Source organism: Amycolatopsis sp. NPDC051128 (genome assembly GCF_040682715.1).
Lineage (GTDB): Bacteria > Actinomycetota > Actinomycetes > Mycobacteriales > Pseudonocardiaceae > Amycolatopsis.
On sequence record NZ_JBFBBN010000052.1, the window covers coordinates 1 to 55657 of the forward strand.

Annotated in this window: 54 protein-coding genes and 1 pseudogene (1 of these 55 cut by a window edge); 31 read left to right on the plus strand and 24 right to left on the minus strand. The window is 71.6% G+C overall.

From position 1 onward, the window contains the following. Positions 1-228: 228 nt before the first annotated feature. Complete coding sequence (locus tag AB0M82_RS36675) at positions 229-726, minus strand: MarR family transcriptional regulator (RefSeq protein ID WP_364732171.1); 498 nt, start codon at positions 724-726, stop codon at positions 229-231. 75 nt (positions 727-801) lie between these two features. On the opposite strand from AB0M82_RS36675, the gene AB0M82_RS36680 reads away from it, so the two are divergent. Continuing rightward, positions 802-1725 carry an EamA family transporter gene (locus AB0M82_RS36680; protein ID WP_364732173.1) on the plus strand — a complete coding sequence of 308 codons (924 nt, stop codon included), beginning with the start codon at positions 802-804 and terminating at the stop codon, positions 1723-1725. 37 nt (positions 1726-1762) lie between these two features. Continuing rightward, positions 1763-2959: a glycoside hydrolase family 64 protein gene (locus AB0M82_RS36685; RefSeq protein WP_364732175.1), complete on the plus strand. Its 1197-nt coding sequence runs from the start codon at positions 1763-1765 to the stop codon at positions 2957-2959. Here the strand turns inward: AB0M82_RS36685 and AB0M82_RS36690 are convergent. Further along, entirely contained in the window at positions 2956-3129 is a 174-nt protein-coding gene (locus tag AB0M82_RS36690) for a hypothetical protein (protein ID WP_364732177.1), read from the minus strand. The genes AB0M82_RS36685 and AB0M82_RS36690 overlap by 4 nt on opposite strands. A gap of 259 nt (positions 3130-3388) precedes the next feature. Here AB0M82_RS36690 and AB0M82_RS36695 point away from each other — a divergent pair, with 259 nt between their 5' ends. Beyond that, positions 3389-4195, plus strand: a complete 807-nt coding sequence (locus AB0M82_RS36695; protein WP_364732179.1) for a lipase — start codon at positions 3389-3391, stop codon at positions 4193-4195. On the opposite strand, the gene AB0M82_RS36700 is transcribed toward AB0M82_RS36695, so the two are convergent. Genes AB0M82_RS36700 through AB0M82_RS36710 form a run of 3 tightly spaced genes read right to left on the minus strand, consistent with a single transcriptional unit; the run spans position 4185 to position 7059 of the window. Next, positions 4185-5027 (minus strand): ABC transporter permease, encoded by an 843-nt coding sequence (locus AB0M82_RS36700; protein ID WP_364732182.1) that lies wholly within the window; start codon positions 5025-5027, stop codon positions 4185-4187. The two genes, AB0M82_RS36695 and AB0M82_RS36700, sit on opposite strands and share 11 nt — an antisense overlap. Further along, entirely contained in the window at positions 5024-5935 is a 912-nt protein-coding gene (locus tag AB0M82_RS36705) for an ABC transporter ATP-binding protein (RefSeq protein ID WP_364732185.1), read from the minus strand. The genes AB0M82_RS36700 and AB0M82_RS36705 overlap by 4 nt, the downstream gene beginning before the upstream one ends. Further along, positions 5932-7059, minus strand: coding sequence for a hypothetical protein (locus AB0M82_RS36710; RefSeq protein ID WP_364732188.1), 1128 nt, complete (start codon positions 7057-7059; stop codon positions 5932-5934). The genes AB0M82_RS36705 and AB0M82_RS36710 overlap by 4 nt, the downstream gene beginning before the upstream one ends. Positions 7060-7239: 180 nt before the next feature. Here AB0M82_RS36710 and AB0M82_RS36715 point away from each other — a divergent pair, with 180 nt between their 5' ends. Continuing rightward, positions 7240-8310, plus strand: a complete 1071-nt coding sequence (locus tag AB0M82_RS36715; protein ID WP_364732190.1) for a class I SAM-dependent methyltransferase — start codon at positions 7240-7242, stop codon at positions 8308-8310. Here AB0M82_RS36715 and folP read toward each other — a convergent pair. Then, positions 8307-9197 (minus strand): dihydropteroate synthase, encoded by an 891-nt coding sequence (gene folP, locus AB0M82_RS36720; RefSeq protein ID WP_364732193.1) that lies wholly within the window; start codon positions 9195-9197, stop codon positions 8307-8309. The genes AB0M82_RS36715 and folP overlap by 4 nt on opposite strands. A gap of 95 nt (positions 9198-9292) precedes the next feature. Here folP and AB0M82_RS36725 point away from each other — a divergent pair, with 95 nt between their 5' ends. Together AB0M82_RS36725 and AB0M82_RS36730 are read left to right on the plus strand one after the other, a co-directional pair. Next, the gene (locus AB0M82_RS36725; protein WP_364732196.1) at positions 9293-9949 is read left to right on the plus strand and encodes a rhomboid family intramembrane serine protease; all 657 of its coding nucleotides are present in this window, start codon (positions 9293-9295) and stop codon (positions 9947-9949) included. A gap of 105 nt (positions 9950-10054) precedes the next feature. Further along, positions 10055-10780 (plus strand): serine protease, encoded by a 726-nt coding sequence (locus AB0M82_RS36730; protein WP_364732199.1) that lies wholly within the window; start codon positions 10055-10057, stop codon positions 10778-10780. A 62-nt stretch (positions 10781-10842) separates the two neighbouring features. On the opposite strand, the gene AB0M82_RS36735 is transcribed toward AB0M82_RS36730, so the two are convergent. After that, positions 10843-11670, minus strand: a complete 828-nt coding sequence (locus AB0M82_RS36735; RefSeq protein ID WP_364732343.1) for a DUF11 domain-containing protein — start codon at positions 11668-11670, stop codon at positions 10843-10845. A gap of 177 nt (positions 11671-11847) precedes the next feature. Beyond that, positions 11848-12477, minus strand: a complete 630-nt coding sequence (locus AB0M82_RS36740) for a helix-turn-helix domain-containing protein (protein ID WP_364732202.1) — start codon at positions 12475-12477, stop codon at positions 11848-11850. Positions 12478-12562: 85 nt separating this feature from the next. Here AB0M82_RS36740 and AB0M82_RS36745 point away from each other — a divergent pair, with 85 nt between their 5' ends. The 5 genes from AB0M82_RS36745 (at position 12563) to AB0M82_RS36765 (ending at position 18251) form a co-directional block, all read left to right on the plus strand. Further along, positions 12563-14293, plus strand: a complete 1731-nt coding sequence (locus AB0M82_RS36745; RefSeq protein ID WP_364732205.1) for a TIGR03086 family metal-binding protein — start codon at positions 12563-12565, stop codon at positions 14291-14293. Between the two features lie 172 nt (positions 14294-14465). After that, positions 14466-15305, plus strand: a complete 840-nt coding sequence (locus AB0M82_RS36750) for a hypothetical protein (protein WP_364732208.1) — start codon at positions 14466-14468, stop codon at positions 15303-15305. A gap of 70 nt (positions 15306-15375) precedes the next feature. Beyond that, positions 15376-15984: a TetR/AcrR family transcriptional regulator gene (locus tag AB0M82_RS36755; RefSeq protein ID WP_364732211.1), complete on the plus strand. Its 609-nt coding sequence runs from the start codon at positions 15376-15378 to the stop codon at positions 15982-15984. Between the two features lie 26 nt (positions 15985-16010). Then, positions 16011-17183, plus strand: coding sequence for a Glu/Leu/Phe/Val dehydrogenase dimerization domain-containing protein (locus AB0M82_RS36760; protein ID WP_364732213.1), 1173 nt, complete (start codon positions 16011-16013; stop codon positions 17181-17183). Between the two features lie 36 nt (positions 17184-17219). After that, positions 17220-18251, plus strand: a complete 1032-nt coding sequence (locus AB0M82_RS36765; protein ID WP_364732215.1) for an LLM class flavin-dependent oxidoreductase — start codon at positions 17220-17222, stop codon at positions 18249-18251. Position 18252: 1 nt separating this feature from the next. Here AB0M82_RS36765 and kstD read toward each other — a convergent pair whose 3' ends face one another. Together kstD and AB0M82_RS36775 are read right to left on the minus strand one after the other, a co-directional pair. Next, a complete protein-coding gene (gene kstD, locus AB0M82_RS36770) occupies positions 18253-19989 on the minus strand; it encodes a 3-oxosteroid 1-dehydrogenase (RefSeq protein ID WP_364732218.1) in 1737 nt (578 codons plus the stop codon). A gap of 144 nt (positions 19990-20133) precedes the next feature. Continuing rightward, positions 20134-21324 (minus strand): cytochrome P450, encoded by a 1191-nt coding sequence (locus AB0M82_RS36775; protein WP_364732221.1) that lies wholly within the window; start codon positions 21322-21324, stop codon positions 20134-20136. Positions 21325-21512: 188 nt separating this feature from the next. On the opposite strand from AB0M82_RS36775, the gene AB0M82_RS36780 reads away from it, so the two are divergent. Beyond that, positions 21513-22220 carry an SDR family NAD(P)-dependent oxidoreductase gene (locus AB0M82_RS36780; protein ID WP_364732224.1) on the plus strand — a complete coding sequence of 236 codons (708 nt, stop codon included), beginning with the start codon at positions 21513-21515 and terminating at the stop codon, positions 22218-22220. A 10-nt stretch (positions 22221-22230) separates the two neighbouring features. After that, the gene (locus AB0M82_RS36785) at positions 22231-22968 is read left to right on the plus strand and encodes a nucleotidyltransferase domain-containing protein (protein ID WP_364732227.1); all 738 of its coding nucleotides are present in this window, start codon (positions 22231-22233) and stop codon (positions 22966-22968) included. Here AB0M82_RS36785 and AB0M82_RS36790 read toward each other — a convergent pair. Next, positions 22953-24242, minus strand: a complete 1290-nt coding sequence (locus AB0M82_RS36790) for a 6-phospho-beta-glucosidase (RefSeq protein WP_364732230.1) — start codon at positions 24240-24242, stop codon at positions 22953-22955. The two genes, AB0M82_RS36785 and AB0M82_RS36790, sit on opposite strands and share 16 nt — an antisense overlap. Positions 24243-24396: 154 nt before the next feature. Between AB0M82_RS36790 and AB0M82_RS36795 the strand changes: the two genes are divergently transcribed. Continuing rightward, positions 24397-25425, plus strand: a complete 1029-nt coding sequence (locus AB0M82_RS36795) for a PfkB family carbohydrate kinase (RefSeq protein WP_364732232.1) — start codon at positions 24397-24399, stop codon at positions 25423-25425. Between the two features lie 28 nt (positions 25426-25453). Here the strand turns inward: AB0M82_RS36795 and AB0M82_RS36800 are convergent, their stop codons facing one another. Further along, complete coding sequence (locus AB0M82_RS36800) at positions 25454-27541, minus strand: PQQ-dependent sugar dehydrogenase (RefSeq protein WP_364732234.1); 2088 nt, start codon at positions 27539-27541, stop codon at positions 25454-25456. Between the two features lie 307 nt (positions 27542-27848). Beyond that, positions 27849-28703, minus strand: coding sequence for an alpha/beta hydrolase (locus AB0M82_RS36805; protein WP_364732237.1), 855 nt, complete (start codon positions 28701-28703; stop codon positions 27849-27851). A gap of 103 nt (positions 28704-28806) precedes the next feature. Between AB0M82_RS36805 and AB0M82_RS36810 the strand changes: the two genes are divergently transcribed. Beyond that, complete coding sequence (locus tag AB0M82_RS36810) at positions 28807-29382, plus strand: CGNR zinc finger domain-containing protein (RefSeq protein WP_364732239.1); 576 nt, start codon at positions 28807-28809, stop codon at positions 29380-29382. Positions 29383-29508: 126 nt separating this feature from the next. Here the strand turns inward: AB0M82_RS36810 and AB0M82_RS36815 are convergent, their stop codons facing one another. Further along, positions 29509-30345, minus strand: a complete 837-nt coding sequence (locus AB0M82_RS36815) for an oxidoreductase (protein WP_364732241.1) — start codon at positions 30343-30345, stop codon at positions 29509-29511. A 112-nt stretch (positions 30346-30457) separates the two neighbouring features. Between AB0M82_RS36815 and AB0M82_RS36820 the strand changes: the two genes are divergently transcribed. Together AB0M82_RS36820 and AB0M82_RS36825 are read left to right on the plus strand one after the other, a co-directional pair. Then, complete coding sequence (locus AB0M82_RS36820) at positions 30458-31018, plus strand: TetR family transcriptional regulator (protein ID WP_364732244.1); 561 nt, start codon at positions 30458-30460, stop codon at positions 31016-31018. Positions 31019-31090: 72 nt separating this feature from the next. Continuing rightward, a complete protein-coding gene (locus AB0M82_RS36825) occupies positions 31091-31498 on the plus strand; it encodes a VOC family protein (protein WP_364732247.1) in 408 nt (135 codons plus the stop codon). A 167-nt stretch (positions 31499-31665) separates the two neighbouring features. Here the strand turns inward: AB0M82_RS36825 and AB0M82_RS36830 are convergent, their stop codons facing one another. The 3 genes from AB0M82_RS36830 to AB0M82_RS36840 form a co-directional block, all read right to left on the minus strand. Beyond that, entirely contained in the window at positions 31666-32454 is a 789-nt protein-coding gene (locus AB0M82_RS36830) for an SDR family oxidoreductase (protein ID WP_364732250.1), read from the minus strand. Between the two features lie 151 nt (positions 32455-32605). Next, entirely contained in the window at positions 32606-33811 is a 1206-nt protein-coding gene (locus tag AB0M82_RS36835; protein WP_364732253.1) for a cytochrome P450, read from the minus strand. Between the two features lie 97 nt (positions 33812-33908). Then, positions 33909-34640 carry an SDR family oxidoreductase gene (locus AB0M82_RS36840; RefSeq protein WP_364732256.1) on the minus strand — a complete coding sequence of 244 codons (732 nt, stop codon included), beginning with the start codon at positions 34638-34640 and terminating at the stop codon, positions 33909-33911. Positions 34641-34862: 222 nt separating this feature from the next. Here AB0M82_RS36840 and AB0M82_RS36845 point away from each other — a divergent pair, with 222 nt between their 5' ends. Further along, entirely contained in the window at positions 34863-35465 is a 603-nt protein-coding gene (locus AB0M82_RS36845) for a class I SAM-dependent methyltransferase (RefSeq protein ID WP_364732259.1), read from the plus strand. A gap of 57 nt (positions 35466-35522) precedes the next feature. Here the strand turns inward: AB0M82_RS36845 and AB0M82_RS36850 are convergent, their stop codons facing one another. Both AB0M82_RS36850 and AB0M82_RS36855 read right to left on the minus strand, forming a co-directional pair. Continuing rightward, the gene (locus AB0M82_RS36850; RefSeq protein WP_364732261.1) at positions 35523-36539 is read right to left on the minus strand and encodes a S1 family peptidase; all 1017 of its coding nucleotides are present in this window, start codon (positions 36537-36539) and stop codon (positions 35523-35525) included. Positions 36540-36693: 154 nt separating this feature from the next. Beyond that, positions 36694-36996: a GNAT family N-acetyltransferase gene (locus tag AB0M82_RS36855; protein WP_364732264.1), complete on the minus strand. Its 303-nt coding sequence runs from the start codon at positions 36994-36996 to the stop codon at positions 36694-36696. A 267-nt stretch (positions 36997-37263) separates the two neighbouring features. On the opposite strand from AB0M82_RS36855, the gene AB0M82_RS36860 reads away from it, so the two are divergent. The 4 genes from AB0M82_RS36860 to AB0M82_RS36875 all read left to right on the plus strand — a co-directional run bounded on the left by AB0M82_RS36860 (position 37264) and on the right by AB0M82_RS36875 (position 41159). After that, positions 37264-39441, plus strand: a complete 2178-nt coding sequence (locus AB0M82_RS36860; RefSeq protein ID WP_364732346.1) for a germacradienol/geosmin synthase — start codon at positions 37264-37266, stop codon at positions 39439-39441. 130 nt (positions 39442-39571) lie between these two features. Continuing rightward, positions 39572-40171 carry a VTT domain-containing protein gene (locus AB0M82_RS36865; protein ID WP_364732266.1) on the plus strand — a complete coding sequence of 200 codons (600 nt, stop codon included), beginning with the start codon at positions 39572-39574 and terminating at the stop codon, positions 40169-40171. Continuing rightward, positions 40168-40398, plus strand: coding sequence for a ferrous iron transport protein A (locus AB0M82_RS36870; RefSeq protein ID WP_364732268.1), 231 nt, complete (start codon positions 40168-40170; stop codon positions 40396-40398). The genes AB0M82_RS36865 and AB0M82_RS36870 overlap by 4 nt, the downstream gene beginning before the upstream one ends. 11 nt (positions 40399-40409) lie before the next feature. Further along, positions 40410-41159: a class I SAM-dependent methyltransferase gene (locus tag AB0M82_RS36875; protein ID WP_364732271.1), complete on the plus strand. Its 750-nt coding sequence runs from the start codon at positions 40410-40412 to the stop codon at positions 41157-41159. On the opposite strand, the gene AB0M82_RS36880 is transcribed toward AB0M82_RS36875, so the two are convergent. After that, positions 41137-41934 (minus strand): TetR/AcrR family transcriptional regulator C-terminal domain-containing protein, encoded by a 798-nt coding sequence (locus AB0M82_RS36880; RefSeq protein WP_364732274.1) that lies wholly within the window; start codon positions 41932-41934, stop codon positions 41137-41139. The two genes, AB0M82_RS36875 and AB0M82_RS36880, sit on opposite strands and share 23 nt — an antisense overlap. A gap of 76 nt (positions 41935-42010) precedes the next feature. Here AB0M82_RS36880 and AB0M82_RS36885 point away from each other — a divergent pair, with 76 nt between their 5' ends. From AB0M82_RS36885 to AB0M82_RS36900, 4 genes are read left to right on the plus strand one after another with little or no spacing between them, the layout of a single operon-like run. Continuing rightward, positions 42011-44284 (plus strand): excinuclease ABC subunit UvrA, encoded by a 2274-nt coding sequence (locus AB0M82_RS36885; RefSeq protein WP_364732276.1) that lies wholly within the window; start codon positions 42011-42013, stop codon positions 44282-44284. Then, positions 44281-45087: a siderophore-interacting protein gene (locus AB0M82_RS36890; protein WP_364732279.1), complete on the plus strand. Its 807-nt coding sequence runs from the start codon at positions 44281-44283 to the stop codon at positions 45085-45087. Before AB0M82_RS36885 ends, AB0M82_RS36890 begins: the two co-directional genes overlap by 4 nt. A gap of 16 nt (positions 45088-45103) precedes the next feature. Further along, positions 45104-45991, plus strand: a complete 888-nt coding sequence (locus AB0M82_RS36895) for an aminoglycoside phosphotransferase family protein (RefSeq protein ID WP_364732282.1) — start codon at positions 45104-45106, stop codon at positions 45989-45991. A gap of 54 nt (positions 45992-46045) precedes the next feature. Then, entirely contained in the window at positions 46046-46462 is a 417-nt protein-coding gene (locus tag AB0M82_RS36900; protein WP_364732285.1) for a nuclear transport factor 2 family protein, read from the plus strand. Here the strand turns inward: AB0M82_RS36900 and AB0M82_RS36905 are convergent, their stop codons facing one another. Further along, the gene (locus AB0M82_RS36905) at positions 46463-47026 is read right to left on the minus strand and encodes a TetR/AcrR family transcriptional regulator (protein ID WP_364732349.1); all 564 of its coding nucleotides are present in this window, start codon (positions 47024-47026) and stop codon (positions 46463-46465) included. It abuts the gene before it with no gap. A gap of 265 nt (positions 47027-47291) precedes the next feature. After that, positions 47292-47996 (minus strand): SDR family oxidoreductase, encoded by a 705-nt coding sequence (locus tag AB0M82_RS36910; RefSeq protein WP_364732287.1) that lies wholly within the window; start codon positions 47994-47996, stop codon positions 47292-47294. Between the two features lie 101 nt (positions 47997-48097). Between AB0M82_RS36910 and AB0M82_RS36915 the strand changes: the two genes are divergently transcribed. The 3 genes and pseudogenes from AB0M82_RS36915 to AB0M82_RS36925 all read left to right on the plus strand — a co-directional run bounded on the left by AB0M82_RS36915 (position 48098) and on the right by AB0M82_RS36925 (position 50404). Then, positions 48098-48589, plus strand: coding sequence for a helix-turn-helix domain-containing protein (locus tag AB0M82_RS36915; protein WP_364732289.1), 492 nt, complete (start codon positions 48098-48100; stop codon positions 48587-48589). 313 nt (positions 48590-48902) lie between these two features. Then, positions 48903-49148: pseudogene (locus AB0M82_RS36920) on the plus strand (snapalysin family zinc-dependent metalloprotease); the annotation flags it as partial. Positions 49149-49249: 101 nt separating this feature from the next. Then, positions 49250-50404, plus strand: coding sequence for an AAA family ATPase (locus tag AB0M82_RS36925; RefSeq protein ID WP_364732292.1), 1155 nt, complete (start codon positions 49250-49252; stop codon positions 50402-50404). Between the two features lie 105 nt (positions 50405-50509). On the opposite strand, the gene AB0M82_RS36930 is transcribed toward AB0M82_RS36925, so the two are convergent. Then, on the minus strand, positions 50510-51511 hold the full coding sequence (locus AB0M82_RS36930; RefSeq protein ID WP_364732294.1) for a LacI family DNA-binding transcriptional regulator: 1002 nt from the start codon (positions 51509-51511) through the stop codon (positions 50510-50512). Positions 51512-51666: 155 nt separating this feature from the next. On the opposite strand from AB0M82_RS36930, the gene AB0M82_RS36935 reads away from it, so the two are divergent. After that, complete coding sequence (locus AB0M82_RS36935) at positions 51667-54147, plus strand: LamG-like jellyroll fold domain-containing protein (protein ID WP_364732297.1); 2481 nt, start codon at positions 51667-51669, stop codon at positions 54145-54147. 115 nt (positions 54148-54262) lie between these two features. Next, positions 54263-54658, plus strand: a complete 396-nt coding sequence (locus AB0M82_RS36940; protein WP_364732299.1) for a carboxymuconolactone decarboxylase family protein — start codon at positions 54263-54265, stop codon at positions 54656-54658. Here AB0M82_RS36940 and AB0M82_RS36945 read toward each other — a convergent pair. Further along, on the minus strand, positions 54655-55657 hold the 3' portion of the coding sequence (locus AB0M82_RS36945) for a hypothetical protein (RefSeq protein ID WP_364732301.1). The gene runs 35 nt beyond the window's last position; the window shows 1003 of its 1038 coding nt (coding positions 36-1038); the start codon falls outside the window, past its right edge — the gene reads right to left on this strand; it ends in the stop codon at positions 54655-54657. The two genes, AB0M82_RS36940 and AB0M82_RS36945, sit on opposite strands and share 4 nt — an antisense overlap.

The window sequence follows — 55657 nt, forward strand, 5'->3', positions numbered from 1 at the left end:
CGGACCGGCCGACAGATCATTGGCCAGACACCACGGTCGGTGGCGTTCCGAGTCAAACCGGACCGGTGACCTCGCCCCCACATCCTCACAGTGGCATTCGGTGCATCCACCGCACCCAATGTGGCGTTGGGTGCGTCCAGCGCACCCAATGTGGCGTTGGGTGCGTCCAGCGCACCCAAAGTGGCATTCGGTGCATCCACCGCACCCAACGCCACATTGGGGCGCTTCCTAGGAGCCCGCGCCGCCGAGGCTCTCCAGCAACGTCCGCAGCGTCGCGGCCAGCTCCTCCCGCTGCTCGCCACCCAGCGCGGCCAGGATCCGGTGTTCGGTCGCCACGTGATCGGGCAGGGCGCGGTCGATCAGCTCACCGCCGGCGTCGGTCAGCTCGACGCGCACCCCGCGGCCGTCGGCTTCGTTCGGGGTGCGCTTGACCAGCCCGCGGGCCTCCAGCTTGTCGAGCCGCTGGGTGACGGCCCCGGACGTGACCATCGCCGAGCGCATCAGCTCCGTCGGGGTCAGCCGGTAGGGCGGCCCGCTGCGGCGCAGCGTCGCGAGGACGTCGAACGTCGCGCGGTCCAGGCCATGGCGGGCGAAGGTGCGGCGGAGCTCCGTGTCGACGAGCGCGCTGAGCCGCGTCAGCCGGCCGATCACTCCCATCGGCGAGACGTCGAGGTCGGGACGCTCGGCGTGCCACTGCTCCAGCACGCGGTCCACGTGGTCGGCCATCGCCCGAGCGTAACCGATTCCTTAGCGGTAAGTGAGTACTGGTCATTTATCTTAGCGCTGAGCTAAACTGTCTTAGTGCTAAACAATCGACTCTCCCTCCTGCTGGTCACCGCGCTGGCGCCCGCGATCTGGGGCACCACGTACCTCGTCACGACCGAACTCCTCCCGCCCGGCCGCCCGCTGCTCGCCGCGGTGATCCGGGCGCTGCCCGCCGGGCTGCTCCTGGTCGCCCTCACCCGCCGCCTGCCGAGCGGCGGCTGGTGGTGGCGCTCGCTCGTGCTCGGCACGCTGAACATCGGGGCCTTCCTGGCGTTGCTGTTCGTCGCCGCCTACCGGCTGCCGGGCGGGGTCGCCGCGACGCTCGGCGCCCTGCAGCCGCTGCTCGTCGCGGGCCTGTCCACCGGCCTCCTGGGCGAACGCCTGACCCGCCGCACCGTCCTCGCCGGCGCCGCGGGCGTGGCCGGGGTCAGCCTGCTGGTCCTGCGGTCCGACGCGCGACTCGACGCGCTCGGCGTCGCCGCCGCGGCCGGCGGCGCGGTCGTCATGGCCATCGGCGTCGTGCTGAGCAAGCGCTGGACGTCGCCCGCGCCGCTGCTGGCGACGACCGGCTGGCAGCTCGTCGCCGGCGGGCTGGTCCTCGTGCCGGTCGCCCTCGCCGTCGAAGGCCCGCCGCCGGCCGTGCTGTCCGGCGCGAACCTCGCGGGCTACGGCTACCTCGCGCTGATCGGCGCCGCGCTCTCCTACAGCCTGTGGTTCCGCGGGATCCGCGCGCTGTCCCCCACGCACGTGACGTTCCTCGGGCTGCTGAGCCCGGTCGTCGCGACCCTGCTCGGCTGGCTGGTGCTCGGCCAGCGGCTGACGGCGTGGCAGCTGCTCGGCGCCGCGATCGTGCTCGCCGCCGTCGTCTTCGCGCAGCGCCGGGCGTTGGGCCGGACGGAGGCTGATAAATATCAGCCTTTGACAACCGCTCACCGGGCCACCGACTCTGAAATGGTCTGAACAACTTGCGATCATCGGCCTCGACGAGGAGGCGCCCGTGCGCACCAGTTCTTCCTTCCGGCGGCGGTGGACCACCCTGGCCGCGGCGGCCGCCGTCGCCGCCGGGCTCACCACCGCCGTCGCCCCGGCCGCCGACGCGGTCCCCGCCACCATCCCGCTGAAGATCACCAACAACTCCGGCCGCGGCGACCCGGTGTACCTCTACGACCTCGGCACGAACCTGGCGACCGGGCAGCAGGGCTGGGCCGACGCCGGCGGCACGTTCCACGCCTGGCCCGGCGGCGCGGTACCGCCGATCCCGGCGCCGGACGCGTCGATCCCCGGACCGGCCAACGGCCAGTCGATCACCATCCGGATCCCGAAGTTCTCCGGCCGGATCTACTTCTCCTACGGCCAGAAGCTGGTGTTCAAGCTCGCCACCGGCGGGCTGGTGCAGCCGGCGATCCAGAACCCGTCCGACCCGAACGTGAACATCCTCTTCAACTGGTCGGAGTACACGCTCGACGACGGCGGGCTCTGGATCAACAGCACGCAGGTGGACATGTTCTCGGCGCCGTACGCGGTCGGCGTGCAGCCGGCAGGCGGCACCACGAAGAGCACCGGGCACCTGAAACCGGGCGGCTACAACGGTTTCTACAACGCGCTGCGCGGTCAGCCGGGCGGCTGGGCCAACCTGATCCGCACGCGGTCCGACGGCACGGTCCTGCGCGCGCTCGCCCCGAGCCACGGCATCGAGGCCGGCGCCCTGCCCGCGAACGTGCTGCAGGACTACATCGACCGCGTCTGGACGAAGTACAGCTCGTCGACGCTGACCGTGACCCCGGTCGCGGACCAGCCGGGCGTGAAGTACTACGGCCGCGTTTCGGGCAACGTCATGAACTTCACCAACACCTCCGGTGGGTTCGTGACGGCGTTCCGGAAACCGGACTCCGACAGCGTTTTCGGCTGCTACAAGAACCTCGACGCGCCGAACGACGTCCGCGGCCAGATCTCGCGCACGCTGTGCGCGGGCTTCAACCGCTCGACGCTGCTGACGAACGCGAACCAGCCCGACACCAGCTCGGCCGGGTTCTACCAGGACGTCGTCACCAACCACTACGCGCGCAAGATCCACGCGCAGATGGCCGACGGCAAGGCCTACGCGTTCGCCTTCGACGACGTCGGCCACCACGAATCCCTGGTCAACGACGGAAACCCGGCGACGGCGTACCTGACGCTCGACCCGTTCGACTAGAGGCGCACCACTTCCGGCGCCACCGGGGTGTCCCCCAGCCACGTGCACTCCTCGGTGCGCGCCGGAACGGGCACAGCCCGGCCCGTCTTCACCACCACCACCGGCCGGCCGCAGGCGACCAGTTCCACCACGAGCACCGGCACGACGAGCACCGCGGTCCGCATCCGCATGATCGGCTCACCCCGTTTTGTCTCCACCACTCCCACCGGGCACACGAGGTCCGCCGCGGGCCGGTTCAGCGCGAACGGGTGACTTCCCGCCCGTAACTCGCGTGATTCCAGCCGTAACTCACGTGATTGGGGCCGGAACTCGCGAGTTACGGCCCCAATCACGCGAGTTACGGCCCCAATCACGCCGGTTACGGGTCCGATCACGCGAGTTACGGCTTCCAGCACGCCGGTCCCGCACCGGCGCGGTCATGATGGACGGGTGCGGATCACGGCCTGGTGGCGCGGTATCAGCCCACGGCGTCGCCTGCTGATGAGCGGCGTCGCCGTCGCCGTGGTGGCCGCGCTCGTCGCGACCGTCGTCGCCACCTCCGGCACCGGCGCGGCGCCGCGGGCCGGGACCCCCGACCAGAACCGGCCGGGCCCGGTGCTCCTCGTCCCCGGCTACGGCGGCGGGCAAGGCGCGCTCAACGCCCTCGCCGCGCGGATCCGGCAGACCACCGGCCGCGCCACCGAAGTGCTCACCCTCGCCGGCGACGGCACCGGCGACCTGGTGGAACAGGCCGGCGTCCTGGCCGAAGCCGTCGAACGGGCCTACGCGGGCGGCGCGCCTTCGGTCGACGTCGTCGGGTACTCCGCGGGCGGTGTCGTGGCCCGGCTGTGGGTCGCCCGGGTGGGCGGCGAACACCAGGCCCGCCGCGTGGTCACGCTCGGCGCGCCGATGCACGGCACCGGCCTGGCCGCGGCGGGCGGCGCGCTCGCGCCCGGCGCGTGCCCCACCGCGTGCCGCCAGCTGGCCCCGGGCAGCACGCTGCTGCAGGAGCTGGCGAAGGAGCCGATCCCGCCGGCGCTGCCCTGGCTGTCGGTCTGGACCGAACGGGACGAAACGGTCACCCCGCCGGACTCGGCCCGGCTCGACGGCGCCGTCAACGTGGCCCTGCAACGGGTCTGCCCCGGAAACCGGGCCGCCCACGGCGACCTGCCCACCGACCCCGCCGTCACCGAGCTCGTCCTCCAGGCCCTCGGTACCGGGCCGCTCGAAGCACCGACGGAGTGCCTCAGCTCGTGACGTCCTTGGTGGCGAAGTTCGCCCACGCCGCACCGAAGAACACCACGATGTACCCCGCCTGCAGCAGCAACCCGTGGTCGATGTTCCGCCACAGCACCGGATCGCGGAAGAAGTCGATCCACGACAGCCAGTAGTGCGTCGGCAGATAGGGCTTCACCGACGCCGCCGCGTCGAGGGTCTCCAGCACCGAGCTGGTGATCAGCACGGCCAGCCCGCCCAGCGCGGCACCGAGCGCCGAATCGGTCACCGTGGAGAGGAAGACGGTGACCGCGGCGAACCCGAGCATCGACACCACGATGTAGCTCACCGCGCCCAGCAGCCGCCAGCCCAGCCCGGACGAGCTGAGCGACTGCCCCGACAACGACGTCACGCCGGCCGGCTGCCCGCCGGGGCCCGCGATGCCCGGGGCGCCGCCGGTGCCGAACAGGACCACTCCGAGCACCAGCGACGTCAGCACGACGATCACGATCGCCGCGGTCACGTACACGGCGAGCGCGACCATCTTCGCGGCCAGCAGCCGCGTCCGGCCGACGGGCCGCACCAGCAGGTAGCGCAGGGTCCCGGCGGACGCCTCGCCCGCGATCGAGTCGCCCGCGGTGACCGCGACCGCGATCGGCAGGAACAACGGCAGGACCAGCGCGAGCGCGGCGGCGGGGTACAACGCGCCGTCGTTCACCACCGCGGACAGGAACGCGCCGCCCTGCCCGGGCGGCGGCGCGAAGTCGGCCGTCGCCAGGAAGACGCCGACGATCGCGGGCAGCAGGCAGAGCAGCAGCACGCTGACCCACGCCCGCGGCCGCAGCGCGAGTTTCCGCAGCTCGACGCCGATCATCCCGCGGCCCCGAACCGGTCCGACCCCGGACCTGTGACGTCGAGGACGACCTGCTCCAGCGTCCGCTGCTCGGCGTGGATGGACGTCACGCGCACCCCGGCTTCGACGAGCAGCGCGTTCAACGCCGCCGGGTCGCCGTGCCGGATGACCAGGCGGTCGCCGTCGCGGGACTCGAGCTGCCCGTCGAGGACCGCGGCCGCCGCCGCGGCGTCCGGCGTGCCCACCAGCACCCGGCCGGTGGCTGCCCGCAGCGTCCCCAGGTCCTCCTCCAGCACCAGCCGGCCCCGGTCGACGACGCCGACGCGCGTGCACAGCTGCTCCACTTCGGCCAGCAGGTGGCTGGACAGGAACACCGTGGTGCCGCCCGCGTTCAGCTCGGTGAGCAGCTCGCGGATCTCCTTGATGCCCTGCGGATCGAGGCCGTTCGTCGGTTCGTCCAGGATCAGCAGCCGCGGCCGCCGCAGCAGCGCGCCGGCGAGCCCCAGCCGTTGCCGCATGCCCAGCGAATACGCCTTCACCGGCCGCTGGTCGACCCCGCCCAGCCCGACCTGCTCGAGGGCTTCGTCGATCCGGCGGCGCCGCGTCCGCCGCCCGCCCCCGCGCCCGGCGGCGTCGAGCAGCGCCAGGTTCCGCGGCCCGGACAGGTGCGGGTACGCGGCCGGGCCCTCGACGAGCGCGCCGACGTCCGGCAGCACCTCGGCGACCCGCTTCGGCACCGGCTTGCCGAGCACCTCGATCTCGCCGCTGGTGGCGTACACCAGGCCGAGGAGCATCCGGACCAGCGTGGTCTTGCCCGAGCCGTTCGGGCCGAGGAAGCCGTAGCGGTCGCCTTCGCGGACCTCCAGGCCGACCGCGTCGACGGCGACGGTGCGGCCGTACCGCTTGGTCAGCGCGCGCGTGACGATCATCGGCCGCTCCGGCGGAGCCGGGACAGCTCGTCCGCGACCGTGCGCAGCACCGCGGGCGTCACCGGCCCGGCCAGCAGGTACGAGCGGCGGGAGACGGACGAGCGGACGATCGCGAGCGACAACGGCGTGATCGTCAGCTGCACCACGGTGCCGGCGGCCAGCTTGGCCGGCACCGCGCCGGCCTTCCCGGCCGCGTCGCTCGCCGCGTCGGCCACGTTCCGCGGCACGGCGATCACCGCGAAGGCGGCCAGCCCGGAACCGTAGAGGGCGGCGCCCTCGACCCCGCCGAAGTCCGACGACGCCACCCGGCGTCCGGCCAGCGTCGCCGGCAGCGGCACCTGGCCCAGCGCGCCGAGCACGTTCGTGACGTCCGGCGCGCTCGCGATGCTGAACCCGGAGCCGGGCACGGGCCGCGGCGCCTCGACGACCGGCGTCGTCTGCGCCAGTTCCCGGAACTCGGTGACCAGGATCGGGGCCCGCTGCCCCCGGGCGGTCACCTCGACCCGCACCGGCAGCCCGGTCGCCGGGTCCGCCCAGACGTCGACCTGCCCGATCGTCGTGTCCGGATCGGCGGGGACGAGCCGGAGTCCCGACGCGTCGACGCCGGCGACGCGCCGCGCGGGCAGCACGCTCACCGGGTCGTCCTTCGCCGCCCGGAGGATCCGCCGGGCCAGCTCGGGCGGCAGCAGGTCCCCGGCGCGCGGCAGCCGGACGGTCGGTTCGCCGACCAGCTCGGTCAGGGTGCCGGCGCCGTAGTCCCACGTGTACTCGCCGTCGGGCAGCCGGTAGACGTCGTGCTCGCCGGCGGTGGTGAGGACGTCGACGCGGTAGCGGTCGGGCGCGGCGTACCACGCGCGCATCGCCGTCCGGCCGGCGAAGAGCGCGCCGACGTCGGCGAGGTTCGGCAGCTCCGGCAGGGCGAGCGAACCGGAGCTTTCGGCGTACCCCTGGTACGGCCGCCCGGCGGACCCCAGCACGAGCGCGCGCAACCGGGCCGGGTCGATCGGCTCCGCGGCCGGCGGCAGCGCGGCGACGACCAGCGGCACGGAAACCAGCACCGCGGCCACGGCGGCGACGACCGCCCACCGGCGCCGCTTTTCGTGCCGCACCACCGAGGGCGTCATCCGGCATCACCTCTGCGTTCCTTTGTACGCCATGGCACCGCGCCCAGGGCTATGGTCGAAGGGTGACGACCCCCGTTCATGCTGCTGTCCTGAGCTAGTTCCCGCTCCGGCAATCACGTATGCCCGCTCCCCAGCGGGTTCTTCGTCGTGTCCGCAGCAAAGAACGGAAACCCCTTTCCCGTGCCTCACCTCGTCGTGCCCGGCGAACCCGATCGCCGGCTCTTTTCCCCGCCTTCACGCCACGCCGTCGTCGCCGACGACCGGCTCTCCGCCGACGCCGCCCTCCGCACGGTTTCCGCCGGCGCCGCGCTCCTCTGGCGCGGCGGCTACCCGGCCGCGCGGCGCTTGCTCGACGCCGTGAACCGGCGGATCCCCGCCCCGCCACCGGACGACTACCCCGCCTACCGGGCGCACCGCGCCCGCCGGGCTCGGCTGCTCTCCCTGCTGTACGTGCCGCTGGACCCGGGGCACGTCGTCCCGCTGCGCCGGGCGCCGGACGTCCGCGCCGCGTGCACCGCGGTCCACGGCCCACTGGAAGTCCCCGCGGCGATGCCGCTGCGGGAGCTGCTCGGGGTCCTGAGCGCCGCGGAATGGCGGCGGAAGGGCCTCTTCGTCCCCGCCCTCGGCGCGCGGATCCACCCGCACTACGGCGTCTTCGCGCCGGTGCGGCAGGAGTACGTGGACCTGGTCGCCGAAACGCCGTTACCCGCGTCGGCGCTGGCGTTCGACATCGGCACCGGCACCGGCGTGCTCGCCGCGGTCCTCGCCTGCCGCGGGGTGCGGCGGGTGGTGGCGACGGACGCCGACCCCCGCGCCGTCGCGTGCGCGACCGGCAACCTGGCCCGGCTCGGGTTCGGCGAGCGCACCGAAGTCGTGCTGACCGACCTGTTCCCGCCCGGCCGGGCACCGCTGGTGGTGGGCAACCCGCCGTGGCTGCCGGGCCGGCCGCGCACGCCGCTCGACCACGCGGTGTACGACCCGGGCAGCCGGATGTTGCGCGGCTTCCTGGATCGGGCGCGCAGGCACCTCACCCCGGACGGCGAGGCTTGGCTGGTGCTGTCGGACCTGGCCGAGCACCTGGGGCTGCGCTCGCGAAGTGAGCTGCTCGGCTGGATCGCGTCGGCGGGCCTCCGGGTCGGCGGCCGGACCGACGCCACCCCACGGCATCCCCGCGCGCTCGACCCGGCCGACCCGCTGCACCGGGCGCGGGCCGCCGAAGTCACGTCGCTGTGGCGGCTGCGGCCCGGCTAGTCCACAGTGGACGGCTGACGTGACGTCAGGCCCGCGACCGCCGCCACCGCTTCCCGGGTCTCCCGGACGTTGTGGGCGCGGAAGACGGCGGCGCCGGCGCGCGCCGCGATCGCCGTGGCCGCGATCGTGCCCGCCAGGCGGTCGTGGGCTTCGACGTCCAGGGTCTCGCCGATCAGGTCCTTGTTCGACAGCGCGACCAGCACCGGCCAGCCGGTGGCCACCAGCCGGTCGAAGTGGCGGAGCAGCTCGAGGCCGTGGCGGGTGCTCTTGCCGAAGTCGAACGTCGGGTCGACGAGCACGCCGCCGCGCGGCACCCCGGCGGCCACGGTCCGCTCGGCCGCCGTCGTCAGCTCGGCGACCACGTCCGCGACGACGTCGTCGTAGCGGGGCCAGAACGGGCGGGCGGGCGTCGGCGCGGGATACGGGTCGGTCCGCACCGGCATGCCGCCCACGTGGGAGCAGACGTAGCCCGCGCCGAACTCGGCCGCCACCTCGACCAGCTCCGGGTCGGTGCCCGCCCACGTGTCGTTGAGCAGGTGGGCGCCCGCCTCGCAGACCCGGCGCCCGACCTCGTGGCGCCAGGTGTCGACGCTGACGACCAGGCCGGGGTGCCGCTCCCGCACCTCGGCGACGAACGGCGCCACCCGGTCGATCTCCTCGTCGACGTCGACCTCGGGGCCCTCGCCCGCCTTCACCCCGCCGATGTCCACGATGTCGGCGCCCGCCGCGACCGCGCGGTCCACCGCTGCGCGCGCCGCGTCCCGGGCGAAGGTCGCGCCCTTGTCGTAGAACGAATCGGGCGTGCGGTTGACGATGGCCATGACCAGTGCGCGGTCGCCGGGCATGCGGCGCCCCCGGAAGACCATCTCCGGCCGGTGTGACGTCATGAGGTTCACCCTGCCAGGTCACGGCTCGGTCCGGAACGCCGCGTCCGCGGCCCCGAGCCGGTTATCCTCAGCGCGAAACCGAGCAGGGGGGACCGATGAGCACGACCAGCGAAGGCCCGGCCCGCGGCGACGCCGAGGCGATGATCGCCGAGGCCAAGAAGGCCCTGTGGGTGATGGTCGGCCTGCTGGCCGTGCTGTGGGTGGTCCAGCTCGTCAACGCCCCCACCGGCTACGGCCTGAGCCGGGAGTTCGGCATCGAGGCGCGCGACCCGGCGTCGCTGCCGGAGATCTTCAGCGCGCCGTTCATGCACTCCAGCTGGGGCCACATCGAAGGCAACTCGGGGCCGCTGTTCGTGTTCGGGTTCCTCGCCGCCTACCGCGGGGTGAAGAAGTGGCTCGGCGTGAGCGTGCTGATCATCGTGGCCAGCGGCCTCGGCGTCTGGTTCGTTTCGCCGTCGAACTCGGTCACGGTCGGCGCCAGCGGCCTGGTGTTCGGTTACTTCGGCTACATCATCGTGCGCGGGCTGTTCGACCGGCACCTGATCGACATCGTGATCGGGCTGGTGATGGCCTTGTGCTTCGCCTACCAGTTCGCGTCCCTGCTGCCGACCGAAGAAGGGGTCAGTTGGCAGGGGCACATGTTCGGCTTCGCCGGCGGCATCATCGGCGGCTGGCTCTTCCGCGACCGGCGGCCCAAGGCGGTCACCACCCCCGACGCGGCGACCACCCTGCTGCCGAAGGATCTCAGCTAGTCTCGCGGGTCGTCGCGGCCGCACGCCGGAGTCCCGCGCTGTGAAGTCGCTGTGGATCCCTTCCGCCGAGATGCCGTCCTGGCCCCGCTGTGGTGATCTGGACGGGTGGCGATCTCGATTCCCCGGCCCGCGCTCCTGGCCGCGGCGGCGGTGCTGGTGCTCGGCGCCGGCTTGACCGCCGGCGCGGACACGGCCGCCGACGACGCCTACGCGGCGGGCACGATCGCTTCCGCCCCGCCGGCGAAGACCGGTTCCGCGGTCGGGGCGTTGTTCGCGAAGGGCAGCCATTTCTGCACCGCGAGCGTCGTCCATTCCGGTGACGGCGACCTGGTCCTGACCGCCGCCCACTGCCTCCAGGACGGCATGGCTTTCGCCCCGGGCTATCACGACGGCGTGGCGCCGTTCGGAATGTGGACGGTGACCGGAGTCGCCGTCGCGGACGGCTGGACCTCGTCGGCCGACCCGGATCTGGATTTCGCGTTCCTCACCGTTCACCAGGCCGGAAACCCGGCTTCGCTGGAAAGCCTGACCGGGGCGAACGTGCTCGGCACCGAACGCGGATTCGAGCACCGGATCACGCTCACGGGCTACCCCGACACCACCGATTCCGCGGTGGTGTGCGAGGGAAACACCACAAGGTCGGACACTGATCAACTGCGCGTCGCCTGTCCCGGTTTTCCCGACGGCACCAGCGGCGGGCCGTGGGTCGCCGACGGCGCGGTCATCGGGGTGATCGGCGGCTACCAGCTCGGCGGCGACACCCCCGACGTTTCCTACAGCGCGTATTTCGACGACGACATCGCGAAGCTGTACGCCTCGGTCACCGCCTGAACCGCGAAACGGGCTCGCGTCCTTGGCGCAGGACACGAGCCCGGTCCACCTCTCGCGAACCCTCAGCAGGTCACGATGAGCCCGGTCAGCACCGAGCACGTCTTCGACGCGCTGTCGTTGGCACTGTTGGGATCCGCCGGCGAGCTGGCCGTCCGCACCGCGGTCGTGGTGTACGAACCGAGCGCCAGCAGGCCGCCGTTCACCGAGAACTTCGCCGTCGCCGAAGCACCCGAAGCCAGCGAAGCGACGTCGCAGTTCACCGTCCGGGTCGTGCCGACATGGGCGCAACCGGTTCCGCCCGCGAACGACAGGCCCGACGCATACGTTGCCACGACCCGGATCCCGGACGCGGCCGCCGGGCCGTTGTTCGTCACGGTCAAGGTGTAGTCGATGCTCGCGTTCAGCCCGCCGTGCCCGGCCGCGGCGAGCGCGACCTTGACGTCGGCGAGGCTCGACGGCGGGGCGATGGTGATGACCGGGCCGTCGAAGGTCTCGAAGGCGTAGTTGTCGCCGACGAACTGGTGCCGCAACGTGAACTGGCCCGGCGCCGCGGTGTCCTTGACGCGCAGGGTCCACACCGTGGTCTTCGTGCCGCCCGCCTCGAGGTCGCCGAACGCGGCGCGGTAACTGCTCCCGAACTGGAAGCAGCCGGCTGCCGTCGTGTTGGTGCAGGACACGACGTCGGCGACGTCGGTGATCGCGGTCGGCGAGCCGTAAATGGCGCCCTTCGCGTACGTGACCGTGAAATCGCGATCATTGTGAATCGTTTGCGTGACGGTGAATGTCTGTCCCGGGACCAGGGTGGTGGGACTGACTTCGACAGAACTCGTGGGCAGGGCCGCCTGCGCGGCGGGCGCCATCACGAGGAAAGCCGTGGCCAATGCGGCCACCGAGGACAGAATCGTGATCCGTCGCCAACTCATTTGCATAGTCGTGATCTCACTGTTCCAGTCCGGGGAATGCCGCTCTGACAGATGCTTCTTGACCATTCGTGGAAAAGCTGACGCTGAATAGTCGTCGCACTCCCGGAATTCGTTACCGCCATCCGGCGATGTCGCACACATCCGTCAGGAGGGACGCCAGCGACCGTTCATTTCGCCAGGACGCGGCGGTGGGCCCGGCAGGTCCGGGCCGCCTGCGGCCGACAACCCCTCGACGAGCAGCGCGAGGTACCGGCGCCGTAGCTGCGCGGTGCGCTCCGGGTCCTCGACGCGGATCGCGGCGCAGCACTCGAGGATCATGCCGAGGTCTTCGGCGACGGCGTCGCGGCGGAGGCGCCCGGTTTCGCGCGCCCGCTCGACCAGCCGGACCGACAGTTCGCCCGCGCGCCGCGCGTCCTCGCCCATCTCGGGCGTCGGGGTGAAGGTGCCCGCGAGGTGGACGGTCAGCGAGTGCACGTCGGCGTCCACGACCCGGTTGAGGAACGCGGTCAGCGCCGCCCAGCCGTCCGGCTCGGCCGCGGCGGCCTCGGCTTCGGCGATGTAGGTGCGGAGCCCGTCGTGGCAGAGCCGGCAGAGCAGCGTCTCCTTGCTCGGGTACCGCCGGTAGAGCGCGCTGATGCCGACGCCCGCGCGTTCGGCGACGTGCGAGATCGGCGCTTTCGGGTCCACCAGGAAGACCTGGCGGGCGGCATCGAGGATGACGACGTCGTTGCGGGCGGCCTGGCCGCGGCGGCCGGGCAGAGCGGTCTCGGACATGTCCCGAGATTAGCACTGGAACGGATCGTTCCGCTCTGCTACAGTTCGGAACGAAGCATTCCGTTCCAGTCTTGAGGAGCCAGCCATGACAGTCCCCGCCCTTCGCCCCTTCCGCGCCGAGATCCCCCAGTCCGCCCTGGACGACCTGCGGAACCGCCTGCGCGGCGCGCTGTGGCCGGACGACCTGCCCGCCGAGTACGGCGTCACGAACGAGCGGATCCGCGCGCTGGCGGAGCACTGGCTGGAGAAGTTCGACTGGCGGGCGTTCGAAGCGCGGCTCAACGCGTACCCGCAGTTCGTGACGGAGATCGACGGCGAGACCATCCACTTCCTGCACGTCCGGTCGTCGCGGGCGGACGCGACCCCGCTGGTCCTGACCCACGGCTGGCCCGGGTCGATCGCCGAGTACCTCGACGTCATCGGCCCCCTGACCGAGCCGGAGTCGGCCGACGCGCCGGCGTTCCACCTGGTCATCCCGTCGCTGCCCGGCTTCGGGTTCTCGGGCCCGACCCGGTCGGCGGGCTGGGGCACGCACCGGACCGCGGCCGCGTGGGTGGAGCTGATGAGCCGCCTGGGCTACGAGTCGTACGGCGCGGTGGGGAACGACGCCGGGTCGATGATTTCGCCGGAGATCGGCAGGCTCGCGCCGGACAAGGTCGTCGGGGTGCACGTCACGCAGCTGTTCGCGTTCCCGTCGGGCGACCCGGCCGAGCTGGCGGACCTGAGCGAAGCCGACCAGGCCGCGCTCGCGCACCTGCAGTGGTTCTACGAGAACATGTTCTCCTTCAACACGCTGCACAGCCAGCAGCCGCACACGCTGGCGTTCGCGCTCGCCGACTCCCCGCTCGGCCTGCTGGCGTGGAACGCCCAGCTGTTCGGCGAGCACCTCGACGCCGACTTCGTCATCGCGAACGTGGCGCTGTACTGGCTGACCCGCACCGGCGGCTCGTCGATCCGCTTCTACTACGAGGACGCGCACACGGACGCGCACCCGGACGCGCACACAATGTCACACCCGGAGGGGCCGACGACGGTGCCGACGGGGCTGGCGATGTTCGCCGGCGACTTCCAGTCGATCCGGCGGTTCGCCGAGCGCGACCACGCGAACATCGTCAGCTGGAACTCCTACGACACGCGCGCCGGCAGCGGTGGCCCGCGTGACGCCGCCGGCCACTACTCGGCGCACGAAGCGCCGGAGGTCCTGGTCGGCGACATCCGGCGGTTCTTCGCCGGGTTGGCGCCCTGGCCGGTCCTCGCGTCGGCGCACCACGCCCTGCGGTCGGCCGTCGCGGGCGTCCCGGGAGACTCGGGCTGGTCGGCGCCGACGCCGTGCGAGGCCTGGACCGTCACCCAGGTCCTCCAGCACGCGGCGGGCGACCAGCTGGGCTACGCGGCGTTCATCACGGGCTCGGGCGGCCCGGACTTCGACCCGTTCTCCCCGTCGGGCCACCTCGACGGCGCGGCGAGCGACTTCCTCGAGCCGACCCTCGCCGCCGCGGCAGCGGCCTTCGCCACGGTCGCTCCCGACGCGACGGCGGTCCCCACTCCGCTGCCCCAGGGCGCTCTCCCGGCCCCGGTGGCGGTCGGCGCGGCCGCCCTCGACGCGGCGGTGCACGCGTGGGACATCGCGGTCGCGACGGGGCAGGCCTCCCCGCTGACGGCGGAGCTGGCCGAGGCACTGCTGCCGGTGGCGAAGGAACTGGCGGAACCCTTGCGGGGATTCGCCTACGCCCCCGCCCTGGACGGCCACCCGGACGACGACGCGGCGTCGGCGCTGCTCCGATACCTGGGCCGCGATCCACTGTGGACCGTCTGAGCGGGACGCCGGGGAACCACCGCCGTGGTTCCCCGGCGTACTCGCGCGCGGCAAGCATCCGCCCAGCGGCGAGGACGAACTCGCCGCCCCGGAACGGCACCGCCCGCGGCCCAGCACCAGGCCGTCCGAAAATCCGTTGCCCCCCAAGGGATATCGAACTTAGCCTGGCGCCATGACGAACCGGCCGTTCCGTTGGGACCTGGTGCGTCCCGACCAGGTCGGGACGCTCCTCGACGACGTCGAAGAACCCCATCTCTGGTTCCTCGGCGAACTCGCCGTCTGCACGGCCAAGGTGCTCGCCCGCTGCGGCAACGGCGAACTCCACTTCGTCGGCCGGTCGCTGGACAGCATGCACGACCTCCTCGGCGGCGCGCTCGAACGCACGTCGTGGCACGACCGCGTCCACCGGCTGCCGATGTCCCTGAAGCCGCGGCGCGGGCTCGGCCACCGAGACGTCGCGCTGCTCCGCGAAAACCTCGCCGCCGCCGGGATCACGCCGTACGCACTCGCCCGCGGCACCCGGCCGACCGTCTTCGTGGACCTCGTCTTCGAAGGCGAAACGTTCACGGAGCTCTACTTCCAGCTGCGGCGCTGGATCGCCGAGGACCGCGAAGCGTGGCAGGTGATCCGCCGGAAGCTGCGGTTCATCGGCGTCACCCTCCGCCAGCCGGTCCGCCCGGACGCCTGGCGCTGGCGGGAAGACGTCACCTGGCCGGGCGAGCTGCCCGCGTCGGCGGTCCGCAACGTGTCGCTCACGCCGGCCGTCTGGCACTACTTCGGCGACGACCAGCCGAAGCTGACGCCGTCGTTCCCGCGGCAGCGCTGGACCGACGACACCGTCCGGACCCCCGGTCACGGCAAGGCGACGCGGCGCGCGCTGGCCGAAGCGTTCGCTCTCGTCGCCGCCGGCCGGTCCGCGCCGGTGCGCGACCGGCTCGTCCGGACCATCACCACCGAGCCCGCGATGGCCGAGCCGTGGCTGCGGGCGCTCGTCACCGACCTCCGGTGCTGACCGGCCAGTCAGTCCGAGACCCCACATTCGGAGCCTCCCGCCGCGCCGCGCCGCTGGGTACGGTGGCCGCATGACGCGCAAGGCGGTGGCGGTGCGGCGGGACGAGATCGTGCTGGCCGCGCTCGAGCAGATCCGCGCCCGGGGCATCGCCGGCGTGCGGGCCGCCGACGTGGCCCAGGCCCTCGACGTCAGCACGGCGTTGATCTTCTACCACTTCGGCACCCTCGAAGCGCTCATCATCGAAGCGTTCCGGCAGGCGGCGGAGAAGGACCTCGCGAACCTGCGCGGCGAGCTGGAGCGCGGCGGCCCGGTCGACGCCCGCCTGCGCGCCGTGTTGAGGCTGTACGGGCCGACCACGACCGCCAACGGCTGGAAGCTGTGGATCGAAGCGGGGGCGGCGGCGATGCGCGACACCCAGCTGCGCGCCGTCCTGCAACGGCTCGACCTGCGGTGGCGCGACGCCGTCGTCGCGCTGATCGCCGAGGGCGTCGGCGCCGGCGAGTTCCGGTGCCCGGACCCGCACGGCGCGGCGTGGCGGCTGACCGCGCTGCTCGACGGGCTCGCGGCCCAGGTGGTCGCGCGCGAGGGCACGGTCACCGCCGACGACTGCGGCCGGTGGCTCGAACAGGCGCTGGGCCACGAGCTCGGGCTTGAGCTCATGAAGCGCGGCCGGTCTTGACCGGCCGATCAGGATCGGAGGGGGCGATGACCGAACCTGCCTTGCTGGAGGTGGCGTGGACCGACCCGGTCACCGGGTGCCGCGGCTACCTGGTGATCGACCGGCTCGTGCGCGGGGTGGCCAGCGGGGGCCTGCGGATGCGCCGCGGCTGCACGCTCTTCGAAGTCCGTGGCCTGGCCAGGGGCATGACGCTCAAGGAGGGCCTCAACTACGACCCCGACGGCCGGTACGTCCCGCTGGGCGGCGCCAAGGGCGGCATCGACTTCGACCCGTACGACGAGCGCGCCCGCGACGTCGTCGCCCGCTACCTGCACGCCATGCGGCCGCTGATCGAGCGCTACTGGACCATGGGGGAAGACCTCGGCCTGCGGCAGGACGTCATCGACGGCGTGATCGCGGAGATCGGGCTGCTCAGCTCGGTGCAGGCGATCTACCCGCTGCTCGAAGACCGGGAGGCGGCGACCGAACGGCTCGCCGAAGCGTTCCGGATCGAGGTCGGCGGGCTGGGCCTCGACGAGCTGGTCGGCGGGCTCGGCGTGGCGCAGGCCACCCTGACCGGGCTGGAAATGCTGGGGCTGAGCGGCCGGCCGAACCGGGTGGTGGTGCAGGGTTTCGGCGCGATGGGCGGGGCGACCGCGCGGTTCCTCGCCGAAGCCGGGCTACGGGTGGTCGGCGTCTCGGACGTGCGCGGCGTCGTCGTGAACCCCGCGGGACTCGACGTCGAAAACCTGCTGCGCCACCGCGACCGCTTCGGCGGGATCGACCGCGACAACCTCAAGCCCGGCGACAGGCTCCTGCCGCCGGAAGCGTGGCTGGAGGTGCCGGCCGAAGTCCTGGTGCCGGCGGCCATCTCCTACTGCGTCGACAGCGACAACCAGGCCAAGATCGACGCGAAGCTCATCGTCGAGGCCGCGAACATGCCGGTCACCGCGGACGCCGAAGAGCTCCTGGACGCCCGTGGCATCCGGGTGGTGCCGGACTTCGTGGCCAACTCCGCGACCAACTCGTGGTGGTGGTGGACGCTGTTCGGCGACGTCGGCGCGGACGCCGACGAGGCCTTCGGCAAGGTGCGGGCCCGGATGCGCGAGCTGGTGACCAGGATGTTCGAGCTGGCCACCCTCGACGGCCTGAGTCTGCGGGCTGCCGCGTTGCAGCTCTCGGAGAAGAACCTGAAGGCCATCCAGGCCCGCTTCGGCTGAGGGAACGATTCGGCCACACAAATGGTTGAACGTTACATGGAACTCGGGATCTACAGCTTCGGCGACCGCGCGCCGGACCCGCGCACCGGCGAACAGCTCACCGTCGCCCGGACGCTGGCCAACACGCTCGAGCGCATCAAGCTCGCCGACGAGCTGGGCCTCGGCTTCTACGGCCTCGGCGAACACCACCTCGACCAGTACGCGATCTCGAACCCGGGCACCGTGCTGGCCGCGGCGGCGAGCGTCACCAGCCAGATCACGCTGAGCTCGGCCGTGACGGTGCTGAGCACCGAGGACCCGGTGCGCGTCTACCAGCAGTTCACCACGCTCGACCAGCTCAGCCACGGGCGCGCCGAACTGCTCGCCGGCCGCGGATCGTTCACCGAGTCGTTCCCGCTCTTCGGCAACGACCTGGGCGACTACGACGAGCTGTTCGAGGAGAAGCTGGCGCTGCTGCTGCGGATCGACCGCGAGGACCCGCTGACCTGGTCCGGCCGGTTCCGCCCGCCGCTGGAGAACGCGCGGATCCTGCCCCGGCCGTACGGCAGGCGCCTGCGAATTTCGATCGGCACCGGCGGCAACCCCGAGTCGTCGATCCGGGCCGGGCTGCTCGGGCTGCCGGTGGTGTACGCCGTGATCGGCGGCCGCCCCGAGCGCTTCGCCCCGCTGGTCGACCTGTATCGCCAGGCCGGGGAAGCCGGTGAGCACGGCGCCGAAGACCTGCACGTCACCATGAGCGCGATCGGGTTCGTCGCACCGGACTCCCGGCAGGCCAAGGAGACCTTCTATCCGTACTGGCTCGAGACGATGAAGTACGGCGCCCGCGCCCGCGGCTGGGCGATCCCGACCCGGGCGGAGTACGACGAGTACACCCGCGACGCGCAGGCGTTGTTCGTCGGCAGCCCCCAGGAGGTCGCCGAGCGGCTCATCGAGGTCGGCAAGCTCACCGGCGCGGACCGCTACGCCCTGCAGATGGACTGGTCGGGCGTGCCGCACGCGGAGGTCATGCGGGCCATCGAACTCCTCGGCACCGAGGTGCTTCCGTTGGTGCGGAAGGAGTTCAGCTGAGTCAGACGTCGTTCGCGGCGATGTAGCCGAAGGTCATCGCCGGGCCGATGGTCGAGCCCGCGCCGGCGTAGCTGTGTCCCATCACCGCCGCGCTCGCGTTGCCGGCCGCGTACAGGCCGCGGATCACGGAGCCGTCCGGACGGAGCACCCGCGCCCGGGCGTCCGTGCGCATGCCGCCCTTCGTGCCGAGGTCACCCGGGACGATCTTCAGCGCGTAGAAGGGCGGTGCCCACAGCGGCGCGAGGCAGGAGTTGGGCAGCACCAGCGGGTCCGTGTAGTAGTGGTCGTACACGCTCGAGCCGCGCCGGAAGTCGGCGTCGACGCCGGACAACGCGAAGCCGTTGAACCGGTCCACTGTGGACTTGAGCGCGGCGGGCGGCACGCCGATCTTCGCGCCGAGGTCCTGGATGTTCGACGCCTTGAAGACCGCGCCGCCCGAGTACCAGGCGTCCGGGAACGGCAGCAGCGGCAGGAGGTCGCGGAACAGGTACTTGTTCCGGTAGTTCTGGTCGACGACCAGCCAAGCCGGGATGTCCGGCGCCGTCGGGTTCTTGTCGTACATGGTGTGCACGACGTCGCTGTAGGGCGCGGCTTCGTTGACGAACCGCTGCCCGGCCTGGTTCACGACCAGCCCGCCGGGCAGAGTGCGTTCGGCCAGGCAGAAGTACGGGTCGCCGGGGACCGGGATGGCCGGGCCCCACCAGGCGTCGTCCATCAGGTCGAAGGCGGCGCCGGCACGCTGCCCGGCCCGATGGCCGTCGCCGGTGTTCTCCTTGGCGCCGACCGTCCAGGCCGTGCCGATCGGCTGCCGCTGGTACTGCGCGCGCATCGCGGCGTTGTGCTCGAAGCCGCCCGAGCCGACGATCACGCCGCGCCGGGCGCGCACCAGCCCCTGCGGTACCAGCACCCCGGTGACCGCGCCGTTTTCGACGTTCAGGTCGACGAGCGGGGTGTTCAGCCACACGGGGACGTTCGCCCGGAGCAGGCCCACCCGCAGGCCCGCGGCGAGCGACTGGCCCATGGTGAGCGGCTTCTGCCCGGCCAGCGCGGCGGCCGTGCCGCGGGCGAGGCAGGCGGCGGCGACCGCGGCGCCCTTGGCGTTCACCGCGGCGAGGTTCAGCCACTTGTAGTCGGCGCTGAACACGACGAGCCCGGGCGGCGTCGCGAGGTAGGGCGGGTTGAGGTGCGCCAGCTCGGCGCCCAGCAGGTTGCCGTCGAACTGGTCCGGCTCGATCGACCGGCCGTTCGGCAGGCCGCCCGGCAGCTCCGGGTAGTAGTCGCTGTAGCCCTCCATGAAGCGGAACCGCAGCGGGCTGTTCGCCATGACGAACGAAATCATCTCCGGGCCGTTGCGCAGGAACGCCTTCTGCCGCGCGGCCGGCACCTCGGGACCGACGACGGCGGCGAGGTACTGCGCGGCCTTGGCCGGCGTGTCCGGCACCCCGGCGGCGAGCAGCACCGGGTTGTTCGGGATCCAGATGCCGGCGCCGGACCGGGCCGCCGAGCCACCGAACGTCGGCGCCTTCTCGAGGACGACGACGCTCAGCCCGCGCTTGGCCGCCGTCAGCGCCGCGGTCATCCCGGCCGCGCCGGAGCCGACCACGACGACGTCGTACTCGCCCAGCAGCGGCGCGGCGCCCGCGGACGGCGCCGCCGCGAGGCCGGACGTCACGGCGAGGCCCACGCCCGCCGCGGTGCCGCGCAGGATTTGACGGCGGGTCAGATCGGCGGCATCCATGGCGCACTCCATCGCTCGCGGGAACGGCGAGGCCATGATCTACGCACGCGGCCTTCAACTGGAACATGTTCTACCCGCTTGGAGCAGCGACGGCCTGCCGCACTCGGCCGGTGGCGCCAACCGATGACGACATTCGGCGCAGGCTCAGGCCACCCAGGTCACCGGCACCTCCTCGGGCCCGCGGACCGACAACGGCGGCCGCCAGGCGATCGTTTCCGCCGGGACGGCCAGGGCCAGACCGGGTAGCCGGTCAAGCAGCGTCCGCAGGGCGATCTCGCCCTCCAGCCGGGCCAGCGCGGCACCGAGGCAGAAGTGGATGCCGTGCCCGAAGCCGAGCTGCGGGGCGTCCCGGCGACGAATGTCGAACTCGGTCGCGCCCGGGAACACGTTCTCGTCGCGGTTCGCCGCGCCGGTGTGCGCCAGGACAGCCTCGCCGCGGCGCACGAGCACCCCGCCGAGCTCGACGTCTTCCAGCGCGACACGCAGCAGGGAGGCGTCGGCCGGGCCGTCGAAGCGCATGATCTCCTCGACCGCGCCGGGCGCCAGCGCGGGATCGGCCCGCAGCGCGGCGAGCTGCTCCGGGTGCCGGCAGAGCAGGACGACGCCGGTCGAGATGAGGCTGACCGTCGTCTCGTGCCCGGCCAGCAGCAGCTGGGTCGCGAGGTCGATCAGCTCCGGTTCGGTCAGGCGGTCGCCGTCCTCGTCGCGGGCGTGCACGAGAGCGCTGAGGAAGTCGCCGGCCGGCCGGGCCCGTTTGGCCGCGACCAGTTCGGCCATGTCGTCGGCGCCGTCCCGGCGCGCCCGCTCGACGTCGGCCGGCGTGTGCTGCATCGGGGTCACGATCACCCGGGACCACTGCCGGAACCGCTCGCGGCCGGCGAACGGGACGCCGAGCAGCTCGCACATGACGGCGGTGGGCAGCGGGAACGCGAACTCCTCGACCAGGCCGGCCGGCGGGCCGTTGGCGACCAGCGCGTCGGCCAGGCCGTCGGCAAGCTCCTGGATCCGCGGCCGCAGCGCGGCGATCCGCCGGACGGTGAACGCCTGCGCCGAAAGCCGGCGCAGGCGGGTGTGGCCGGGCGGATCGAGGTTGAGGATGCTGTCCTCCCCGGTCGAGAAGTCGCCCGGTTCGATGAGGCACGGCGCGCCCGGGTAGAGCAGGGCGCGGCTGAACCGCGGGTCGGCGAAGACCGTGCGGACGTCGTCGTAGCGCGTCACGAGCCAGCCTTCGTGCCCGCTCGGGAACGCGATCCGGGACACCGGCGGGTGGCCGGCGTAGACCGCCCCCATCGGGACGGCGGGATGGTCCTTCTCGGCGGGATAGGCGGCGGTCATGGCGCCGATGATGAGCGCCCCGCCGGGCGTGCCGGAAGGTGTGGCGCCGCGAAAGCCCCGTCCGGACGCCGAACTTCGCCCGATCGGCCGCCGTCCGTCCCCTGTGGACAGTGGGACGACTAAGTTGACGCGATCCTCACCTTGGCGATAAGTTGAGAACAGTCTCAAGTTCTTCCGAGGAGGTTCCCTTGCCGAAAGTGATCGCCGTCCTGGGTGTCGGGCCCGGGCTCGGCCTGTCGATCGCCCGCCGCTTCGGCCGCGAAGGCTTCACGACGGCCCTGGTCTCACGCACCGACGCCCGGCACGCGACGTACCGCACGGCACTGGCCGGGATCACCGCGCCCACCTACACCGCCGACGTCACCGACGACGCCCAGCTCCGGGCCGTCCTCGCGCGCATCACGGCCGAGGCGGGCGAGATCGACACCGTGTACTTCGGGCCGGCCGACGCCGGCACCGGCATCACGCCGCTCACCGAAGCCGGCGCCGACGCCCTGCGCGTGCCGTTCGAATCCATCGTGCTCCCGGCGGCGAGGCTCGTCGAGGCCGTGCTGCCACGCATGCTGGAACGCGGTTCGGGTTCGCTGCTGTTCGCCGGCGGCCTGAGCGGCAAGTACCCGATGCCGATGCTCGGCAGCCTCGCCCCGGCGTCGGCGGCGTTGCGCATGTACGTCCTGACGCTCCACGCGGCTCTGCGCGAAACGGGCGTCCACGCCGGAATGTTGACCATCGGCGGTCTCATCGAGCGCGGCGACATCCACCGCATGTTCACCGAGCAGGACCACGGATTCACCGTGGGAACGCTCGATCCGGACGCCATCGCGGACAAGGCGTGGTCCCAGTACGTCGAGCGGGACGAAGCCGAAGCGGAATTCAACGCGATGGCCGCGGTCTAGCCTGGGGATCATGTACACACCGGGGGATCGGAACATGCTCCGCCAAGCCCTCGTCGAGGCGGCCGAGTCGGACGAGCGCGTCAGCGGTGCCGCGCTCACCGGCTCGGCCGCGCTCGATGCCGAAGACGAGTGGTCGGACATCGATCTCGCCTTCGCCGTCACCGGCGAGCCGGGGCCGGTGCTCGCGGACTTCACCGCGCGGATGTACCGCGAACACGGTGCCGTCCACCACATGGACGTCGTGTTCGAGCGGACCGTGTTCCGCGTGTTCCTCCTGGAGAACACCCTGCAGGTCGACCTGGCGTTCTGGCCGGAAGCGGACTTCGGCGCGACGACGCCGAAGTTCCGGCTGCTGTTCGGGACGGCCCAGGACCGCGCGCCGTCACCACCTCCCGAGCCGCGGCGGCTGATCGACCTGGCCTGGCTGCACGCCCTGCACGCGCGGTCGAGCATCGAACGCGGCCGCGGCTGGCAGGCCGAGTACATGATCAGCCGGGTCCGGGAATACACCCTGGCGCTGGCCTGCGTGCGTCACGGCCTGACCGCGGTCGAGGGCCGCGGGCTCGACCTGCTCCCGGCCGGCGTCACCGCACCGTTCGAGGAAACGCTCGTCCGCGGGCTCGATGATGCCGCCCGGGCCTTCCACACCGTCACGGAATTGTTCGTCGGCGAGCTCGAACTGGTCGACGCCGACCTGGCGCTTCGGTTGGCGCCGTTGGTGCGCGAGCTGGCTTACCGGGCCAGGTAGGCGAGTTCGGGGTGCACGGCGACGTAGCCGTCGAGCAGTCGCCGCGCCACCGACACCGAGTCGACCAGCGGGTGCAGCGCGAACGCCCGCAGCGCCGCGGCCCGCGAACCCGTCGTCGCCGCTTCGATCGTCGCCCGCTCGACGGCCTTGACCGCGGTCACCAGGCCCAGCGCGTGGTCCGGCAGCGGCCCGGCGGCGATCGGGCGGGCGCCGTTCGCGTCGACGACGCACGGCACCTCGACGACCGCCGATCCGGGCACGCCGGGGAGCGCGGAACCGTTGCGGACGTTGAGGATCAGCGTCGTGCGTTCGCCGTGCGCGATCGCGCGCAGCAACGCCAGCGCGACGTTTTCGTAGCCACCGCCGTCGAGATCGTCCGCATCCCGCTCCCCTTCGCGCGTCTCGGCCATGTACGTCGCTTCGCGCTCCAAGCGCGTGCGCTCCCACGACGCCAGCGAAGGTTCCGCGTAGAACCCGCGTTGCTGCTCCAGCAGGAAGGCCCCGCGCGATTCCGAACCGGCGGCCTCGCGCGCGAAGTAGTAATAGTGCAGGTATTCGTTCGGCAGGGCGCCGAGTGCCCGCAGCCAGTCCGCGCCGAAGAGCTTCCCCTCCTCGAACGACTCGCACGCGGCCGCGTCGGCGAGCAGCCGCGGCAGGACGTCTTCCCCGCCGACGCGGACCGCGCGAAGCCAGCCGAGGTGGTTGAGGCCCGCGTAGTCGAACCACGCCGTCGCCGGGTCGATCCCGAGGGCCCGGGCGACGCGGCGGCACAACCCCACCGGCGAGTCGCAGATGCCGATCACCCGGCCGCCGAGGTGCGCGGCCATCGCCTCGGTCACCAGCCCCGCGGGGTTGGTGAAGTTGATGACCCACGCGCGCGGCGCCAGTTCCGCGATCGTCCGCGCGAGACCGACGGCGACCGGGACCGTCCGCAGCCCGTAGGCGATCCCGCCCGCGCCGACCGTTTCCTGGCCCAGCACGCCTTCCGCGGCCGCGACCTGCTCGTCCAGCTGTCGGCCACGCAGGCCGCCGACCCGGACGGCGGAGAACACGAAGTCCACATCGGACAAGGCGACGGCGAGGTCCGTGGTCGTGCGCACCCGCGGCGCGCCGGAGACGTCCTCGGCCTGTTCGGCGAGGACCCGCTCGATCGCGGCGAGCCGTCCCGCGTCGACGTCGTGCAGGACCAGTTCGGTGACCCCGCCGCCGGCCAGCAGCGCGCGGTGCACCAGGGGCACGCGGAACCCGCCACCGCCGAGGATCGCCAGCTTCACCGCAGCACCTCGACGACGGCCGGGTCGATCAGCATCCAACGACCATAGCAGTCACGTTCGTCCACCTTCGGGGGCTGGTTTGCGCAGGTCTTGCGCATTTCGCGCCGCTGAAGCACGCTCGTGCGCGTCCCTTGCGCGATTCGTGGAGGCGCCCGTGACGGCCGAGCCCGAGGTCGATGTCTTCCTGTCCGGCCTGCTGTTCTTCGACCTGGTGTTCACCGGGCTCGAACAACCGCCGGCGCCGGGCACGGAGGTGTGGACGGGCGGCATGGGCTCGGGGCCGGGCGGGATCGCGAACTTCGCGGTCGCGCTGAGCCGCCTCGGCCTGCGGACGTCGCTGGCGGCCGCGTTCGGCACCGACGTCTACGGGCGCTACTGCTGGGACGTGCTGGCCCGGCAGGAGCACATCGACCTGTCGCGGTCGCGGCAGTTCCCGCGGTGGCACTCCCCCGTCACCGTTTCGCTGGCCTACGCGGGCGATCGCGCGATGGTCACCCACGGCCACCCGCCGCCCGTCCCCGTCGCGGAGCTGGCCGGATCGCCGCCCCGGAGCCGCGCGACGGTCGCGCACATCGGCCTCGACACCGCCGAGTGGGTCCACACCGCACACCAGGCGGGCAGCCTGGTCTTCGCCAACGTCGGCTGGGATCCGTCCGAGGCCTGGTCGCCCGCGCTGCTCGACCAGCTGGCATGCTGCCACGCGTTCCTGGCGAACGACGTCGAAGCGATGCGCTACACCCGCACGGATACGCCCGAAGCGGCGCTGGCCGCGCTCGCCGAACTCGTCCCGATCGCCGTGATCACCCGCGGCGGCGCGGGCGTGCTCGCCGTCGACGGCACCACCGGCGAGACAGCGGCCGCTCCCGCGCTGCCGGTCGATGTGCTCGACGCGACCGGCGCGGGCGACGTCTTCGGAGCGGGGTTCGTCGCCGCCACCCTGACCGGCTGGCCGCTGGCGGAGCGGCTCCGGTTCGCCTGCCTCACCGCGAGCCTGTCGGTCCAGCACTTCGGTGGCGCGCTCGCCGCGCCGGGCTGGCACGAAATCGTCGAGTGGCACGCGCGCACCCGGCGTCCGGACTACGCGTTCCTCGACGACGTCCTGCCCGCCGAGTCCGAAACCGTCGACGAGACGTCCCGGCGCGGCCCGGTGACGCTCGGCTTCGGCGACGACAGCTGGCGGTGACGCCCGACGAATCCTGTCATCGCCGGACTCACCCCACCGCCACCCGCAGGATCTTGTTGTGGCTGTTGTGCGGCGTGCTGTCCTTGTCCCCGTCCACACTGGTCGCCAGCCACATCCGGCCGTCCGGGGCCGGCTCCACCGTGCGGAGCCTGCCGTAAGTGCCGTTGAAGAACGTCCGGAAGTCCGTCAGCGAACGGTCGCTGATCACCGCGCGGTACAGCCGCGCGCCGCGCTGGCAGGCGACGTACAGCGCGTCACGGATGATCGTGATGCCACTGCACGAACCCTGCGCCACCGGATATGTCTTCTTCGGCGCGACGAACCCGGCGGTACCGCACGAACCCGACGTCCCTTCGCAGGCGGGCCAGCCGAAGTTGCCGCCCTTCACGATCAGGTTCGTCTCGTCCATGACGTTGTTGCCGAACTCCTGCTCCCACAGCTTGCCCTGCGCGTCGAACGCCAGCCCCTGGACGTTCCGGTGCCCGTAGCTCCACACCGCGTTGCGGAACGGGTTGTCGGCGGGAATCGAGCCGTCCGGGCTGATCCGCAGTACCTTTCCGTTGAGGCTGTTGGTGTTCGAGGCGTTGGCGCTGTTCTGCGCGTCGCCGGTGCCGGCGAACAGGTACCGGCCGTCCGGGCTGAACCGCAGCCGGCCGCCGTTGTGGAACTTGTTGCGTGCGATGCCGGTCAGCAGGATCTGCTCGGTGCTCGTGGTCAGCGAGTCGGCGGTGGGGTCGTACTTGATCCGCACGATCCGGTTGTCGTCCGGCGAGGTGTGCATGATGTACAGCCAGTGGTCGGTGGCGAAGGACGCCGGGTTGATCTCCAGCCCGGTCAGGCCGCCTTCGCCGTCGGTGCTCCGCACGTTCGGCACGGTGCCGATCGTCTTCTTCGCCCCGGTCTTCGGGTTCAGGTGGACGATCGCGTGCACGTCACGCTGGTTGTAGAGGATCGTGCCGTCGGGCAGGGTCACCAGGCCCCACACGACGTCGTCATCGGTCCCGACCTGCGTGGCGCCGCAGACTCCCTGTGACGGGGAGCAGTTCGACCCGCCGCTGGTGGTGACGTCCAGGACCGGTGTGCTCGGCTCGCTGAGGTTGCCGTTCCCGTCGACGGCCCGCACCTGCAGGTGGTACGCGGTGTTCGGGGTCAGCCCGCCGAGCGTGGTGCTCGCGGTGTCGGACGTGCCGATCTGCGTGGCCGCGCCGTCGACGACGTTGGAGATCCGATAGCCGGTGACGCCCACGTCGTCGGCCGAGGCGGTCCACGCGAGCCCGATCGAGGTGCTGTCGACCGCGGTGGTGTGCACGTTCCCCGGCACGGACGGCGGCGTGTGGTCATCGGACGGCGGAGTCTTCACGGCGAGCGTGCCACTGGCCTGCGACACGTTCCCGGCCGCGTCACGCGCGTTGACGTAGAAGCCGTAGGTGCCGTTGGGGCTGAGATTGGCGCAGGTCGCCGTCAGAGCGCCGGTGGTACCGGCGCAGCGCTGGCCGTCGCGATAGACGTCGTAACCCGCGACGCCGACGTCGTCGGTGGCCGCGGTCCACGAGATGGTCGCGCTGGTGGGCGTGACGCCGACCAGCGTCGGCGTGCCAGGCGGAGACGGCGGCACAACGTCCCCGGTCGAACCGTAGACACCGAACTCCTGCAGCGAATAGCCCTTCGACGCATCGGTGCGGCACCGTTTCGTGCCGTACATTCGCACGTAACGGCCGGTGCCATCGAGGGAGGTCAGGTCTTCGACGCCGCCCTTTCCCGTGGTGGTCGCATAGATCCGCGTCCACGTGACGTGATCGGCGGAGGTGTCGATCTCGTAGGCCGTGGCACACGAAGCGTCCCACTGCAGCCGGACCCGGCTGACGTGCACCGCCGCGCCGAGGTCGACGTAGATCCACTGCGGATCGACGCCCGGCGCGCTGCCCCACCGGGTCGCCGAGTTCCCGTCGACCGCGTTCACCGCCAGGCAGCACCCGACGGCCGACGACGCCGTCACCGGTTTTCTCTGTGACAGCAAGGGGTCCGCGGCTTGCGCCGGCCCGGCCGCACTGATCGTCCCGACGACGAGCGCGGCCACCGCGGCCACGATCGTCCCCACCCGGATTCGTCTGGTCATCCCGTCCTCCACACTGCCGGCGCGGAGGATCGACCACTCGGCAGCCTCCGCGGAACACCGTCGTGCCGCCTGGGCCCCCGGTCTGCCGAACGGGCGCCCAGGCCCATCGCCGAACGACCCGTCGGCGCAGGCGGAGGCGGAGGCGGACGCCTGACGACGACGGCGGGGTTCTCGGGGACCGGGACCGACCTGGGGTCAGGGCGATCTTCGGAAGACCCTACGAGCGGAACGTCCACCCGGTCAACGGGCGCCGATCCGGCGTCCCGCTCACCGGACCGGGACGTGACCCCGTTGGGGAGAACGAAGTTCAGTCCGGCATCACCCGCCCGAGGAAGCCCCGGATGTACCCGGCGATGGCGTCCAGGTGCGTCTCCAGCGCGAAATGGCCCGAGTCGAGCAGGTGGATCTCGGCGTCGGGCAGGTCACGGACGTACGCGCGGGCGCCGTCGGCGACGAAGATCTCGTCGTTGCCACCCCAGACAGCCAGCAGCGGGACCTGGCTGGTCCGGAAGTACTCGTGGAACTTCGGGTACAGGCCGATGTTGTGGTGGTAGTCGGCGAGCAGCGCCATCTGGATCTCCGCGCCACCCGGCCGGTCCAGCAGGGCCTGGTCGTGAATCCAGACGTCGGGGCTGACCAGCGACGGGTCGGCCACGCCGTCGAGGTACTGCGCCTTGGTGGCCTCGAGGGTGACCATGCCCCGCAGATCGTCCTCGGTCAGCGTGCCGGCGGCGAGCTTCTGGGGCAGCCCGGCGCCCAGACCCTCGACGTAGGCGTTGCCGTTCTGCGTGACGATCGCCGTCACCCGCTCCGGGTTCGCGGCCGCGATGCGCAGGCCAACGGGGGAACCGAAGTCCTGGATGTAGAGCGCGAAGCGGCCGAGGCCGATCTCGTCGAGCAGGCCGAGGGTGAGCTCGGCGAGGGCATCGAAGGTGTAGGTGAACTCCTCGACCGGCGGCGCGTCGGACGCGCCCGCACCCAGGTAGTCGGGGGCGACGACGTGGTAGCGGTCGGCCAGCAGCGGGATGAGGTGCCGGTACATGTGCGAGCTCGTCGGGAACCCGTGGAGCAGCACGATCGTGGGCGCGTCGGCGGGCCCGGCCTCGCGGTAGAACAGCCGGTGCCCGCCGACAGTGGCCTGGCGGTGATGCACGGTGACCATGGGCTTCTCCTCACGTCTCATGGATACTCGTTCAGTTATCCATGAGATCAGATAGACTGTCAACAAGTCGGGGAAACTGGGGGCCGGACTCGGGAGGCGAACAATGGTCACTGCGGCACCCGGCGAGGAACGCTCACCCGCGCTGGCGCTGGTCAACTCGAGACGCCTCGGCACGGCCGGGGAGGTCGACGACCTCGCCGAACCGCACAGCGCCACCGAGTGGCTGCACCGGCACGAACTCCCGCCGGCCCCTGTGGGCACCGACGGCCTGAGCCGCCTGACGGCCCTCCGTGCCGCGGTCCGCGAACTGCTGACGGCACTGGCGGAGAGCCGCTCACCCGAGGCCGACGCCGTGGCCACGGTGAACGCCGCCGCCCGTGCCGACGCAGCCGCACCTCAGCTCGCGTGGCCGGCCGGACCGCGCCGGGAGTGGCACAGCACCCGGCCCGGCAGCCTCGACGAGGTCGTGGCCTCCCTGGCCCGCGACGCGATCGACGTCATCAGCGGCGACCTCGGCGAACTGGTGCGCCCGTGCGAGGCGCACGGCTGCGTACGGTTCTTCTTCCGCGAACACGCCCGACGCCGTTGGTGCTCCACCACCTGCGGCGACCGTGTCCGGGCGGCCCGCCACCAGCGGTTGGTGGTCGAACAGCGGGAGGCATCCCAGGGGCGGTCCTGACCCACCGCCGTTCCGGACTCGCCGCGGGATTCACCGAGCCGCTCACCTCCGCGCCGGGACCACACCGCTGAAGCCGCAGTGGATCACCCCTGGCACAGCCCGTGCGCCCGCGCCTCCCAGTTGTGCTCACTCCGTCGCGAACACCGCCGATCGGCTCACCTCAGCCCATTCGGACACCTCCGCCCCACGCGCGCGTTCCGACCGTTGGACCGCTTCGACTGCGTCCGCGCCGAGCAGCAGCCGCAATGGTGGTGCGTCGAGCCGGACCAGGTCGGCGAGGATCCGGGCCGCGCGGGCCGGGTCGCCCGGTTGCTTGCCGTCGCTCGCGTCGCGCAGCCGGTGCATCTGCCCCACCGACGCGTCGTACTCCGGCCGGACCGGGGCGCGCTCCATCGAGGCGCCCTGCCAATCCGTGCGGAACGCGCCCGGTTCGACGATCGTGACCTTCACGCCGAACGGCTTCACCTCCGCGTTGAGCACTTCGGAGAACCCCTCCACGGCGAACTTCGCCGCCTGGTAGGCGCCCAGTCCCGGTGACCCGCCGACCCGGCCGCCGACCGACGAGAACTGCAGGAAGTGCCCCGAGCCCTGCTCGCGGAACACCGGCAGCGCCGCCCGCGTCACGTTGACGACGCCGAAGAAGTTGGCCTCGACCTGCGCCCGGAAGTCGTCCTCCGCCATGTCCTCGATCGGCGCGCTGTTCGCGTAACCGGCGTTGTTGGCCACGACGTCGAGCCCACCGAATTCGCGCACGGCGAACGCGACCGCCGCACGCGCGGCCGTGGAATCCGTGACGTCCAGGGCGAACACGCGAACCGCGTCGCCGTGCTCGGCCACCAGATCTGTCAGTTGTTCCGGCCGTCGCGCGGTGGCGACCACCCGGTCGCCGTCCTCGAGCGCGACCCGGGCCAGCTCCCGCCCGAAACCGCGGGAACTGCCGGTGATCAGCCACGTCCTGCTCATGATGCCCTCTTCTCGCTCGATCGACCGGCGGTAACCAACCGGTTGGTTGCCTCCAGGAAACACCCGAGGGGCGAGTTTGTCAACCAACCAGTTAGTTGCTACTGTGGTCGGCATGAGAGACGCGGCCGAGACGAAGCGGCGTTTGCTGGCCGCCGCCACGGAGGAGTTCGCGGAACGGGGCATCGCCGGCGCACGGGTCGACCGGATCGCGGCCACCGCCGGATGCAACAAGGCGATGATCTACTCGTACTTCAGCAGCAAGGACAGGTTGTTCGACGCGGTGTTCGGCGAGTCGGTCGCGCGGTTCGTCCTCGACGTCCCGCTCGACTCCGACGACCTGCCGGAGTACGCCGGAAAGCTCTTCGACCGGTACGAAGAGCGGCCGGACGCGCTGCGGCTGGCGATCTGGCACCGGCTGGAACGCCCGGAAGGCAAGTGGGTCACCGAAATCGTGCTGGCCAACAAAATCCGCCTGCACGAGCTGCAGCGCGCACAGGACGAAGGGAGACTGTCGAAGCATTACTCACCGACCGAACTGCTGGTGCTGGTCCAGTCGGTCTCGACGGCGTGGACGACGACCAACTCCGAACTCGGCGCGCGCACCGACATCCCCCGCGAGCAGCGGCGGGCACTGGTGGTGGACGCGGTCCGGCGGCTGATCGCGGAGCACTGACGAGTGGTACGCGAAACCTTCGGCCTTGGGTAGCGTGTGCTCCGCCATGCTGGATCGACGGAAGGACACGCGATGGAGTGGACGCTCGAGGTGGTCGTGGTGCCGGTGTCCGACGTGGACCGCGCGAAGGCCTTCTACGCCGACCGGCTCGGGTTCGCCGTCGACCACGACATGGAGATCAACGAGGACACCCGGATCGTCCAGCTGACCCCGCCGGGCTCGGGCTGCTCGGTCGTGATCGGCAAGGGGGCGGTGCCGGACATGCCACCGGGTTCGCTCAAGGGACTGCAGCTCGTGGTAAAGGACCTGCCGAAGGCACACGCGCAGCTGCTGGAGCGCGGTGTGGACGTCGGCGACATCCAGGTCTACGGCATGGGCACCTGGGACGGAAAGGCCGACCTGGACAACGTGGGGTTCGTGCACTTCGCGGATCCGGACGGGAACGCGTGGGCGGTGCAGCAGATCTCGTCGCGCCGCTGACCGGCGGCTCGGGTGGCGAGCCGGCCACCGGGTGGCGGAGTGGTGGCGGGCGGTGTGGTGGCGGGCGGTGTGGTGGCGGGCGGAGTGGTGGCCGATGGCGAACCACGCTTGCCCGGCTCGCCACCCGACCCGTCGCTGGTCGACCCGTCGCGCCGTCCGACCCGTCGCTAGTCGACGAGCGCGCCGCAGCTGAAGTTGACCGTGGACGCCGTCATCGTGCGGGCGCGGTCCGACGCCACGAACGCGGCGACCGCGCCGACGTCGGCGAGGGTGGCCGCTCGGCCGAGCATCGTCTTGCCCGCGATGTTCTCCTCGATGGCTTCCCGGTCCGGGAAGCCGGCCGGGAGCGTCTCCGGAATGCCACCGGTCCGGAGCGTCACCGTCCGCACCCCGTGCGGGCCCAGCTCGGCGGCGATCTGGCGACGCATCGCCTCGAGCGCGTGAAATGCCACCTGCAGCCCGCCGACGGCGAACTCACGGACGGGTTCGCCCGCACCACCGAAAAGGAGGATCACTCCGGAACCCTTCAGGATCATGTGCCGGGCCGCCGCGCGGGCGGTCAGGAACTGGGTGCGCACCGCGGTCACGACCGGGCGTTCGTAGTCCGCGAGCGACATGTCGACCAGCGGCGTGCCCTGGACGTCGCCGTGGGCGATGAGGTTGACCGAGATGTCGACGCCACCCTGGGCGGCGACGGCGTCGGCGTGCTCGTCGACCGCACGCTCGTCGAGGGCGTCGACCTCCGCGGTCTCGGCCGCGCCGCCGGCGGCGCGGATGCGCCCGGCGACCTCCTCCAGCCGGGAGCGGGTGCGGCCGGCGACCTCCTCCAGCCGGGAGCGGGTGCGGCCGGCGAGGAAGACCTTCGCGCCTTCCTCGGCGAAAGCCGTGGCGACGGCCGTGCCGACCCGCCCGGCCCCGCCGTAGACGATCGCGTTCTTGCCTGCGAGCAGCGTCATGAGTCCTCCGATGTCCGGGTGCGTTCACCCCTGCGTCGAACGGACCCGCCCGGATTCGACACGAACCACCCGTGCGTTCCCGGGGCCTCCTCGTCTCCATCAGCGCGTTGACGAAAGAGCAACCGCCCACCAACGAAGACGCCGCTGACTGTCAGCCCCAGGCCACCGGCAGCTCCCGCACGCCGTACACCAGGGTGTTGTGCTTGTACGCCAACGACTCCCGGGGCACCGCCAGACGCAGGTCCGGCACCCGGCGGAACAGTCCGGTCAGCGCCTCCTGCAGCTCGACGCGCGCCAGCTGCTGGCCGATGCACTGGTGCGCGCCGAACCCGAAGGCGACGTGCGTGCGCGGCGATTCGCGGTGGAAGTCGAGCTTGTCCGCGCCAGGGAACAGGTCCTCGTCGCGGTTGGCCGAGTTCAGCGCGGCCACCAGCCACTCCCCCGCTTTCACCGCGCGGGCGCCGACCTGGACGTCCGAGGTCGCGTAACGCAGCACGCCGAACTGCACGACCGACAGGTACCGCAGCAGCTCCTCGATCGCCCGCTCCGGCGCCTCGAGCACGGCATCCCGCTGCGAAGGGTGTTCCAGCAGCACGAGCGTACTGAGCGCGATCATGTTGGCCGTCGTCTCGTGCCCGGCCACCAGCAGGCTGAGCCCGAGCACGACCAGCTCCTCCATGGTGAGCGGGTCGCCGGCCGACACGCCGCGGGAAATGAGCCTGCTGAACAGGTCGTCCTGCGGATTCCGCTGCTTCTCGGTGAACAGGTCCGCCAAATAGTCGGAAACTTCTTGGTACGCCTGCTGTCCTTCGTCGCGCGTGGCGTCGGTGCTGACCATCGTCGTGCTCTGCCGCTGGAACCGTTCGCGGTCGGCGTACGGGACGCCGAGCAGCTCGCAGATCACCAGCGACGGGATCGGCAACGCGAAGTCCTCCACCAGATCGGCGTGGCCGGGCTTCGCGAGCATCGCGTCGAGGTGGCTCTCCACCAGCTCCTGGACGTAGCCGCGCATCGCTTCCACGCGCCGCACCGTGAACTCCGCGATCACCATCTTGCGCAGGCGCGAGTGGCCGGCGCCGTCGAGCTGGATGATCGAGCCCGGGCTGACCTCCTCGTCGAGGTCGGCGTTCGGGTTGGCGTGCGCCGAATTCGCGCCACGTGAGCTCATCGTGGGGTCCGCGAGCACCGCGCGGACGTCGCCGTACCGCGTGACCAGCCAGGCGTCCATGCCCGCCGGACAGCGCACGCGCGACGTCGGCGCGGTTTCCCGCAGGGTGGCGTACTCCCCGGGCGGGTCGAACGGGCATCCGGAGGGTCTCGTCGTCGGGAGGGCCGGGGTTTCGGAAGCTGCCGTCACGGCGGATCACACCTCTCTTCCGGTGGCCTGGATACCTCCACCATGGAGAGAACCGGCGCCGCGGTGGGACGTCCGGCCGACTTCCGACCCGGATGGCCTAGCGGGCGCCGTACGCGCCGCCGTTCACGTGCAAGACCTGCCCGGTGATGTGCCCGGCGCCCGGCGCGGCCAGGAAGCCGACGGTCTCCGCGACCTCGTCCGGCGTGCCGGCCCGCTGGTTGAACGCCACGGAGATCCGGGAGCTGAGCCATTCTTCGGTGAGGGTGCCGTGGAAGAACTCCGTGTCGAGGATGACGCCCGGCGCCACGACGTTCGCGGTGCCCCCGGCCGGGCCGAGCTGCCGCGCGAGGTCGGTGTTCCACGCCTCGATCGCCGCCTTCGCCGCGCCGTACGAGCCGGAGCCCTGCTTCGCCGCGACAGAGCCAAGAGTCACGACGCGCACGTTGTCCGCGAAGCGCGGCTTCAGCGCGGCGGTGACGAGCACGGCGGAGAGGACGTTGGCGTCGAAGTTCGCGTGCCACGCGTCCGCGAGCCCCCGCAGGTCACCGGGCGCGGGCGCCTCGCGGACCCGGTCGGTGTTACCGCCGGCGTTGTTGACCAGGACGTCCACCCGCTCGGGCAGTTCGGCCAGCGCGGCCCGCACCGCCGCCGGGTCGCTCGCGTCGAAGGCCACCGCCCGCGCGCCGATCTTCTCCGCCGCCGCTTCGAGCACGTCCCTGCGCCGCCCGGTGACGGTGACCCGTTCGCCCGCCGCCGCGAACCGGGCGGCGATCGCCAGCCCGATGCCGGTGCCGCCGCCGGTGACCACGATTTCCCGCTGTTCGTTCATGGGCGCCATCCTCACTGAAGAAAGCGCTTACCGACAGGAGATTCCCGTCGAGCGGAACACGAACCCGATTCGTCAGGATGAACGGCGTCACGCGCGGCACCGGGGTTCACGGCAGCCCTGAGTTGCGAAACCGGCAACAAGGTTTGCCTTCGCGGGGACGTTCTGGCCATGCTCGGCGGACGTCCCCGAGGAGGAACCATGGCCCACACCCACGATCAGCCGATGACCACCGAGAACCTGCTCAAGCAGGAGTTCTGGGAAGCGCTCTACCAGCGCGACGACCAGATCTGGAGCGGCGACGTCAACGTCAACCTGCGCACCGAAGTCGAAGGGCTGAAACCCGGGCACGCGCTCGACCTCGGCTGCGGCGAGGGCGGCGACGCGATCTGGCTGGCCCGGCAGGGCTGGACGGTCGACGCCGCCGACATCTCGACCGTCGCGCTGGCCCGGGCCGAAGCCGCCGGCAAGGAAGCGGGCGTGACCGTCCGGTGGCTGCACCGGGACATCCTGAAGTGGCAGCCGGAAGAGACCTACGACCTGATCTCCGCGCAGTACATGCACCTTCCGCCCGACCTGCGCCGTGACGTCTTCACGGCGTCCGCGGCGGCGGTCCGGCCCGGCGGTTCGCTGCTCGTCGTCGGGCACTCGCCGAAGGCCATGCGGGAGTTCGACGGCCAGAAGCCGCCGGAGGAGCTGTACTTCGAGCCCGAGGAGCTCACGACCTACCTCGGCGACCCGTGGAAGTGGGTCGTCGAGACGTGCGAGACACGCGGCGAGGGCCACCACACTGACGCCGTCTACCGCGCGAAGCGGCTCGAAGCCTGAACCGGGCGAGGGTCCCTTCACATGCCCCGACGCGTGTGAAGGGACCCTCGCGGGCCATCAGGCGAGCTCGAGGCCGTACGCCTGCAGCTCCAAGGTGAGCGGGTAGAAGTAGCTGGTCTGGGTGTCGCCGCCGGACAGCGTGCCCAGGCCCTTCGAACCGTCGTACGCCGGGCCGCCGGAGTCGCCGTGGTCGGTGTGCGCGGTGGTGCCGAACTCGTGGTTGAGCACGCCGACGTCGAAGTTGACCGACTCGTCGACCGAGGTGACCTCGCCGCTGCCGCCGCCGGTCGTCGAGCCCTGCTTCTGGATCTGCTCGCCGACGGTCGGGGTGGCCGCGCTGGTGATCTGCTGGCCGGTGTTGATCTCGCCGGGCCCGGTGCCGTTCGGGCGGGTCAGCAGGCCGGAGTCGGCGCCGGGGCAGTCGCTCTCGACGACCTGCGCGCCGGAGACGTCGCCGCCGGACCAGGTGCCGCCGAGGTTGGTGCAGTGGCCCGCGGTGAGCAGGAACGGCGAACCGCCGCGCGTCACGTTGAAGCCGAGCGAGCAGCGGCCCTGGCTGTTCTGGATCGCGTCGCCGTCCTTGATGTACAGCTCCAGCTTGCCGGTGCGGTGCTCGACGCGGACGCTGTCGCCGTACTTCGCGGCGGCCGCGGCCACCTTGTCCGACGTCTCCTTGCTGGCCGCCTCGTAGACCTTCACCACGACCTGGTTGGTCTTGGTGTCGATGCCCCACGCGGTCTGCGGCACGTTCTTCACCGCGTCCAGCTGGTTCTTGACGCCGGTGAGCGCGGCGAAGGTGTGCTTGACCTTCTTCGCGGTGACGCCGGCGGCCCGCACCTGCTGCAGCGCGGCGTCGTCGACGACGTTGACGACGGCCTTGCCGTTCTCGAGGTAGATGCCGCCCGAAGCGGCACCGAGGGAGTTCGCGATCTGGGTGGCGTCGCTGATCGCGTGGGCCTGCATTTCCGCGAAGGCCAGCGGGGACGCGGTGGCCGCCGACGCGCACACGCCGGACGTCAGCGCGGCTGCCGACAGGACGGCGAAGGTCTTGAAGGCGGTCTTCCGGGGAGTCATCAACTTCCTCCAGGTTGCCGGTTCGAAGTCTGCGCCGGTCACTTTGGTTGCCAGGCAACCAACGCACCACCGACTAAGGTTGGTTAATAACCAAGGGAACCGGACATACCTCGCGAATCAGCCCCGAACGGCCTAGCGCCCCACCACTTTCGGCCTACTCGGTCCCCTGCGGCCACCGGACGTGACCGGAGTAGTCCGGGTGCTTCCGGAGGTACCCGGCGATGAACGGGCAGACCGGCACGATCGTCCGGCCCTTGGCGACGACGTCGTCGAGCGCGCCCGCGGCGAGCACCTTGCCCAGCCCCTGCCCGGAAAACGCGTCGTCGATCTCGGTGTGGGTGAACACCGTGAGCGCGCCCCGCTGGTCGTACGCGGCGAAGCCCGCCAGCTTCTCCCCCGCCCACAGCTCGTAACGGCCTTCGCCGGGGTTGTCGACCACCTGGTTCTCGTCGGTCATCAGCGCTCCTTTCGTGTGTGCGGTGGAACGCCCGACCGGCGCCCCGTCTTCCCCCATCGTGCGACGGCGGGCCGCCGGACGCTGACCGGGCGGTGAACCCCGTTGCGCCGGCCGGGGGATCAGCCCGGCCCGTTCGTGTGCATCCCGCCTGCGCCCCTTGGCGGACACCCGCGTCTTTGGTTGCCTCAGGTGTTGCAACTGCCGTCTCCGCAACGGAAAGGCCAGGACCGCGTGCCGCAGCAGCCGTTCGTCCTCCCCGAGTTCTACATGCCCTACCCCGCGCGGCTGAACCCGCATGTCGACGGCGCCCGCGAGCACAGCAAGGCGTGGGCGGGCACGATGGACATGATCGACGTGCCCCAGCACGGCACGGTGATCTGGACCGAGCACGACCTCGACTCCCACGACTACGCGCTGCTCTGCGCCTACACCCACCCCGACGCCGGCGCCGAAGAGCTCGACCTGATCACCGACTGGTACGTCTGGGTGTTCTACTTCGACGACCACTTCCTCGAGCTGTACAAGCGCACGGGCGACATCGACAGCGCGCGCGGCTACCTCGACCGGCTGACCCTGTTCATGCCCGCCGAAGGCGAGATCACCGCGACCGCGGAGAACCCGGTCGAGCGCGGCCTGACCGACCTGTGGAACCGCACGGTCCCGCACCGCTCGGCCGGGTGGCGGCGCCGGTTCATCGAGAGCACGAAGGCGCTGCTCGACGAGTCGCTGTGGGAACTGGCCAACATCAACGAAGGCCGGCTCGCCAACCCGATCGAGTACGTCGAGATGCGGCGGAAGGTCGGCGGCGCGCCGTGGTCGGCGAACCTGGTCGAGCACTCCGTGCACGCCGAGGTCCCCGACGAGATCGCCGCGTCCCGCCCGATGGAGGTCCTGCGCGACTGCTTCGCCGACAGCGTCCACCTCCGCAACGACCTCTTCTCCTACCAGCGGGAAGTGCAGGACGAGGGCGAGCTGTCCAACGGCGTGCTGGTGTTCGAGAAGTTCCTCGGGCTGACCACGCAGCGGGCCGCCGACGCCGTCAACGACCTGATCACCTCCCGGCTGCACCAGTTCGAGCACACCGCGCTCACCGAGGTGCCCGCGCTGTTCGACGAGCACGGCGTCGACCCGTCCGCGCGCGCGGCGACGTTCGCCTACGTCAAGGGGCTGCAGGACTGGCAGTCCGGCGGGCACGAGTGGCACCTGCGCTCCAGCCGGTACATGAACGAGGGCGCCCTGGACAGCCGCGGCGGCCCGGCCCTGGACGGCGCGGCCGGCATCGGCACGTCGGCGGCGCGCATCTTCACTTCGGTGCTCGCCACCGCGCCGCAGCGGCTGCGCGCGTACGGCCACACGCCGTTCCGGGCGGTTTCGCCGCCGCGGCCGTCGTTCGAGTCGCCGTTCCCGCTGCGGCTGAGCCCGCACTTGGACGCGTGCCGGGTCCGCAACGTCGACTGGGCGCGGCGCACGGGCTTCCTCGACGGCGTCGTGTGGGACGAACGCAAGCTGCGCGCCACCGACCTGCCGCTGTGCGCGGCGGGCATCCACCCCGACGCCACGGCCGAGGAACTCGACGTCACCAGCGACTGGCTGACCTGGGGCACCTACGCCGACGACTACTACCCGCTGGTGTTCGGCGCGACCCGCGACCTCGCGGGCGCGAAGGCGTGCAACGCCCGGCTGTCGACGTTCATGCCGGTGGACGACTCGCCGATGCCGACGCCGGCGACCGCGCTGGAGGCGGGACTGGCCGACGTCTGGCCGCGGACGACGGCGGACATGACGCCGGAGAACCGGCGCGCGGTGCGCCGGGCGGTCGACACGATGACGTCGAGCTGGCTCTGGGAGCTGGCGAACCAGGCGCAGAACCGGATCCCCGACCCGATCGACTACGTCGAGATGCGGCGCCGGACGTTCGGCTCGGACCTCACGATGAGCCTTTCGCGGTTCTCGCACGGCCGCGCGGTGCCGCCCGAGCTGTACCGCACCCGCCCGGTGCAGGCGGTCGAGCACTCGGCGACCGACTACTGCTGCCTGCTCAACGACGTTTTCTCCTACCAGAAGGAGATCCAGTTCGAGGGCGAGCTGAACAACGGCGTGCTGGTGGTGCGGAACTTCCTCGACTGCTCGGACGAGCGGGCGTTCGAGGTGGTGGCCGACCTGATCCAGGCGCGCCTGGCCGAGTTCCGGCACGCGTCGGAGATCGAGCTGCCGTCGCTGTTCCGCGACTACGCCATCGCGCCGGACGTGCGGGAAATGCTGCTCGAGTACGTCGAGGAGTTCCGCCACTGGATGAGCGGGGTCCTGAACTGGCACGCGAACGTGCGGCGGTACACCGAGACGGAGCTGCGGTACCACCCGGTGGCCGGGCACTCGTTCGGCGGCCCGACCGGGGTCGGGACGTCTTCGCTGCGCATCTCGTCCCTGCTGCCCGCGGGCCGCTGAACGGCGTTGCCCGCGCCACACCGCCGGGGCGTCCGCCCGGCGGAGGGGCGATACTCGGGGGCGTGAGCGGCTTCAACCTGCGTTTCCCCGGCCATGCGACGGTCCGGCTCCCCGCCCCCATGGACCGGGCGTGAACTGGACCGACCCGGCCGCCATCGGGTACCCGGCCCTGTTCGGCGGCGTGCTGCTCGGCTCGATCATCCCGATCGTCCCCACCGGCGCGGTGGTCGGCGCCGCGGCCGCCGTCGCCACCACCACCGGCCACCTCTCCCTGCCGTTGGTCATCGTCCTGGCCACGCTCGGCGCGTACGTCGGCGACGTCGTGACGTTCGGGATCCCGCGCCTCGGCAGCGAAGCCGCGTTCCGCTGGATCAGCGGGCGCCAGCCCGCCGACCGGCTGGAGAAGGCCCGCGGCCAGTTCGGCCGCCGTGGCTGGCAGCTCGTCGTGATCGGCAGGCTCGTCCCGGCCGGCCGGATCCCGGTGCTGCTCGCCGCGGCCGCGCTGAGCTACCCGTGGCGCCGCCTGCTGCCCGCCTCGCTCGGCGCGTGCGCGCTCTGGGCGGCCGCGTACGCGTTGCTCGGCATCGTCAGCGGCGGCATCTTCGACTCACCAGTCGTCGCGACGCTGCTCGTGACGGTGCTGGTCCTGCTGGTCACGGTACTGGCCGGCCTGGTCGCGCGGTGGCGGAAGGCCAAGGCGGAAGTCCCGGTGCCGGAGGTCGTTTCGTGAAGCTGCTGCGGGAACTTCCGCTCGGCACGCGAGTCGTCGTCCGGTACCGGATCGACGGCGGGTTCACCGACGCGCTCGGGAACCTCGTGGCGCGCGACGAAACCACGTGCACGGTGGAGACCCGGCGTGGGCCGGTTGTCGTGGCGTTCGACGCCGTCACTTTGGCCAAACCCGTGCCACCGCCGCCGGTGCGGAAATCGGGTGGCGGTCCACCACCCACTTGGTGACCATCGGAGCCATGTTCGACGATCTGGTCGCCGAGGCCGAAGCGGTGTCCGTCGACGGCTGGGACTTCTCCTGGCTCGACGGCCGGGCCACCGAAGCCCGCCCGTCCTGGGGGTACCAGCGCCTGCTCGGCGAGCACCTGGAGAAGGTCGACGCGGCGCTCGACCTCGAGACCGGCGGCGGCGAGGTCCTCGACGACTGCCCCAAGCTGCCGCCGCTGATGGCCGCGACCGAGTCGTGGCCGCCGAACGTCACGCGCGCTTCGGCCCGGCTGCGGCCGCGCGGGGTCCTCGTCGTGGCCACCGCGGACCGGCCGCCGCTGCCCTTCGGCGACGCGGTGTTCGACCTCGTCTCCAGCCGCCACCCGGTGACGACGTGGTGGGCCGAGATCGCCCGCGTCCTGCGGCCCGGCGGTATGTACTTCTCCCAGCAGGTCGGCCCGGCGAGCGTATTCGAACTGATCGAGTACTTCCTCGGCCCGCAGCCGCCCGAAGCCCGCGACAGCCGCCACCCCGGCCACGCCGTCGCGGCCGCTTCGGAGGCGGGCCTGGAGGTCACCGACCTGCGTTCGGAGTCGCTGCGCACCGAGTTCTTCGACATCGGCGCGGTGGTCTACTTCCTGCGCAAGGTGATCTGGATCGTCCCGGGGTTCACCGTCGGGCGGTACCGCGGCAAGCTCGAAGAACTGCACGAGAAGATCAAGCGAGACGGCCCGTTCGTCGCGCACACGACCCGGTTCCTCATCGAGGCCCGGAAGCCTTGACGATCGCCGTCTCGACGCCGTCCAGCAGCAGTTCCAAGCCCGCCTCGAACGAAAGCCGCGCCTCGCGCTCCAGATAGGGCTCGTCGGACGGAGCTTCGAACGCCCCCTCCGAACCCAGCCGGGCGACCGTCGGGAAGCGGCCCGCCAGATCCGGCACCAGCTCGCCGAGCAACGCCGACCGCGCGTACCACCAGTCCTCTTCGGACTGTCCGGTCTCGCGGGCCGCCTGCCGGGACTCCGCCGCCGCCTGGACCGAGCCGCGCACGACGTTGAACAGGGCCGCCACCACCCAGCGGACCCGGGACAACGGCAACCCGGTCGACGCCAGGACCCGCAGCAACGTCTCCTGCACGTGGAATTCCCCCGGTCCGAGCACCGGGCGCGCCGGGGAGACCTGCAGCAGCCACGGGTGCCGCAGGTGCAGGTCCCACAGCTCCCCGGCCAGCGCCAAAGCCGCCGAGCGCCAACCGGACGACAGCGAATACGACGAAGACAGCTCCCCCAGCGTCCGGTCGTACATCAGGTCGACCAGCTCGGTCTTGCCCGGCACGTACGTGTAGAGCGCCATCGCCGTGCGGCCCAGGCGTTCGCCGACCGCGCGCATCGACAGCGCCCCCATGCCCTCGGCGTCGGCGATGGCGATCGCCGCCGCGACGATCGCCTCGACGGACAGGCCCGGTTTGGGCCCCGGCCCGGTGCGCGGCGCGACGACACGCGGCCCCCACAGCAGTTCCATGGACCGCCGGGCGTCGCCCTGACCCGCGAAGACGACCACCTTGCCGACTCCTTACAGCCTAAAGTAATGTACGCTGGAGAATCACTTTACAGCCTAAACTATCAAGAGGGACGGTATGACCTCACCCAGGCGGGCCGCCGACACCCACGACGTGATCGAGGTCAGGGGGGCCCGGGAGAACAACCTCGCCGGCATCGACCTGGACATCCCGAAGCGCCGGCTCACGGTGTTCACGGGCGTGTCCGGCTCCGGCAAGTCGTCCCTGGTCTTCGGCACCATCGCGGCCGAGTCCCAGCGGCTGATCAACGAGACCTACAGCGCCTTCCTCCAGTCGTTCATGCCGAGCCTGTCCCGCCCGGACGTCGACCTGCTGGAGAACCTCAGCGCGGCCATCGTCGTCGACCAGGAGCGGATGGGCGCGAACTCGCGGTCCACGGTCGGCACCGCGACCGACGCCTACGCGATGCTGCGGATCGCCTTCTCGCGGCTCGGCGAACCGCACGTCGGCACGTCCGGCGCGTTCAGCTTCAACCTGCCCGAGGGCATGTGCCCGGCGTGCGAGGGCCTCGGCCGGGTGTCCGACCTCGACGTGCACGCCCTGCTCGACTTCGACCGTTCGCTCAACGAAGGCGCGATCCTCGTGCCCGGCTGGACCCCGGACAACTGGTACGTCCAGATCTACGTGGCGTCCGGCTTCTTCGACCCGGACGCGAAGATCCGCGACTTCACGCCGCAGCAGCTCGACGACCTGCTGCACAAGGGCCCCAGCAAGGTGAAGGTCGGCACCAGCAACCTCACCTACGAAGGCCTCGCGGTGAAGATCCGGCGGCTCTACCTGCAGAAGGACACCGAGTCGCTGCAGCCGCACATCCGCGCGTTCGTCGAAAAGGCCGCGGCGTTCAAGACCTGCGACGAGTGCGGCGGCGCCCGGCTGAACCAGGCGGCGCTGTCGGCGAAGATCGACGGCAAGAACATCGCCGACTGCGCGGCCATGCAGATCAGCGACCTCGCCGAGTTCGTCCGCACCCTCGACGCGCCGTCCATCCGGCCACTGCTGGGCAACCTGCGCGACACGCTCGAGTCGCTGGTCGAGATCGGCCTCGGCTACCTGTCGCTCGACCGCGAGTCCGCCACCCTCTCCGGCGGTGAGGCGCAGCGCGTGAAGATGGTGCGCCACCTGGGATCCAGCCTCACCGACGTCACCTACGTCTTCGACGAACCGACCGTCGGGCTGCACCCGCACGACATCGAGCGGATGAACAACCTGCTGCTCTGCCTGCGCGACAAGGGGAACACGATCCTGGTCGTCGAGCACAAGCCGGAGACCATCCGGATCGCCGACCACATCGTCGACCTCGGCCCCGGCGCGGGCACCCACGGCGGCCGCCTCTGCTACGAGGGCGACGTCGACGGCCTGCGCGCGTCCGGCACGCTCACCGGCCGCCACCTCGACCACCGCGTCACGCTGAAGGAACGGTTCCGCACCCCCGCCGGGCACCTGCCGATCACCGGCGCGCGGCTGCACAACCTCCGCGACGTCAGCGTGGACCTTCCCCTCGGCGTGCTGACCGTGGTCACCGGCGTGGCGGGGTCCGGCAAGTCGTCGCTGATCCACGGCTCCCTGGCCCACCGGGACGGCGTCGTCGTGGTCGACCAGTCGGCGATTCGCGGGTCCCGGCGGTCCAACCCGGCGACCTACACCGGCCTGCTCGACCCGATCCGCACGGCGTTCGCCAAGGCCAACGGCGTCAAGGCGAGCCTGTTCAGCGCCAACTCCGAGGGCGCCTGCCCGCACTGCAAGGGCCTCGGCGTGATCTACACCGACCTGGCGATGATGGCCGGGGTCGCGTCGGTCTGCGAGGAGTGCGAGGGCAAGCGGTTCACGCCCAAGGTGCTGACGTTCGAACTGCGGGGCAAGAACATCAGCGAGGTGCTCGCGATGTCCGTCGCCGAGGCGCGCGAGTTCTTCGGGTCCGGCGGCGCACGGACGGTGCTCGACCGCCTCGCCGACGTCGGCCTCGGCTACCTGACGCTCGGGCAGCCGCTGACGACGCTCTCCGGCGGCGAGCGGCAGCGGCTCAAGCTGGCGATCCGGATGGCCGAGCGGGGCTCGACGTACATCCTCGACGAGCCGACGACCGGGCTGCACCTCGCCGACGTCGATCAGCTGCTCGCGTTGCTCGACCGGATCGTCGACGCGGGCAACACGGTGATCGTCATCGAGCACCACCAGGCCGTGATGGCCCACGCCGACTGGCTGATCGACCTCGGCCCCGGTGCCGGCCACGACGGCGGCCGCGTGGTGTTCGAAGGGACCCCGGCGGCACTCGTGGAGAACGCCACCACGCTCACCGCCCGCCACCTCCGCGAATACCTGGGGAAACCATGAACACCACCGGCCTGCTCGAAGTGACGGCGGTGCGGCGGGTGACCCCGCGCACCGTGCGCGTCACGTTCACCGGCGACGGCCTCGGCGAGCTGGAACCGTGGCCCGACCAGCAGCTCAAGCTCCTGTTCCCGCCGCCGGGCCGCCCGGTGCGGCTGCCCTCGCCGGACGACGACGTCATGCGCTGGTACCAGGCGTTCCTGGCGATTCCCGAGGATGAGCGCCCGGTGATGCGCAGTTACACGGTCCGCGACCGCGATCCGGCCCGGGCGGCGATCGACGTCGACTTCGTGCTGCACGATGCCTCGCGGCACGACGGCCCGGCGACCGGATGGGCCCGGTCCGCGGCGCCCGGCGACGTTCTCGGCCGGTACGGCCCGGACGCGACCTACCGGCGTCCCGTGCCCATCGCCGGCACGGTGGTGATCGCCGGCGACGAGACCGCGGTGCCCGCCGCCGCCACCCTTCTGTCCGAAGTGGACAATGCGCTGGTGTTCCTGGAGGTGCCGGACGCGGCCGAGGAGCAGCCGCTGCCCGGCGAGGTGCGCTGGCTGCACCGGGACGGCGCGCCGCACGGCAAAAAGCTGCTCGAAGCCGTGCGTGGCGCCTCGTTCGGGCCGGCATCGGCCGCTTGGCTCGCGGGGGAAGCCGGGATGGTGCGGTCGCTGCGCCGCCACCTCGTCGGCGAGCGCGGGCTCGACAAGCGCGTCATCGAATTCACCGGGTACTGGCGGCGCGAGCTGACCCAGGACGACGCGCCGACGTCCGAAGATCTGGCCGACGCGCGGGAAAAGCTCGGCGGCTAGTGGCAGACTCGCCGACGTGCGCACGGAAGAAGCTCTGGCGACGGCGGGCATCGACCCGGCTTCGGTCGTCGCGAGCGAGGACATCGGCGGGGGAACCTACAACACGGCGATCCGCCTGAAGCTGTCCGACGGGCGGCGGCTGGTGCTCAAGATCGCGCCGTCCGCACCGGGATTGTCCTACGAGCACGACCTTCTGGCCACGGAAGCGGAGTACTACCGCCGGGTCCCGGGCCCGCTGCCGTCCGTCGTCGGGGCGGGGCCGGGGTTCCTGCTGATGACGGAACTGCCGGGCATCCCGTGGTCGCAGGCGGCCGACGGTCCGCGGCCGCACCGGGAGCTGGGCGGGATCGTGGCAGGGCTGCACACCGTCACCGGAGACGGCTTCGGCTACCCGCAGGACCCGCCGCGGCCGACGTGGCCGATGGCGTTCACGGCGATGGTCGACGCGATACTCGGGGACGCCGTGACCTACGGGGTACGGCTTCCCCGGCCGGCGGCGGAGATCGCGCACCTGGTGCACCGGCACGAGCCGCTGCTGGGCCTGGTCACGACGCCGGTGCTGGTGCACTTCGACCTGTGGGACGGCAACATCCTGCTCGACGGCTCCCGGGTGTCCGGCATCATCGACGCCGAGCGCGCGTTCTGGGGCGACCCCGTGGCGGAATTCGTCTCGCTGGCGCTTTTCCGCGACCTGGACCCGGCGTTCGTCGAGGGTTACCGGGCGGCGGGCGGCCCGGTGGAGTTCGGCATGCCGATGTGGGCGCGGCTCAGGCTGTACCGGGTGTACCTCGACCTGATCATGCTGGTGGAGATGGCACCGCGGAAGGACGACGACGCCGACCGGGCACGATTCCTCTCGGCCCGGCTCGCCGAAGACGTCGACGCTCTGCAGTGCGCGGTGTGATCACGTCGCAAAGCCGCCAGCCTGGACCCCCTGACCACGCTTAGGGTCTCGGGCATGCAGAGCCGCGAAATCGTCCAGAACGCCTGGAAGGCCTTCGCCACCCACGACGCGGACCAGATCGCCGAGGTCTTCACCGAAGACGCCGAATGGCTGGCCCCGCCGGGAAACGCCACCGCCGTCGCCCTCGGCGGCCCGTCGCACCTGGTCGGGCGGAAGACGATCGTACGATTCCTCGCCGAGGACTTCCCCCGCTTCTTCGTCAGCGATGTCGCCGTGACCTTCCACGGGTTCCACACCGACGGCGAGCGGGTGATCGTGGAGGAGACCATGACCGCGACGCTCGCCAACGGCAAGCACTACGCCAACGACTACTGCTTCGTCTTCGAACTCCGTGACGGGCTCATCCACCGGGTGCGCGAATACATGGACACGGCTCGCGGCCACCGCATGGTCTTCGGCGAGGCCCGGTGATCACGCGAAGACCAGCGACACCAGTTCGTCGACGAAGGGCTCCACCAGGTCGGCCCCGGTCCGGTTCAGCACGCTGTGGAACAGCGCGACCCGCCCGTGCGCGCCGACGAACACCACCGCCGCCGCGCGGCCCGGGGTGACCCGCAGCGGGTGACCGGCTTCGACGCAGCGCTCGAAACCCGCGGTCAGGTGGGCGATCACGTCCAGCAGCGGCCCTTCCGCCCGGGCGCCGGGCGCCGGCCGCGACGCCCCGTTCGACAGCATCAGCCGGTAATGCCCGGGATTCTCCATGGCGAACGTGCAGTACGCGTGGATCTGGGCCCGCACCCGGCCGACGACGTCGGTTTCGCCGAGCGACTCCTCCGCCGCACGCATCGATTCCCGCAGCCGCGTGTATTCGTGATCGAGCAGGCCCCGCACCAATTCCGCGCGGTCGGAAAAATGCTGGTAGATGCTGGCCGGGGCGATGCCGACGGCGCGGGCCACCCCGCGGATCGTCAGCCCGTCCTCGCCGCCGAGCTCGGCGAGCAACCGGCCGGCCGCCGCCAGGATCTCCCCACGCAGCCGTTCGCCTTCGCCCCAGCGGTTTCTTCTTCGGCCGTTTCCGGCTTCGGCTTTCTCCGGCACCCGCCCATTCATACGCCCGCGGTCGCCACGCCCGTGTTCCGGGGTCCCCGAAAACGCCGGAAACCCCGGACGCCACGCGTCAGCTTGGCGATTGACCTTGTTTCGAGCCCCCTCCGGCCACGACTTCACATCGACCGGGAAACGGCCTCCGGTCCGCGCATCGGCAGGAACGTTCAACGGGCCGAAACGGTCCGAAGTGGACTCAGGAGACCAGCGCCGGGTAGAGCCCGGTCAGGTCGCCGGACAGCCCCGCGCGCACGGTCCGGCTGAGGTCGTCGGCGAGCACCTCGAAGCGGCCCTGCTCGACGCCGTCGAGGGCGAGACCGGCCACGACCGCCGGGTCCTCCTTCGGGCCGTCGACGTGCCTGGCCATGTCGGTGTCCATGTAGCCGACGTGCAGCGCGGTCACCAGCGTCTTCTGCGGCGCCAGCTCCTGGCGCAGCCCGTTGGTCAGCGACCAGGCCGCCGACTTGGCCGCGGAGTACGCCGCGACCTGCGGCACGGTGAACCAGGACAGCACCGACAGCACGTTGAGCACCGCGCCGCCGCCGTTGCGCTCGAGGGTGGGCGCGAACTCGCGCGTCACCGCCAGGGTGCCGAAGTAGTGCGTCTCCATCTCCAGCCGGATGTCCTCGAGAGACCCGTCGAGCAGCGACGCGCCGGTGAACGACCCGGCGTTGTTGACCAGCAGCGTGACGTCGCTCGCGGCCGCCGCGGCGGCGCGGACCGACTCGGGGTCCGTGACGTCGAGCTTCAGCGGGACGACTCCCGGCAGATCGACCGACTCGGGATTCCGCGCGGCCGCGTAGACCTTGGCCGCGCCTCGCTCCAGGAGCGCGGCGGCGAACTGCCGGCCGAGTCCCCGGTTGGCTCCGGTGACCAGCGCGACCGCACCCGTGATGTCCATGATGAGCTCCTTCCACACCTGACTTGCTCGTTGCAAGCTAGCTGCCGCCGACTCTACGACGTAGACTTGCTCCCAGCAAGCCAGGTCGAAGGGATCACACGATGAGCCGCCGCATCACCTGGGAGGACGCCTCCTGCCCGATCGCCCGCGCCGCCGACGTCCTCGCCGAGCCGTGGACGCTGCTGATCCTGCGCAACGCCACGGCGGGCACCACCCGGTTCGAGGACTTCCGCGGCCAGCTCGGCATCGCCGACAACGTGCTCACGACCCGGCTGGCCAAGCTCGTCGACCGTGGGCTGATGACGAAGCTCCCCTACCGCGACGGCGGCCGCACCCGCCACGAATACCGCCTCACCCAGGCCGGCTCGGACGCGTTGCCGGTGCTGCACGCCCTCGGCACGTGGGGCGACACGTACACCTCGACGGAAAACGCGTATGGCCCGATGAAACTCGTCCACACCGGCTGCGGGCAGCCCACCCGGCCGGGCACGAAGTGCGACAGCTGCGGAAAACCGCTGGTCAGGGACGATCTCGCGTGGCGTGGCTCCTGGCTCAGCGAGGGCGAGATCCCCCTGGCGGATCCGGTCGGCTGAGCCGAACAGGCAAGGCCGGGTAGTTAGCGGCGGCAGCGAGCTGTCAAGCTGCCCGATTGGCCCGATTGGCCCAGTTTCAGGAGCTCGCCCACAGCCGTGAATGGCCCATTGAGGGACATAGAGTCCCTCAATGAGCCATTCACGGCCATCCGCTGACCGCTTGCGCGGCAGAGGAATCCTTAACTACCCGGCTTGGCCGGACGGGGCATCTTCGTATGCGCGGCGGCGCATGTCAATACGTCGATATGGTTGGTAAATCACCATTTGCCGTGGAGTACGAAAGTCGGGTCACAGCCGGCGGGACGATCTCTACCAGGCCGGGCAGTACGACAAGACCCGCATCGCGGCCCACGAGACCGGGCACGCGCTCGGGCTGCCGGACCACTACGAAGGTCCGTGCTCGGAACTGATGTCCGGCGGCGGCCCCGGCCCGTCCTGCGCCAACGCCGACCCGAACGCCACCGAGGCGGCGAAGGTGCAGTCCCTGTGGGCCAACGGCTTCCGCGCGGCGGCCGGCACGCCGAGCCGCGTCTACGAAGTGACCATGCCGGTCAAGTGACCCGGATCTGACGTCGTCGGGGGAGGCCGCACCGGGGTTGCCCGGTGCGGCCTTCGTGGTTCGACGGCGGAAGTGCCGGGGTGGCGGTTAGGTTCGGGGGCATGCTCACCACCTTGGCCGTCGAGAACTACCGCTCGCTGCGCGATCTGGTGCTGCCGTTGTCCGGGCTGACCGTCGTCACCGGGCCGAACGGCAGCGGCAAGTCGAGCCTGTACCGGGCGCTGCGGCTGCTGGCCGACGCGTCGCGCAACGGCGCCGTGTCGGCGCTGGCCCGCGAGGGCGGGCTGCCGTCGACGTTGTGGGCCGGCCCGGAGAACGGCGTGCGACGGGGGACTTCGCGGGTTCAGGGCAAGGTGCACACGAAGGCCGTCGGGCTGCGGCTCGGCTTCGCGGGCGACGAGTTCGGCTACGCGCTCGACCTGGGGCTGCCGGTGCCGGGCGCAACGCTGTTCAACCTCGACCCGGAGTTCAAGCGGGAAGCGGTGTGGTCGGGGCCGGTCCTGCGGCCGGCCGCGTTGCTCGCGGACCGGGCGGGCCCGTCGGTGCGCACCCGCGTGTCCTCCGGGGCGTGGGGTGACGATCGGTTCAAGATCCGGTTGACCGACAGCATGTTGAGCGAGTTCGCGGACCCCCGGGCGTGCCCGGAGCTGCTGGTGCTGCGGGAGCGCATCCGGTCGTGGCGTTTCTACGATCACTTCCGCACCGACGCCGACGCCCCGGCCCGTCAGTCCCGCATCGGCACCCGCACCCCGGTGCTGTCCCACGACGGCGCCGACCTCGCGGCGGCCTTGCAGACGATCATCGAAGTGGGCCGCACCGAGGACCTCGCGGAGGTGCTCGACGCGGCGTTCCCCGGCTCGACCTTGGAGGTGCACTCCCAGGACGGCCTGCTCTCGGTCCAGCTGCGCCAGCACGGCTTGCTGCGCCCGTTGTCGGCGGCGGAACTGTCGGACGGGACACTGCGGTTCCTCCTGTGGGTGGCGGCCCTCCTGACCCCGCGCCCGCCGGAGCTGCTGGTGCTGAACGAGCCGGAGACCAGCCTCCACCCGGACCTCCTCCCGGCCTTGGCGACCTTGATCGCGACGGCGGCCAAGGAGACCCAGCTGGTGGTGGTGTCCCACGCCCGGCCCCTGATCCGCGCGCTGGCCGAAGTGACCGAGGTGGGCACGGTGGAACTGGAGAAGGAGTACGGCGAGACGAAGGTGGCCGGCCAGGGCCGCCTGGACCGGCCCTCCTGGCACTGGCCGTCCCGCTGACCAAACGCCCCAATGTGGCGTTGGGTGCGTCCAACGCACCCAATGTGGCGTTCGGTGCGTCCAACGCACCCAACGCCACATTGGGGCGCATGAGCCGGGGAACCCTCAGCGGCCGCGGGTGCTTTCGCGGATCTCCAGGGCGAACGGGGTCTGGATGTCCTGGGGCGGTGACGTCTTGTCCCCCGTGATCCGGCGGTGCACCAGGTCGATCGCCGCCTCGGCCAGTGCCGTTTTGTCCGGGGCGATCGTCGTCAACGACGGCAGGGAGAACTCGCTCTCTTCGTTGTTGTCGAAGCCCGCGATGGCCACGTCCTCCGGGACCCGCAGCCCCCGCTCGGCCACCGCCCGCAACGCGCCGATGGCCAGGAGGTCGTTGAAGCAGAACACCGCGTCCGGCGGCGAAGGCAGCGCCAGCAACGACTTCATCGCCGCCGCGCCGTACGCGCGGTGCCACTTTTCCGCCGGGGCCACCAGCTCGTCCGCATAGGACAGTCCGGCCGCGGCCAGCGCCGACCGATACCCGGCCAAGCGCTGCGACGAAGTCCCGCGCGCCGGGTTGAAGCCGATCGCCGCGATGCGGCGGCGGCCCAGCGAAGCCAGGTGCGAGACCGCCGTGTGCGCCGCCAGGACGTTGTCGATCGCCACGTGGTCGATGGCCATGTCCAGCGAGTGCTCGCCCAGCATCACCAGCGGCATCTCCCCCGCCGCAGGGAAGTCGGCCGCCTCCAGGGCTTCCGGGTGCACCAGCGCGCCGTCGACCAGGTGCGGCCCGAGCGACTCCAGGGTCTCCCGCTCCCGCGACCGCGTCCCCTGCGTCTGTTCGATCAGGACGTTCCACCCGCGGTTCCGGGCCGCCGTGATGACCAGGCCCGCCAGCTCCCCGAAGTACGGGATCGAAAGCTCCGGCACCATCAGCGCCAGGAAACCGGTCCGGCCGCGACGCAGGTTGCGCGCCCCCACGTTCGGCCGGTACCCGGTCGCCGCCAGGGCCTCCTCGACCCGCCGCCGGTTCTCCGGCTTGACGAACGCGTAGCCGTTCACCACGTTCGACACCGTCTTCACCGACACTCCGGCGAGCGTGGCGACGTCCTTGAGCGTCACGGTCACAAGCGGTCCCTTCAGGTCGGCGTGCGCGAAGTGTAGCGAGCCACTGCCGGTTTACAACGTTGTTCCAACGATGTAAAAAGTACTTCAAGGCTCCCGTGGTGACCCCGATCACCTCGGCGAGCAGGGCCACCAACGACGCTGTCCGAGGAGTCGCCGTGCTCTCGTCCTCCCGTCCCCGCCTGACTGCCCGATGGGCTGCCGCCATCGCACTCGCCCTCACCGGGCTCGCGGTCCCCGGCGCACACGCCGCTTCGCCACCGCAATGGCAGCGGCTGGCACCACCGCTGAGCACACCGTGGACCGGCGACGTCTCCCCGGCGAACGCGCTCCCCGACTACCCCAGACCGCAGCTGACGCGCTCGAAGTGGCAGAACCTCAACGGCGTCTGGGAGTTCGCCTCGGCCAAGCCCGGCGAAGCGGCACCGGTGGGGCGGTCGCTGGGAGAGCGCGTTCTCGTGCCGTACCCGGTGGAATCCGCGCTGTCCGGGATCATGCGCCACGAGACGCAGATGTGGTACCGGCGCACGTTCCAGCTGCCCCGCGACTGGCGCGGGCAGCGGATCCTGCTGCACTTCCAGGCCGTCGACTACGACGCCACCGTCATCGTCAACGGCAGGACCGTCTCCCGCCACACCGGTGGCTACGACGCGTTCTCCGTCGACGTCACGGACGCCCTGACCACGGCCAGGGACCAGGAGCTGATCGTCGGCGTCGCCGACCCGAACGACCAGGGCGGGCAGCCGATCGGCAAGCAGCGCAAGCCCGGCGACGGCATCTTCTACACGCCGTCGTCCGGCATCTGGCAGACCGTGTGGCTGGAACCGGTGGCGCCCGCGCACATCGACCGGCTGGACATCACGCCGGACGTGGCGAGTGGCTCGGTCACCGTCAACGCCGTGGTCGGCGGGCCGGTGCGGCAGCGCGTCGAAGCCGTCGCCTACGACCACGGCCGCCCGGTCGGGCGGGTCGGCGGTGACGCGAACAAGCCGTTGAAGCTCAAGGTGGACCGGCCGCACCTGTGGTCGCCGGACGACCCGTTCCTCTACGACCTGCGCGTGCGGCTGTCCACAGGGGACGAAGTGGGCTCGTACTTCGGCATCCGGTCGATCAGCGTCGGCAAGACCGCCGACGGCAAGCAGCGGATGCTGCTCAACGGCAAGTTCGTCATGCAGGTCGGCCCGCTCGACCAGGGCTTCTGGCCGGACGGCATCCACACCGCGCCGACCGACGCGGCGCTCAAGTTCGACCTGGAGCAGGAGAAAGCGCTCGGCTTCAACATGGTGCGCAAGCACATCAAGGTGGAGCCGGACCGCTGGTACTACCACGCCGACAAGCTCGGGCTCATGGTGTGGCAGGACATGCCGGCGATGAAGGACGACGTCGAGCCGAGCGCGGCGGCGCGCGTCAACTACGAGTCCGAGATGAAGCGGATGATCGACCAGCACCGCGGCTTCCCGTCGATCGTCACCTGGGTGCCGTTCAACGAGGGCTGGGGCGACTACGAGGTCGGCCGGATCGCCGGCCTGGTCAAGTCCTGGGATCCCTCGCGGCTGGTCGACGCCGAGTCCGGCGTCAACTGCTGCCGGTCCGAACCGGACAGCGGCCAGGGTGACATCTACGACGACCACAGCTACACCGGGCCGGGCACGCCGATGCAGACCGGCACGCGCGCGGCGGTCGACGGCGAGTACGGCGGCCTCGGCCTGAAGGTCGCCGGGCACGAGTTCGACCCGGCGGGCAGCTTCGCCTACGAGATGGAGCCCGACAGCGCGACGCTGACCCGGCGCTACGGCGAGCTCCAGCAGCGGCTGCTGCTGGTCGCGCGCCGGTGCGGCGTCTCGGCCGGCGTCTACACGCAGACCACCGACGTCGAGAAGGAGGTCAACGGCTTCTTCACCTACGACCGGCAGGTGAAGAAGATGGACTTCGCGGCGGTCCGCGCGGCGAACCTCGCAGTGATCAAGGGCGCGACCGGCGCGCCGGTGGCCGGGCCTTCGGTTCCCGCGGGCACGCCGGGCATCGACGGCATCGCCGCGTACCCGTTCGACGAAAACGCGGGCACGGTGGCGAAGGACATCGCCGGCGGCCACGACGCGACGCTCGTCGGCGGCGCGTCCTGGACGGCCGGGAAGAGCGGTTCGGCGCTGGCGGTGAACGGCTCCGGCCAGTACGCCGACACCGGTGCCGCCCTGCTGAACACGGAAGGCAGCTACAGCGCGGCGGCGTGGGTCAAGTTCACCGCCGTGGGGGACGGCTTCCAGACCGTGGTGAGCCAGGACGGCGACAGCAACAGCGCGTTCTTCCTGCAGTACTCGGGCGCGGACCACCGGCTGGCGATGAGCTTCGTGGGCACGCGGGCCCTGGCGCCCACCGCGCCGGAGCCGAACCGCTGGTACCACGTCGTCGGCGTCCGCGACGCGGCCTCGGGCACGCTGAAGCTCTACGTGGACGGTCAGCCGGTGGCCACGAAGAGCGTCTGCCTCGGCGAAGCGTCGACGGGTCACACGGTGATCGGCCGCGGCAAGTACGGCGGCGGCCCGGTCGACTATCTCAACGGCGCGGTCGACCAGGTCCACGTCTACGACCGGGCCCTGTCCGACGCGGAGGTGAGCGCGCTGTACTCCAGCGGCCGGTAACCAGCCTCCCGGTCCCGTGACGGCCACCCGCCGTGGTGGCCGTCACGGTTGACCTGGAGCGTGCTCCAGCCCCTAGCGTCGAGCACGGCACGACGTACTGGGGAAGGAACCCGACATGACCGACGAGCGCTTCGAGCGTGGCCTGAAGACCCTGACCGAGATCGACGGCGAAAGCGGACAGCGGGTGCTCGACGCCCTCGCCGACGTGTCCCCCGCGCTGGCCGACGCCGTGGTGTCGTGGGGGTTCGGCGAGGTCTACGCCCGCCCGGGACTGGCACCGCGCGACCGCCAGCTCGTCACCCTCGGCATGCTCACCGCGCTCGGCGGGTGCGAGCCGCAGCTGGAGGTGCACGTCAACGCGTCGCTCAACGTCGGCCTGACGCCGGCGGAGATCGTCGAGGCGCTGCTGCACTCGGCTGTCTACTGTGGATTCCCGAAGGCGCTGAACGCGACCTTCACGGCCAAGAAGGTCTTCGGCGAGCGCGGGCTGCTGCCGGTGACCGCGGACTAATGCCCGGCGCCCGGAGCCGGCGCGCCGTCGAGCAGGAACAGCTGGTGTCCGCCGCCGTCGCAGGGGTCCTGGATGAGCTGCACCCCTGGCTCGGTGCTGCCCCGGAACGCGCCGACGCACCACTTCGCTCCGGCGACCGACCGCATCCGGTAGCCCGTGGCGACCGGCTCGAAGGTGAAGAGCTGCTCGGGCCGGCCGTCGGCGCAGTCGTCACCGGCCAGGAGCACCTCGATGGTCGTCCCGCCGTCGTCGACGGTGACGCACCCTTTGCCCTTGTCGGGGTGGCGCATGAAGAGCCGGTACGCCCCTTCGGACGGTTCCGCGGTGATCGGCGGGAACGCCTTGTCGCAGGGTTGCTGCCCCACGACCTCCCGCGCCTGCCGCACGAACCGTTCCGGGCCCTCGCCGAGGCAGAACCCGGTGTGTGCGAGCCGCACCCGCAGCGCCCCGGCGGGCAGCGGCGCTGAAGACCGGCTCGTCACGGACACCGGCGCTGGGGCCGTCGGGCTGGGCGCCGGGCTGGAACCCGGCGCGGCCGCGGGACTCTCGCCGTCGCGGCCGAACACGATCAGGCTCGCGATCACGAGCGCGACCACGGCGGCCGCGGCGGCCACCGGCCACACCAGACGGCGCTTGGCGCGCGGCTCGGCCGACGGCGGCTCGGCCGACGGCGGCTCGGCCGGGACCGGTTCGGTCGGCAGCGGTTCCGACTGCGGCTCGGCCTGCGGCGGTTCCGGTTCGGCTCGTTCTTCTTCTCGCGCGGCGAGCGCCGCACGAGAAGCGGTCCAGCGCGCCACCGTCGGCTCGTCGCCGCCGCAGGCCCGGACGAACGCCGCGAGCAGGTCGGCCCTGGGCAGGGTGTCCCGGCTCAGCGCGCCGCTGATCGTCGAACTGGGCAGGGACGCGCCCGCCCTGGCCGCACGGCGTTCGAGGGTGCGGTAACTCAGGTCCGTGACGACGCGCAGCCGCCGCATGGCGGCGACGAACGCGGCGGGATCG

Excerpts from the sequence above, each read along its gene's own strand:
- AB0M82_RS36725 (WP_364732196.1), top strand. The coding sequence starts at position 9,293 with ATGAGCACGACCAGCGAAGGCCCGGCCCGCGGCGACGCCGAGGCGATG.
- folP (WP_364732193.1), bottom strand. The coding sequence starts at position 9,197 with ATGACGTCACACCGGCCGGAGATGGTCTTCCGGGGGCGCCGCATGCCC.
- AB0M82_RS36700 (WP_364732182.1), bottom strand. The coding sequence starts at position 5,027 with ATGATCGGCGTCGAGCTGCGGAAACTCGCGCTGCGGCCGCGGGCGTGG.
- AB0M82_RS36875 (WP_364732271.1), top strand. The coding sequence starts at position 40,410 with ATGTTCGACGATCTGGTCGCCGAGGCCGAAGCGGTGTCCGTCGACGGC.
- AB0M82_RS36690 (WP_364732177.1), bottom strand. The coding sequence starts at position 3,129 with ATGCGGATGCGGACCGCGGTGCTCGTCGTGCCGGTGCTCGTGGTGGAA.
- AB0M82_RS36745 (WP_364732205.1), top strand. The coding sequence starts at position 12,563 with ATGACAGTCCCCGCCCTTCGCCCCTTCCGCGCCGAGATCCCCCAGTCC.
- AB0M82_RS36710 (WP_364732188.1), bottom strand. The coding sequence starts at position 7,059 with ATGACGCCCTCGGTGGTGCGGCACGAAAAGCGGCGCCGGTGGGCGGTC.
- AB0M82_RS36915 (WP_364732289.1), top strand. The coding sequence starts at position 48,098 with ATGAGCCGCCGCATCACCTGGGAGGACGCCTCCTGCCCGATCGCCCGC.
- AB0M82_RS36785 (WP_364732227.1), top strand. The coding sequence starts at position 22,231 with ATGTACACACCGGGGGATCGGAACATGCTCCGCCAAGCCCTCGTCGAG.
- AB0M82_RS36755 (WP_364732211.1), top strand. The coding sequence starts at position 15,376 with ATGACGCGCAAGGCGGTGGCGGTGCGGCGGGACGAGATCGTGCTGGCC.
- AB0M82_RS36805 (WP_364732237.1), bottom strand. The coding sequence starts at position 28,703 with ATGGTCACCGTGCATCACCGCCAGGCCACTGTCGGCGGGCACCGGCTG.
- AB0M82_RS36760 (WP_364732213.1), top strand. The coding sequence starts at position 16,011 with ATGACCGAACCTGCCTTGCTGGAGGTGGCGTGGACCGACCCGGTCACC.
- AB0M82_RS36910 (WP_364732287.1), bottom strand. The coding sequence starts at position 47,996 with ATGGACATCACGGGTGCGGTCGCGCTGGTCACCGGAGCCAACCGGGGA.
- AB0M82_RS36810 (WP_364732239.1), top strand. The coding sequence starts at position 28,807 with ATGGTCACTGCGGCACCCGGCGAGGAACGCTCACCCGCGCTGGCGCTG.
- AB0M82_RS36845 (WP_364732259.1), top strand. The coding sequence starts at position 34,863 with ATGACCACCGAGAACCTGCTCAAGCAGGAGTTCTGGGAAGCGCTCTAC.
- AB0M82_RS36765 (WP_364732215.1), top strand. The coding sequence starts at position 17,220 with ATGGAACTCGGGATCTACAGCTTCGGCGACCGCGCGCCGGACCCGCGC.
- AB0M82_RS36850 (WP_364732261.1), bottom strand. The coding sequence starts at position 36,539 with ATGACTCCCCGGAAGACCGCCTTCAAGACCTTCGCCGTCCTGTCGGCA.
- AB0M82_RS36750 (WP_364732208.1), top strand. The coding sequence starts at position 14,466 with ATGACGAACCGGCCGTTCCGTTGGGACCTGGTGCGTCCCGACCAGGTC.
- AB0M82_RS36840 (WP_364732256.1), bottom strand. The coding sequence starts at position 34,640 with ATGAACGAACAGCGGGAAATCGTGGTCACCGGCGGCGGCACCGGCATC.
- AB0M82_RS36885 (WP_364732276.1), top strand. The coding sequence starts at position 42,011 with ATGACCTCACCCAGGCGGGCCGCCGACACCCACGACGTGATCGAGGTC.
- AB0M82_RS36675 (WP_364732171.1), bottom strand. The coding sequence starts at position 726 with ATGGCCGACCACGTGGACCGCGTGCTGGAGCAGTGGCACGCCGAGCGT.
- AB0M82_RS36900 (WP_364732285.1), top strand. The coding sequence starts at position 46,046 with ATGCAGAGCCGCGAAATCGTCCAGAACGCCTGGAAGGCCTTCGCCACC.
- AB0M82_RS36855 (WP_364732264.1), bottom strand. The coding sequence starts at position 36,996 with ATGACCGACGAGAACCAGGTGGTCGACAACCCCGGCGAAGGCCGTTAC.
- kstD (WP_364732218.1), bottom strand. The coding sequence starts at position 19,989 with ATGGATGCCGCCGATCTGACCCGCCGTCAAATCCTGCGCGGCACCGCG.
- AB0M82_RS36830 (WP_364732250.1), bottom strand. The coding sequence starts at position 32,454 with ATGACGCTGCTCGCAGGCAAGAACGCGATCGTCTACGGCGGGGCCGGG.
- AB0M82_RS36800 (WP_364732234.1), bottom strand. The coding sequence starts at position 27,541 with ATGACCAGACGAATCCGGGTGGGGACGATCGTGGCCGCGGTGGCCGCG.
- AB0M82_RS36890 (WP_364732279.1), top strand. The coding sequence starts at position 44,281 with ATGAACACCACCGGCCTGCTCGAAGTGACGGCGGTGCGGCGGGTGACC.
- AB0M82_RS36925 (WP_364732292.1), top strand. The coding sequence starts at position 49,250 with ATGCTCACCACCTTGGCCGTCGAGAACTACCGCTCGCTGCGCGATCTG.
- AB0M82_RS36940 (WP_364732299.1), top strand. The coding sequence starts at position 54,263 with ATGACCGACGAGCGCTTCGAGCGTGGCCTGAAGACCCTGACCGAGATC.
- AB0M82_RS36705 (WP_364732185.1), bottom strand. The coding sequence starts at position 5,935 with ATGATCGTCACGCGCGCGCTGACCAAGCGGTACGGCCGCACCGTCGCC.
- AB0M82_RS36860 (WP_364732346.1), top strand. The coding sequence starts at position 37,264 with ATGCCCTACCCCGCGCGGCTGAACCCGCATGTCGACGGCGCCCGCGAG.
- AB0M82_RS36815 (WP_364732241.1), bottom strand. The coding sequence starts at position 30,345 with ATGAGCAGGACGTGGCTGATCACCGGCAGTTCCCGCGGTTTCGGGCGG.
- AB0M82_RS36825 (WP_364732247.1), top strand. The coding sequence starts at position 31,091 with ATGGAGTGGACGCTCGAGGTGGTCGTGGTGCCGGTGTCCGACGTGGAC.
- AB0M82_RS36775 (WP_364732221.1), bottom strand. The coding sequence starts at position 21,324 with ATGACCGCCGCCTATCCCGCCGAGAAGGACCATCCCGCCGTCCCGATG.
- AB0M82_RS36820 (WP_364732244.1), top strand. The coding sequence starts at position 30,458 with ATGAGAGACGCGGCCGAGACGAAGCGGCGTTTGCTGGCCGCCGCCACG.
- AB0M82_RS36740 (WP_364732202.1), bottom strand. The coding sequence starts at position 12,477 with ATGTCCGAGACCGCTCTGCCCGGCCGCCGCGGCCAGGCCGCCCGCAAC.